Below are 57,671 nucleotides of genomic sequence, written 5' to 3'. Positions count from 1 at the left end.
AGCATTCCTTTTTCAGCAAGGACATCAAGTTCGATACCTGTAATCAGTGCGTTTTGTACTTCACGTTTTGATAGTACACGTTCTACATTGTAACGGCATTCTGACATCTCTAAATTTGGATGGTATTTTTTTTGAAGAAAATGAACAAGTTCAGCAATATCGTCAATTGTTACACCGCGTTCTTGTAATAGTTGTAATGCTCTTTCTTGTAGTTGATTTGATTCTTTCATGTTTATCACCTTTTTTTCTTTTTAGTATTTGTATACGTTTCGTTGCTTTATCATGTGCATAGGAATGAAAGGCGAGCACAAGCTCATATATATAAAGAAAAACCATAGGTGGCGACTGCGATGATTCAGCATATTTATGAGCATTATCACATGCATGTTAAAGAATTAATCCCCCTTGGCCCCTATAAAAGCTTTTGGATTCGCAACAAAATTTATGTACTTGTTCCAATTGGAGAAATGGAGGAAGAAGTACTTGTAGAGATGAAAAAGCTCAGTGATTATATGAACCAGCAAGGGGATATAACTGTAGCGACTTTCGTTCCGACTATACACGGCTACTATGTAAGTGAGATAGAAGAACAAAATTACTGCTTATTAAAAGGTATGCGCACGTTAGAACGACATGCTATGTCATTAGGAAATGAACTTTCTATATTCCATAAACGAGGTGCATTCTTTCCAGAAGAAATCGAGCAATTAAGCCGCATTGGTGAATGGAAAGCGTTATGGGAAAAGAGACTCGATCAGTTAGAAAAGTTTTGGCAATCGCAAGTGATGAACCACCCTACAGACGTATTCGATCAATTGTTTATTGAATCCTTCCCGTATTACTTAGGAGTTGCAGAAAATGCCATTCAATATGTTGTTGATACAGAAATGGATGATACGCCGCAACTAACGGATGCAGCGACAATTTGCCAAGAACGATTCACACCTTTATTATGGCATCAAACGAAGCGTCTCAAACTCCCTTTTGATTGGGTGTATGATCACCCAACTCGAGATATAGCAGAATGGATTCGCTATATGATGATTGAAAAAAAGAAAGACTGGGATCAAACAATCGTTCAATTTGTTACAGATTATGAACGAAATTACTCGCTGTCCTCATTTGGTTGGCGCTTATTATTTGCAAGGCTCCTGTTCCCGCTTCACTATTTTGAAACGGTCGAACGATATTACCAAACTGGAAACGAAGAACAAAAAAGCATATATAGAGATCGCTTAGAAGCCATTTTACACGATGTGAACCGCTCAGAGCAATTTATGAAGCATTTTTATGGCTCACTTCGTTTACCAGTAGATAAGCTCGGGATTAGAAAATTAGATTGGCTATCTTAAAAATATAAAAAAGAGACCGAGTGAGGTCTCTTTTTTATATACCACAATTTTATGTAATACATTATGCCCCTACCTGCTGATCTGTACATATATTTAAAACGAATTGATGCCTTTCGAGCTTTTCATTTACTTTACCCAATAATTCTTGCTGGATTTCTTTAAATAAAAATTGATAGCTTGTATTCCATGTTGGTATAACGGATGAAAGGCCTAATAAATACTCTTTTTTCTTTTCTAGTTCTTGAATTGTTACAAAAGTGTTCCCCATTTTTGGCATCTGTCGTCCCCCTATATTTTTTTACTGTATATGTGTGAACGATTCACTATATAGTATTAATTATCGCATTTTTTGAGAAGGATTTCCAATTTTGTTTTATGATGTTAACGGATAAATGTGATTTGAATAAAAAAAGGAGACCAAATTTGGTCTCCTTTTAGAAGGCGATTCTGAACGAGCCGCTTCCGCTTTTAGATTAATATCCAGCTCCAGCGGCTAAAATGTTCGGTGGCTTCGCTTCTTCCGCCGAGGCAAAAAGCGCCTCTATGTCAGAAGCTCCATCCCCCGAGGCAAAAAGCGCCTCTATGTCAGAAGCTCCATCCCCCTCACATTTTGAGCGAGCCGCTTCCGCTTTTAGATTAAAATACTTGTTCTACTTCGATAACGCCTGGTACTTCTTCAAGTAACGCGCGCTCGATACCAGCTTTTAGTGTGATTGTAGAACTTGGGCAGCTTCCGCATGCACCCATAAGGCGTAGTTTTACGATACCTTCTTCAATGTCTACTAATTCAACGTCTCCGCCATCGCGAAGTAAGAATGGACGTAATTTATCTAATACTTCTAATACTTGTTCTTGCATATGTGGGTTTTCCATTTTTATCGACTCCTTTCATCAGTTTTATTATAATCAAGATAGAGGGGAAAATCTATTTTTTCTCTTCTTGTTTTATTGTCGAAATATTGTATCGTGTTTTTTCAGTATAGGGGTATGGAATAAGTTTGTAAAATGATGTGCTTATGTAATAAGACATCTGAATATACTGTTGGGACAAGAAGTGGGGGAGAAGAAATGGTTAATGTTCAAGTGTATGGGACGAAAGTAATTTGTGCGAGCTGCGTCGGAATGCCATCTTCAACAGAAACGTTTGAATGGTTACAAGCGGCAATTGGTCGTAAATATGAAGGACAAGAAAATAAATTTAATTTCGAGTATATTGATTTCCAAGAAGAACAAGAAGATGCAGATAAAAAAGCATTCGCAGAGCGCGTAGTGGAAGAAGATTTATTTTATCCGGTCGTTCTTGTAAATGGAGAAATTGTTGGAGAAGGAAATCCTCGTTTGAAGGATGTTTATGAAGAAATCGAGAAATATTTATAAAACAAGAAGTCTTTGCGAATTTGCAAAGGCTTTTTTTATTGGAGGGATAGATATGAAAAATGGAGTGAAGCATGCGTTACCAACGGAAGTACAACAGTTAATGGAGCGGTACACAGTAGAATTAAAAGAAATTTTTTTAGATGAAAAAATAGTAGGGGTATATATTTACGGCTCCATCGCACTTGGTGCATTTTATGCAGAAACGAGCGATGTTGATTTTGTTACAGTAATAAGTGATTCCGTGAATGAAGCTGAAAAACAGCAGCTTGTGGAACTACATAAGAAACTTAGTGATAATACGCTAGGTAAAAGAATGGACGGTATGTATATTCCGCTTGCTGACTTAGGGAAATACAATGATGAAATGAACGAGTACGTGTATTGTGCAGATGGTAAAGCTAATGTTGGTCATTGGGACATTAATGCGGTCACATGGTGGACGTTGAAAAATCAAGGCATTACAGTTACAGGAAAAGAAGCAGAAGATCTTCCGCTGCAAATACAATGGAATGATGTAGTAAATACGATGAAATACAACGTAGAACAGTACTGGAGTGAAAAGGTGAAGAAGCCATATTTATTTTTTATAGAAGAGTGGATAGAATCAGCTGTCGTTACGATGGGACGCATTTTATATACACTAGATTATAAAACAATCGTTTCAAAAGATAGAGGATTGCAATACTTGTCAGAACGTTCAGCGGAAGAATGGGAGCTCTTATTAAAAGAAGTAGCGAGAATACGGCACAATCCAAAAGAAAAGCGAATGCTCTCAAGGTGGAGAAGAGCAGATATGACGAAGAGGTACTTACTGCATTTAATTGAGACGTGTAGAGAGAAATGGTAGGGACGAAAATGGACAATACAGTGGGGTGTATTGTCTTTTTTTATGTTGGATTTGGTATATAATGGTTTAAAAGGTTTAATTATACTGGAGGGGATAGGATGAATATAGAATTAGCTACATATGAAGAAAAGAATGAACAAATGAGTATGCGCCAAGTAATTAGCATTCTATTAATTATTTTTGGGGTCATGCATGGAATTGGTTTTTTGAACCTTTTATATGATTCTTCCTTATATCCATGGTATGTAGATCATCTTATTCCACCTTTCACGTTTTGTATGATTATCGTAATATATGCACCGGCAAGAAATTGCTGCTTACATTTAATAAAATCATTACAATTCAATAATTTTAAACACTATGTAACGATAGTAATGACAGCGATTGTAATGCTTATATATCTTGCAATATTAAATTTAGTTTTACCACATGGGATTGGTGTGGACGAGTCTAGTATAGTAATAAAGCCTACTAAAAGTGAAATCATTTTATATGTAGTTGTGCTCACCATTTTTGCACCGATTTGGGAAGAACTTTTATTTCGGGGGATGTTTTTTACGAAATTATCCCAGCGCTTTTCTGCACTTACTAGTGCCGTTATAAGTGCTTTCATATTTACTTTTGGCCATCCCCTTACAGTAGGTAGTATTTTATATATTTTTGGTATGGGTATATGTTTAGCATACACATATAAGAAAACGAAGAATTTACTCGTTCCAATTGGGATTCATTTATTAAATAATTCGTTTTATTTATTATTGAATTTTCAACCATAAAAAGGCGCCTTTTTGAAAAGGGCGTCTTTCGTATTTTGTAGTAAGTAGAAAGGGCTTTATACGCATTGTGTAGAGGCAAGGTAATACAAAATATAAATAGTTTCATGTGAAACATTTTTATTATCCAATATACAAAATGATTAACTTAGTGTATTAAACGTATCATTCATAAGTATTCTAATATATTTAAAAGTAAAATGAAATAAGAAACGGATAATTGTCGGAATATATTCGATTTCCGTTCATTTTTATGAAATATGTGTACTTTTTGTTAGATTCCTTCATTTTGTCCATATACAATAAATGTATATAGAAATAAGAAAAGGATGATGTACGTGAAGGACACTGTTTTACAAGAAACGATTTCTCCACAAGAATTACATAAAGTTGTTCAAAAGAATACAGCTTATTATGATTTTAAGTGGAGTAAAGTAGAAAACCCTGCGCAAGGGAATACATGGAATTGGGTAGCCTTTTTCTTCCCAACCTTTTGGTTAGCTTATCGCAAAATGTATAAGTTATTTATTATATTTGCGTTATTGGCTATACCTAGTATAGTTATAACCCCTTTTATAGATATTCCAGAGGGGATTTATGTAACATTTAGTTTAGCTCTTCAATTAGGAATGATGATATTTACTGGATGGCAAGGAAACCGTTTATATTATAAGCAGGCTGTTCGTGTTTTTCGTAAGGGAGAAGATGCGTCTGATCATGAGAAGGCGTATTTCTTACAATCTAAGGGTGGCGCTAGTGTAGCTGGTATGATTGGTTTACAAGTTATAGTCGGGATTGTGTTTGGCGGAGCTATGCTCGGACTTTCTCTTTTACCAACTGAGCCGAATATTAAAAACGTTGTTCGTTCAACTGGTGAAGGGGTTACTTTAGAGATTATGACTGATAATCCAACCTGGAAGTTTGTGAAGAAAGAAAAAGATTATGATGTAGTAGAGTTTACTGGTTATGATTATACAGAGAAGAAAAACGTGAAAATTAAATTTGCTGTTTATTTCGATGAAGATTATTTCGAGTGGCAAGAGGTATATGAAAATAATAAGAAGTTAAGTGAAGAAGAAGTAGAAGAATATCAAATTTATATTGAAGAAAATAATTGGGGTTTCTAGAGGGAACTCGTTCATTTTGAAAAGAAGAATCTTGTGAAGGTTCTTCTTTTATTTATTAGGGGGAGAGAAATAATTTCAGCATTAATAGAAGCTCTAATAGGATCTATTAGTTTAAGTACGGGTTTACACACGAAAAAGATTGATGTTAACATACTTTACTTGCAGCAGTATGAATGGTTTCGAATCATATATGAAGACGAGAAGTATCGAAAGTTATTTATTACGAACTACAAAGTTCGCTCATATTTACAAAGTAAGTTAAGAGTTCGATTGCTCGTAAAAAATAAAAATGCACAACGAAGATTTTTAAAATTAGTAGAAGAACAAATAGAAAAAAGGCATACGAATTGAAATTTTGTAAAATACAATAAAAAATGAGAATTTGAGGTAGGCTTGTCAATAACGTGAGACTATGGCACTATAAAGAAATGCTATACAAATTTTATTTATCGAGATGTAAACATCAATTTTGATTTTTACGTATAAATAATGAACGGAGGAAATGAATTTATGGCTACTTTACCAAATTGTCCAAAATGTAATTCAGAATATACGTATGAGGATGGCGTTCTTTTCGTATGTCCAGAATGTGCTCATGAGTGGGGCCAAGAAGCAGAAGCTGAAAATAATGATGGTGCAAAAGTTGTAAAAGATGCGAACGGAAACGTTCTTCAAGATGGCGATGCAGTTACTGTTATTAAAGACTTAAAAGTAAAAGGAACTTCTTCAGTTGTGAAGATCGGTACGAAAGTAAAAAGTATCCGTCTAGTTGATGGCGATCACGATATCGATTGTAAAATCGACGGTTTCGGAGCTATGAAGTTAAAATCACAGTTCGTTAAGAAGGCGTAAGACAATAAAAAGAGGGGGCGAATAGCCTCCTCTTTTTATTATGTCACTTTTTGTCGGTAAATCGATATTTCGTACAAAATCGTTGATATATTCTGAGTTATGATAGATATATTTGAAAAATCGTTGATATATTGCAAGTTATGATAGATATATTGAAAAAATCGTTAATATAATTTCACTCACCGAGAACGATGCATCATTTGCTGAGCGAAAGTTACGATTTACCTCGCATCATAGTCAACCTCTTTCAACTGACATCGCTTATTAAAGAACGTTTTATATCCAAGCTGTAAAAAGATAATGACAGCAAAGGCAGTGCTTCCAGAAATACCGAGTATGATGGCGATTTGATATTGAATGGCTGTGAACGGTGATACACCGGATAATATTTGACCAGTCATCATGCCTGGTAAGCTTATAATCCCCATTCCGACCATAGAATTGATTGTCGGTAAAATAGCAGAATCAAAAGCGTCTCGAATGAGCGGAGCAGCTGCTTCTTTCGGTGTTGCTCCGAGCATAAGTGCACCTTCAATTTGACCTCTTTGCGACTTCATATTGTTTAAGAACGTATTTGCGCCGAGAGAAACACCAGTCATGGCATTCCCAACTAACATTCCTGTAATAGGGACGATATATTGCGGAGCATACCAAGGGTCATGACCGATAATAACGAAGATAAATAGTAGAAGTGGCCCAATTGATCCGGCGACCATGGAAAGGGCGGCTACTCGTTTTAATTCTTTAGACATCGGGATGTTAACTCGTTTATAAATATTAAAAATTGCAAAGGTAGTAATAGAAGTAATAAGAGCAATTGTATAAAATGGATTACTGTTTTCAAATACGTATGTAAGGACATATGCAACAAGTACGAGCTGAATGGTCATACGGAATGTTGCGAGCGCGATTTGTTTTTCGCGAGGTATTCCTTTTAATTTTACAAGTCCAATTAAAATAAGAATGAAAATATAGGCAGCGGCAAGTTGCCAAATTTGGAGTTCAATAACGCCCTTCAACAGAGAGCACTTCCTTTCTAGTTGCACCCTTTGTTTTGCTAATTTCAATAATATCGTCTGCAATTTCTTCTGGAAGTTGTTGTGAGTGTGTGATGAAGATAATTGTTTTTTTCTTTTTTCGTGCTAGTTCAGTAAATTGTTTCATAACGCGGCGTTCTGTATCACTGTCTAATGCTGAAGTTGGTTCATCTAATAAATAGACAGGCGGATCCATAAGTACGATACGTGCAAAGGCAAGTCTTTGTTTTTCACCGCCGGATAATGAGGAGGCGCTATCTTCTAATTGCTTGTCTAAGCTAACGGTTTGTAGTGCGCTCCGCAGGGCATCATCATTTGGAAATGGTTTTTCAGAAAGACGAAGTCCCATTAATAGATTTTCTTTAACGGTTCCATCAAAAAGAGGTGGAGTTTGCCCAAGCATAACTACGTCACGACGTAATTGAATAGGCGGATAATCAGAAATTAACTTTCCGTTATATTCAATTGTGCCGGATGTTGGAGATTGTAAATCGTTTAACATGCGAAGCAATGTGCTTTTTCCGCTTCCGCTTTCACCGATAATGCAAGTGATCTTTTCTTTTTGAATCTGTAAATAAGGAATGTGTAGTATATCTTTATATATAACGTCTTTTAATATAAACATAAATCGCTCCTTTCTGATTCTAGTTATATCGTATCAAAAAAGAGGGGGAAATGGTTATAACGAACAACGTTTTTTCTGCGTCTTGAGTTTTATTAATAAGTTAAGTAAACGATCTAATTCTTGGCTGAAAGAAATCACTTTATCATGAGTGAATCCGTATCGTTCAACGAGATAGATTAACTCTTTCTTTTTCGCTTCTATTCGATTGTTTAGTTTCGATAAGTTCATAAGTGGAATGTAATGCCTCCTACAAAAGTATTTATAACATAAAAAATAAGACCGAATGAATTCGGTCTTCAAGGAAATAATAAAACAACTTACAAATAGCATACACTGTTTATCAATAGTTTTTAATATAAAAATGAAAAATAAATCATTATACATATTGAGAAAGATGTGTCTGATAATTTTTAAAAACTGATGCAAAGAAGCTGCCTACATAGTAGACAGCCTGTAAAGTATTAACCTTTATGATATTTGTACATCCAAAGAAGGCCGGATTTTAATAATCTTGGTACACGTCCCATTAACGGTTGATTTGCGAGTAAACCGAATCCATGCTTCTTACCAAGAGATCCTAGAACACCTTTTAATTTAATAACAGGTAGTTCATCAGGGAGTGGTTCATTATTCCAACGTTTTAATAATATTTGGACAATTTGTTCTCCTTGACCTTCAGCAAGTTGGGCAGATGGTGCATGTGGAAGTGCTGCGCAATCTCCTACAACGTAAACGTGCTCGTTGTTTGGAATATTGTGATATTTCGTTAAGACAACCCGTCCGCTACCGTCTTGTTCAACTGGAAGGTTTCGAACAACTTCATTTGCTTGAATACCAGCTGTCCAGACAATTGCATCACATTCAAGTGGTTCATCGTGATTATACACAATATTTGGTTCCACTTTTGTAATGTTAGAGTTTCTTATAATATTAACTTTATGTTTTACGAACCATTCTTCTACGTATCTACTTAATTTCTCTGGATACGGGAATAAAATTCTATCTTTTCGATCAAATAAATAGATTTTTAAATCAGAACGGCTTTCGCGAAGTTCACTTGCAACTTCCACACCACTTAAGCCAGCACCAACGACAGCTACTGTTGCATTTGGTTCTAGACTATTTAATTGTTCATATGTTTTACGTGTTTGTTCAATTGATTGTAGACTATGTGTATATTCCTTCGCCCCAGGAACGTTATGATATTTATCTTCACAGCCAAGTCCGATAATTAAATCATCATATTGGATTGCTTCGCCGCCATCGAGATGAACCGCTTTTTCTTCGAGGTCAATATTTGTTATTGTGCCGTATTGAATATTGAGGCGTGGGTGCTCAGGAAACGGTATACGAATATGCGTTTCTGAAATAGTACCCGCAACTAATGCATAATATTCAGTTTTGAAGCAATGATATGGTACTTTGTCGATTAATGTCACTTGTACATCATCTGGAAGTTGGTTGCTTGGAAGTAGCCTTTGTAGAATTCTCATTCCACCGTAGCCGCCACCTAGTATTACGAGGTGTTTCATGATGGATTACCCCTTTTCTGTTGAAATATCCCCTAATCATAAAATTTTATATTAATAAAATATTTTGACTTTACTCAATCAAATTATATCGAATTTGTGAACAAATAACAATGCATGAATGAATACTCTGTTGTACAATAAGAAGAAAAGTAAAGTAAACTGTTTTGCCTTTTTAGTTACTATTTCATTGCAAGTAGCATGTTATATAAAATAAAATCATCTACTTTGAAGTGAAATAGTGAAGTAACTAAATAGTTTAGGATGTATAACGAAAACAACAAGAGACAGCTTAGTTTTCTTCTTATAGATGAAGTCAGAAGGTAATTTGTTTTGTAGTACAGGGGGGAGAATTTTGATTAAACCATTAATTGAATTTTGTGTAGGTAACCTTGCAAGTGGTTCACAAGCAGCTCTAGAAAAATTAGAAAAAGATCCAAATTTAGATGTAATGGAGTATGGTTGTCTAGGGTATTGTGGTATTTGTTTTGAAGGACCGTTTGCACTTGTAAATGGTGAAGTTGTACAAGGTGCAACAGTAGAAGAGCTTGTTAATAATGTATATGAGTATTTGGATGAAAATCCAATGTTTTAAGGTGTTGCGAATGAGCAACGCCTTTTTCATTTTATTTTAGATAAAACGTTATTTTGGAGGATAGTTTAATACTATAGATAAATAAAAAAAGGCCCTTTTTAGAAGGGCTTTTTTCTTACACAATGTGTGTAAGAGTGGCTCATCGCCAAACGTTGTCAAATATGAGAAACGGGGGACATTCATATTGTGTTCTAAAAGCATGCATTCTATACTTAAAATAACAAATTATTTTTGGAGTGAATACAAATGAGCCAATTTTCTTTTACAAAAATGCATGGTCTTGGCAATAGTTATATATATGTAAATATGTTTGAAGAGCAAATTCCTGAAGAAGATTTAGCTCTTGTGGCGGAAAAGGTTTCAAATATTAATACTGGTATTGGAGCAGACGGAATGATTTTAATTTGTCCGTCTGATGTAGCTCCGGTGAAAATGCGTATGTTTAATAATGATGGATCAGAAGGAAAGAGCTGTGGTAATGGTTTGCGCTGCGTAGCGAAATATGCGTATGAGCATAAACTAGTAGAGGAAACAGTTTTCACAATTGAAACGTTAGCTGGCATTGTAACGGCAGAAGTAACGGTAGAAGATGGAAAAGTTATATTAGCGAAAATTGATATGGGTGCACCACGCTTAACACGCGAAGAGATACCGATGCTCGGTGAAGGTGAAACACCATTTATTCGTGAAAACTTCTTATACAATAATCATCGTTATGCATTTACGGCTGTTTCAATGGGGAACCCGCACGCGGTTATTTTTGTTGAGGATGTAGAGAAGGCACCTCTTACAACACTTGGTCCAGTTCTTGAGACACATGAAATGTTCCCAGAGCGAGTGAATGTTGAATTTATCGAGATTTTAAACGATGAAGAAATGAATTTCCGCGTTTGGGAACGTGGTTCTGGTGTAACGCAAGCTTGCGGAACAGGGGCATGTGCTGCCGTTGTAGCTGCTATTTTGAATGGCAAGATGGAACGTGGTAAAGAAATTACAGTCCATTTAGCTGGCGGCGATTTAATGATTGCGTGGACAGAAGAAGGAAACGTGTTAATGAAAGGACCTGCGGAAGTAATTTGCCGCGGAGTGTATGAGTACAAGATAGAAGCGTAAAGATGTATAATAGAATGAGAACAGAAAGGATGGTGTATTTCATGATTGAAGTAACAGAACAAGCAGCTTTTCAAATTAAAGATATGTTAAAAGATGCTGAAGATGGAGAGAAGTACGTGCGCCTTGCTGTACATGGCGGCGGATGTACTGGCCTTTCTTACGGCTTAGGATTTGAAGTAGAACCAAAAGAAGACGACACAGTTCTTGAGTTTTTCGGTGTTGAATTTGTTATCGATACAGAAAGTGCTCCAATTGTTAAAGGAGTAAAAATTGATTATAAACAATCTATGCTTGGCGGCGGATTCACAATCGACAATCCAAACGCAATCGCATCATGCGGATGCGGATCATCTTTCCGTACAGCGACGAATGCTGGTAAGCCAGAAGAGTGCTAAGTTTTTAGCCGAAATAGAAAAAGACCTTTTTAGCGATGGAATAAAATCGTTAAGGAGGTCTTTTCTTTTGCCGTAAAAGCCCGATTACCAAGGCTAATCAATATTTCACTTTATTTTTGCATAGATGCAAGTATCAGTTAGTTGTTTGCCGTCAGCTGAAAAATCTTCATTACGTAATATCCCTTCAAGTTCAAAGCCTAGTTTTTCAGGGAGTGCACGACTTTTCGTGTTATTACATTCACATCGTATTTCAATCCTTCTAAATTTGAATAACTGAAATCCAAGGTTTGTTAACGCACTTACTGTTTCTGTCATATATCCACTGCCACTAAATTGCGTGTTAATCCAGTATCCAATTTCACATTTAGAAACCTTCCAATCAATTCGATGAAGGCTAGCTGTTCCAACAAAATCATTCGTCTCTTTATGATAGATAAGATAGCGAAAGCTTTCTCTTTTCAAAAAATCTATATGTGCATTTCTCAGAAGAATTTCCGTTTCTTCAACAGTAGGAATGGACTGAAATAAAGACAACCATTGCTTTAATTCATTAATGGAATCTTTAATAGCTTGTTGTACTATATCCCCTTCACCAGCTTGAAGTGGTGCTCGAAGAATGAGTCTGTCTGTTTCTATTTGTAACGGAACATCTAATAAAATAGGGTTCATATCATTTCTCCTCTCGAAACCTTTAAATTAGGACAGAATGAAACTTATATCATAAAAAAACTTTCACCCAAAAGAAATAATTCTGGAGGACGAGAGTTGCAATTTATAATAAATGAATTGAAAAATACTTTATCTCACTAATAGAAAATCACGTCACAGCATCACTATTAGTTATTATAGAACTGTGCGAAGTACAGGAATATAGTAAAGCTTATCTCCCATAAAGGAACCTCTCAAAAACGAGTAAACAATAAATATATATTCAATTCATCATTTAGAAATCCCTTTTCACATATTGAAAACTAAACTATCAGTTGGTACAGCAGCATTAGGTTGTTAAACTAATGCATATGTTAATTGAATAAGGAGTTATTATTTTTTAACCTGCTTTAAATTGAACGCATAATTCACGATTGATTATCTAAACGCAATCGCATCATGCAGATTTGGATCATTTTTCCGTACAGCGACGAATGCTGGTAAGCCAGAAGAGTGCTAAGTTTTTAGCCAAAATAGAAAAGACCTTTTTAGCGATAGAATAAAATCGTTAGAAAGGTCTTTTCTTTTGGCGTTAAAACAGAAAATGCATGTAAAGTTACTTTAGAAATTAATTTGAATGTTATTATATATAGAATATATGATAATTATTGTGAATTCGACTTTCATATTGTTCGTTTAAGACAAGATTATGCAACAGAAATGTAAATGAATAGCAGAAATATACTATTTATTAGTTATATTTAATGTTAATATTTGTAACGAAGATGATTGGTGAGGGCTGATTAAAGTTTCATTTTATATAAAAAAGGTGCATGAGGGAGAAGGCTATAGCAAATTGTATAGAACTGAATAGTTCCGTATTAATTTAAATACGTTGATTACTAAATATTAAAAAATACCGGGGGGATTAGAGTGAAGTCATTTAAGAAAGTACTTATAGTAGGGATGGCGTTGACTACAGTATCGATTTTGGGAGCTTGTTCTAGCGATACAGACGTATTAACAAAAGTAGGAGCAAAGCAACCAGCGAAGGCGGAAGGTGACGTACTAAAAGATCAGAAGAAAACACCTATGACTACGAGTAAACGTGAAAGTATTAAAAATGAGGACGCTTCATCATCACAGAAGCGTTATATTTCTCATGATGAATCTCAAAAAATTGAGGAAGGTATGACGTATACGGATATTCTTAATACGATTGACTACGGTGGTGAGAACATAAAATATTATAATAACAATGAAAAACGCGTATTTTATACTGAAAAAGATACGGATGGTACATATGAAATTATGGTTGAATTAAATACATATGGTTACGTTGTGAATATTGAACGTACTGCTATAAAGGATACAGATAAAGATAAAGGTAAGGAGAATCGGGTATCTACGAAACGTATTGAAGAGCCTGTAAAGGAATATGAAGAAAAAAACGATCGTGTACCGTGGTATAAAGATGTAAATAACAATTCGGCAGCAGTAAGTTACAATCACTATTTGAAAATCAAAAAAGGTATGCCTGCGAATCAAGTAAAAGCTGCAATTGGACAGCCACATGTGATTGAGAAATATAAATCTTATTCAGTATATGACTATACTGGTTATGGTGGAGAAGGATCATTACGTGTAATCTTTGAACCGAATGGAACTGTTACGGATGTAGTGGAAGACGGTTTACCACGATAATAAATTAGTTACGGGAAGAGTTGTAGTAAAGTTGTCTTTGATTTTATAAAGTTTTTGGAGCATCCCCGAATATAGGTGGAAAAATAATTCTATTAGCCATGTTGATTATAGTATTAGTATTTACCGAAGTTTCTTCCCAATTCAATAGCGTTATTGTGCATGTTGTTGTCGTATTATTCTTGTTGGTATATACCGCAGTATGGCAGCAATTGTAACTGGACGTAAAAGGAAGCGGAGGAGTAGCAGCTTCCTTTTAAAAGAAGGAGGAAAATATGATGGAGGATATTCTTGAATTCATAGGGAGATACGTAATTAAACCTATTATTAGTTTAGTGAGATATCTTGTAATAGAGATTATAATTGAGGGGATAATAGAAGGCGTAATAAACGGTATAAGGAAATTACGTGATAAGTGGCGAAATTGGCGTGAAAGACGTTATTGGCGGTAGTGTAGTTGATGAGAGTGCAAAACAAAAACGTTATACAGAAGTTATGAAGAAGTTTAATGAAATGATAGCAAACCATCCGCATTTAGAATCTGTACTCGTTCCAATTGGTGATGGAATGACAATTTCTAAAGTGAAGAAATAATTATTATCTTACAAAAGTGTAATGTTCATGTCATGTTTTTGAATTTCTTCTTTAAGCTCCGGGCTTTAAGATAAGAATATAAGAAAAAACATATGAGGTGAAGGAAATGAAAAGATACATTGCACTATTTAGTATTTTAGTTGTATTTGCAAGTTTGTTAGTTGGTTGTGATTTAAACCGTATGGGTAAAGATGAGTATTATGTTCAAATTACAGTAGATGGAAAAGAATTTGATAGTAAAGCTAGTGATGGGCAGAAATTTAAAGATTATGAATATAAGCTGACTGGCTTTGATAAAGACGGTAAAGAGAAAGAATTAGAATTCATAGCTCAAAAAAATCTTCGTAAAGAAGCATTCCTACGCGTATACCACTCAGATAAAAAAGGTGTAACAGCTTGGGAAGAAGTGAAGAAAGACGAGCTTCCAGCGAAAGTGAAAGAAAAATTAGGCGTGAAATAAGACAGATAGAAAAGGAATTGACGAACAGGGTCAATTCCTTTTTTTGCTTTCAAATTCTTCTTCTGAAATGACTTTAAATCCGTGTCTTTTAAATAAAGCAGTAGTTACCCCGTAACCAGTTTGCTTATTGCCATTAAATTCACCAGTGTAAATCGTAGAACTGCCACAAGATGGACTACGTTCCTTTAAAATAATATATTCTGGATGTAAATTTTTAATTTGTTCTAATGCTTTATAAGCACCATTTACGAAAGCTTCTGTGACATCTTCACCATCTTTTGTCATCACTTTCGCTTTTCCGTCCAAAACGTCGTCGCCATTCCCGCCAATAATTTCAGCAGAAGGACGAGGTGTTGGCAGTCCTCCTAATACTTCAGGACAAATGAGGACTGTATCTTCTTTTTGTAGTAGCTTCTCTATTTTTGAAACGAGATTGTCATTTCCGTCATATCGACAAGCTATACCACCTAAACAAGCGCTAATTACGATCATATTTTCATCTCCATTAAAAAAATATTAAATTCCACGCCAGATTCTCTTCCTGCCTCTTACTTATAAATGAGGTGATATAAATGGGAAGCTTATATAATTTAATGAAACCATACAGTGAATTTCGAAGTAAAGAAGAGTTTAATGCATATCAAAAACAAGTTTTGAAGTGCTATCGATTTCAATTGAATAAAACGGATGCTACCATTATTCATTTTTTAGGAAAGTATGCGGTGAATGAGAAACAAAAAACAGTAGGAGTCGCCTGTCCGTTAATGGAGACGATTGCGAAGAATGTTGGAAAGAGTATTCGTACAGTACGCCGTTCAATTGCAAAGTTAGAGGAACTAGGAATTATAAAGCGTGTTGCAACAAAAGAAAGACATAAGCGCGGCGGGTATAGTGCGAACTTATATATTTTTCTTATATCTGCAATTGACCGCATGGATGACCGTATGAAAATGTCCGCATGTGAAAGTGAGGATTATACAGCTGGCTGTAGCGGAAAGGAGCAAAAAAGCGAGAGGGAAACAACTCTTTCTAAAAACATTCTACAAATAAAAGAGAAAAGAAAAATAACGTACGAGCTTGATGAGACGTATTGCCGTCATGATATACCGAAGCCTTTTATATACGCACTGGTACCGATGACGAGTAATCCGAAGAAAATTAATATATTTTGGAGTAAGGTCGAGCTTGCGTATAAAAAGAGCGGGTTACTAGAGCAAGGTGTTTTACTAGAGCAGATATTAGCTGATGAAGAAGTGTATGGAAATTTCATTTGGCGAGTGAAGAGTGTTGTGAGAGCTTATAAATATGGGGAAATCCGTAAAAATGTGAAGGCACTTTTATATAGTACAGTGCGAGATTTATTTTTAGAGGTTGGATTAGAATGGGGAGCAGCTGTGAGAAGAAGTAAGGGGATAGCGTTATTTGATCCATTTAAAAAGGAGCCATGCGTATAATACATGACTCCAAGTAGCTAGTCGAACTTTCTTACAACTGGAACACGAATCGCTACAAATAGTACGAAGACGATAACAGCAATTGCACCGCTTTTCATAACGGTTACGATTGGAATTCCCATTGCAAGTGCGATTGATGTGAATGCATAAGAGAGCGGGATAAAGCCCATGGATGATAGCATAAGTAAGCTCATTACGCGTCCCATCATTTCCTCTTTTACTGTCGATTGAATCATCGCCATAAGCGGAACGATAGCCATTGCAATTGTAATACCATAAAACATGCCGGCTAATAATGCTTGCCAAAGTACGGTGCTAAAGTTGATGGATAAGAAGAATACACCAGACAGTAGCATCATGATAATGCAAAATAGTCCGCGTCTACGATTAATATTTTTTAAACCGATAATGACAGCGCCTATTGCCATTCCGCCGCCTACAGATGCTTCTAAGTAACTGAAATGGAGCGAGTCACCGTGCAGAACATTTTTAACGAAAAGCGGGAAACCGACTTGCATCGGACCAATTAAAAATAAATTTAAAAAGGCGCTACAAAGAAGGAAAGTTGAAAGGAATGGCGATTCCTTTACATATAAGATTCCTTCTTTAATGGAAGTGAACATACCTTTATCTGTATCTTTTAGTTCTGGCATCGTAAATTGTATTTTTTGAACGAGTATGGCTGCGACAATCAGTAATAAAATTGTAATAGAAAATATTGTCTCGTAGTTTGTAAATTTGATCAGAATTCCGCCAAGTACAGGTCCTAAGATGACCGATGCTTGGTTCGTCATTTGTGTAAGTGAATTCGCTTGTGTTAACCGGCTTTTTTCTACCAATTCAGGTAAGATAGATCCATCTGCTGACCAGAAGAAAGCATCAGCAAGTCCAAAGAATAAAGCGAATAAAGCAAATGTATATAGTGTTACATCACCAACGATAAACCATGTGAGAATGGTTGCGACAAGAATCGCTCGAATAATATTGGAGTAAAACATAATGTTTTTTTTCGGGAATTTATCAGCTACAGCGCCGCCGATAATCATAAAAATAAGCCTTGGAACACTAAGAGCTACGAAAACAACACCGAGTGAAGCTTCAAGGTTTAATGTTTTTGCTATGTACCACGTTTGTGAAAAAGTAAAAAAGGCTAAAGCAAAGCTTGAAAAAAGAGTAGCTGCCCAAAGAAAAAGGAAATTCGTATTTTTTAATAACGGTTTTCCGCTTCCTTCTAAAGCAGTTTTATTTTGTTGTAGTTCCTCCATATTGCTTCCTTTCTATGTGACAAATTTAAACTAAAAAACCAGTAAACGCCCGATTGGTGAGGGCTAATACTCAATGGGAGATGCCCTCCGCTGAGTATAGTTTCACTTTATACAGTTTCTAATATTTCTATACTGCACTTTCTCATTGTAGACAATAATAATGGATTTGCCCAGTAGCTATTTAACGACAAAAAAAGATGCCGAATGGGCATCTTTTTTTAGGCTAACGCAATATAAATATCCAATTGTGCATGATTTGGGTCTAATGCTCTTTCGGCGTAAAGTTCAAAGTCTGTTGTGAAGGCACGTTTATTTTCTTTCGACCATTTCCAAATATATTCCCAAGCTTCGCAAACGACTTCAGCAACTGGTCCCTTTCTCGTTGTAAATACCGCATACGTAGCGGCAGGTATTGTTAAAGTTGTCATATTTTCAGGAACATCTTCTAATGAAGAAACGGGCATACCGATTGTAAATGTATATGTACCAGTTTCATCTGATTCGTAGTTGGAGTAGAAAGCGAATGTTTCTTTCGTTTGTTGATTTGGGATGTGATGCATCATTTGTTCTTGAAAGTATTTGTTCCAAAGCCCGGGGATTTTTCCTTCAGGAGATGTCTCTATTTCATTAGTTGTCGTAACCGAAACGCCGATTGCTTGGAAAGCTTCTTTTTTTACGATAATGGGTTCGTGTAGCATAAAAAATTCCTCCTTTCAAAAAGAACGTTTGTTCTTATTTAATATAACATATTTTTACATGTAACGGTTGTTATTTTTAGAAAATTTTAATCATAAAAAACAAACTGAAAATAACTAAAAAATGGTAAATTTTCTATTGTATGTATAAATAGGATGAGGAGTATGTTAAAATTTTTAAGTATCCTTTAACTGTTATATAAACCTATATAGCACGGTGTTTTTACTATATTAAAAGTATGGTAAAGGTTTGTATAAGTGTCCGATATATATGCTATTTTTGATAAATTAAAATAGTAATATTCTATGAGATTTATATTGTTGAAATTGGGATTTCAACGATACATTTTCATAGGTCGGATTGTTGCGAGTGGATATATATTGCTATGTATACGGCTACGAAATTAAGTAGACGGATAGCAAGTATATAGAAAGGAGAAAGGTAGAAAATATGAAGCAAGTATTGAAGTGTTTTAATGTCGTAACGATGATCACACTTCTCCTATCCATCATATTGCCTTCACCCAGTGCTTTTGCTACAGAGATAAATAAAAAAAGCTGGGATGAGTTACAAGGAAATGATGTGAAAATTAAGGCAGAGCAAGTAAATGCTGAAATATATAAGGGAGAAGTAGCGGAGAGGGAGCACGTATTTCAATATACGATTGAAAATACGGGAGCTACACCAATTCAAGAATTGGTGCTTAAACAAAATAATGAAAATGAAATTACGTTCCCTTCGCAATCTGTGAAAGTAAACGGAGAGAAGTTACCTGAAAATAAGGTAGCGGATTTCTATGTAGAGGAAAAAGATAAGGGAGGAAAGGTTCTTTCTTCTAATCTTAAAATTAAAGATTTAAAATCACATGAAAAAATGACTGTGTTAATAAAAGCTCGTCGTGCACAACATTTTAATAAAGAGTATAAGCAAAAAATTAGTGTGCAAAAGGATCAACTACAAATAGGAAACATGTCTGTAGATGTTGAAGGGATTCCTTCTGAAGACAAGGTTGAAGCTAATACCGATGATGAGGCTGACAGTAGTAAGAAAGAAATCGAATCACCAGCTGATGCTAAATCAAAAGAAGTGGATGGAAAATTAAAAGTATCTGCAGGAGATAAAAATAAACCTACAGCGAACACGGAACTAGTGAAGCAGCCAGTAGATAAAGATGAGAAGAAACTAGAAAAAGAAGCGGAAAATCAGAGCGATGCAAAAGTACAAGCTGCATCAGAGAATGCTTCGAAGGTTCAAATGCAAACAGGGGATAAGCAAGGATTTGGAGATCCACTGTATTCTACAATTACTGCTGGTAATTTAGTACAGACTGGTAATGTAACACTTGGTTTGACGACTGATCATTATGGCAGACAAAGTATGGGTTATAAAACGAATAAAATGACTGTGGACGTTGATAACGATGATAGTACTTTTAATTCGTCAACAGGTGCATTTCCTAACATTCCTGCCGGAAGTAAAGTGAAAAAGGCTTACTTATTCTGGACAGCAGCAATGGGGTTACCAGGAAATATTGCTGATAGAAAGGTTACCGAGGATCAAGTAAGGCAACCAGTCAAAATGAAAATGGGAAATAAAGAATATGCAGATGTAACTGCTGATAGCATACGAAAAGCGGATTACCTACCTTATATTTCTAATTACTCAGGTAGTGGCGCAGGATATGTTGCGTATGCAGATGTAACAAATGTAATTGCACAGCAAGGGATTTCACAAACGTTGACAGTTGCAAATGTGCCACAAATTAAAGATGTAACAGGTGGCGGCTATTACTGGGGTAACTGGAATCTTATATTAGTTTATGAAAACTATAAAGAAACAGTAAAAGACATGAAGATTTGGGAAGGGCTAGTCTCTCAAAAAAGTACAGCCTGGACAGATATTAGTGTTAATAAAATAAACACACCAAAAGAAGGTGCTTTTAAGGCGAAATTTAGTTATTTTTCATCGCAAGGTGACCCAGCTGAGAAAGATGGATATGCATATGATTATGGAGAATATGATTTTGGTGCTGGATATATAAAGATAAAAAATATTAACGGTAAAGACAATGATGCGAATGATTCGTCTATGACAGAAGTACAAGTAGACGGTACTAACGAGTTTGTTACAAAAAAATATCCAGGATATAACCCGGATTGGACAAATTCATTCAGTACTGACATTCATACGTATCATCTTGAAGGACCTACTCAAGTAAAAAATGATTTAAAAGAAGCAAAAATGCGTTTTAGAGCAAATGGTGGCGGTGGTGATATTTACGTATTAAATAACGCTACATTCGTTACAGAACATAATGCTCCAAACTTACAAGTTGATAAAAAGGCATTAGATAGTGCCGGTAAAGAAGTTAAGGAAATTAAAGCTGGTGAAGAGTTTACGTATCAAATTGAAGTGAAGAATGATACGAAAAATAACCAAGCACCTGTATCTAATGTAAAAGGTTTTGATAAATTAGATGATCGTTTAGAGTATGTTCCGGGATCTATACAATATATTTCTGGAAGTAATAAAGGAAATAAAACAGATAATGCAAGCGATGATGAAGCGGAGTTTGTAAATAATCAAATTGATTTCCGTGTTGGTGAAGGTGCTAATGCTAAAGACGGCGGTGTTTTAAAGCCTGGTGAAAGTGCCATTATTACATTCAAAGTAAAAGTGAAAGCTTCTGTACAATCAGATACAACAATAAAAAATATCGTTGCTGTAAAGGGAAAAGATAGTACCGAGGTAAATTATGAAACTACAGATGATGCAAATGTTACGGTTACGCTTCCGAAAGAAGTTCCGGGAGAAATAGAAGCAAGAAAAATAGCTTCTAATAAAACACCGAAGCTAGGTGACGAGGTAGAGTATCGTATTACATTTAAAAATAAGACAAAAGATGGACGTCTAGATGTATTGACAATTGAAGACGAATTACCAAGTAATCTTGAATACGTGAAAGATAGCTTGAAAGCAGAAGGTGCAAAACCAGAGCCAGTAGAGCTGAAGTTTGAAAATGGCAAAGTAATGGCAAAGTATCCAGAAATTATGGATATGGAAGAAAGAAGTATCGTCTTTAAAACAAAAGTAAAAGAAACTGCAAAAATTGGTGAAGAAATTGTTAATAAAGCAACCGTTAGTGATAAAACAAATCCACCAAAGGATTTAGAGGAGAAGATTACACCACACCATAAGGCCGGTAAAATTGCTGCAAAGAAAAAAGCAACAAATAAAAAGCCGAAGCTAGGAGAAGAAGTTGAATATCAAATTAGCTTCAAAAATACGGTGGAAAACGGAAAACTAGATGCAGTTACAATAGAAGATGAAATTCCAGCTAACTTAGAATTTGTTCAAGGTAGTGAGAGAGCTGAAGGTGCTGAACCAAATCCAGTAGAGTTAAAAGTAGAAAATGGTAAGGTAATCGCAAAATATCCAGAGATTACGGATACAAAAGAGCGAAGCATTTCCTTTAAAGTGAAAGTAAAAGAAGAGGCAAAAGCCGGAGAAACGATTGTTAATAAAGCGGTTGTGAGTGAGCCAAATGGACAGTCTGAGCATCCAGAAGAAAAGATTACGCCGGATTATAAATACGGTAAAGTGGATGTTGAAAAAAGCGTAACGAATCAAACACCAAAACTAGGAGAAGAAGTGGAATACCGAATTACATTTTATAATACGGTAGAAAACGGAAAACTAGAAAAGGTGCTAGTAGAAGATACACTACCTAAAGGTGTTGAATACGTGAAAGATAGTTTGAAAGCTGAAGGTATAAAACCAGAGCCAGTAGAACTAAAAGTGGAAGACGGCAAAGTAATGGCAAAGTATCCAGAAATTACGGATACAGAAAAAAGAAGTATTGTATTTAAAGTGAAAGTAAAAGATTCGGCAAAAGTAGGGGAGGCAATTGTAAATAAAGCAATTGCAAAAGATCCGAAAAATGAGCCTGCTGAATCGAAGGTTGTTATTACACCACAAAGTAAAAAAGGTGAAATTGCTGCTACAAAGGTAGTTAATAATAAGAAACCGAAGCTAGGCGAGGAAATCGAGTACCGCATTAGTTTTCATAATACGGTTGAGAACGGAAAACTAGAAGAGGTGCGAGTGGAAGATACAATTCCAAAAGGTCTTGAATATGTAGAAAATAGTATCAAGGCCGAAGGAGAAGCACCTGGACCAGTAGAATTAGCTGTTGAAAATGGAATAGTCAAAGCTAAGTATATCGATATTATGGATATGAAAGAAAGAAGTATCGTCTTTAAAGTAAAGGTGAAGGAAGAAGCAAAAGTAGATAAAGAGATTGTCAATAAAGCAATTGTTGATGATACGAAAAATCCACCGATTGAGCCGGAAGAAAGAATTACTCCGCAATATAAGGATGGAATAATTGATTCGAAGAAGACAGTAGATAATCCATCACCAAAACTAGGAGAAGAAGTAGAATACCGAATTAGCTTTAAAAATACGGTAGAAAACGGAAAACTAGAAAAGGTAACGATAGAGGATATAATTCCTAACGGTTTAGAGTATGTAAAAGGCAGTGAAAAGGCTGAAGGTGAAAAACCAGCTCCATTAAAGTTAAGTGTGAAAGATGGAAAAGTCATTGCTGAATACGAAAATATTACAGATATGAAAGAAAGAAGTATTGTCTTTAAGGTAAAGGTGAAGGAAGAAGCGGAAGTAGGTAAGGAAATCATTAATAAGGCAATTGTTGATGATATGAAACATCCGAAAGAACCAGAAGCAAAAATCACACCATTACACAAAGATGGAAAAATTAAAGCGAAGAAAATCGTAAATAATGAAACACCGAAGTTAGGAGAAGAAGTAGAATACCGAATTAGTATGAAAAATACGGTTAAGTACGGAAAGCTAACAGACGTGATAATAGAGGATACTCTACCAGAAGGTTTAGAGTATGTAGAAAATAGTTTGAAAGCAGAAGGTGCCGGAACAGATTCAGTAGAGCTGAAATTTGAAAATGGTAAGGTAATGGCAAAATATCCAGAAATTATGGATACAGAAGAAAGAAGTATCGTTTTTAAAGTGAAAGTAAAAGAAGGAGTAACAGTCGGTAAAAAAATCATTAATAAAGCAACTATTGATGATTCGCAAAATAAGCCAGTTAATCCGACTGCGGAAATTATTCCTCAGTATAAAGATGGAAAACTTGAAGCGAAAAAGATGGTAAATAATGAAACGCCGAAGTTAGGAGAAGAAGTGGAATACCGAATCAGCTTTAAAAATACGGTAGAACATGGAAAGCTAACAGAGGTAAAGATAGAAGATGATTTACCAAATGGATTAGAGTATGTGAAAGATAGTGTAAAAGCAGTAGGTGCTAAGCCAGCTCCAGTGGAATTGAAATTTGAAAACGGTAAGGTAATGGCGAAGTATCCTGAGATTACAGATACAAAAGAGAGAAGTATTACCTTTAAAGTGAAAGTAAAAGGTAAAGTGAGCGATTGGATTGTTAATGAAGCGATTGTGAGCGATACGAAACATCCGCCAGAAACACCGACAGCAGAAATTATTCCGCAACATAAAGACGGAAAAGTGAAAGCGAAGAAGACGGTAAATAATGAAACGCCGAAGTTAGGAGAAGAAGTAGAATACCGAATTAGTTTTAAAAACACGGTAGAAGACGGAAAACTAGCAGAGGTGAAAATAGAAGATACTTTACCCGAAGGTTTAGAGTACGTAGAAAACAGTGTGAAAGCAGAAGGTTCTAAGCCGGATCCAGTAGAATTGAAAGTGGAAAATGGTAAGGTAATGGCGAAGTATCCAGAGATTACGGATACAGAAGAAAGAAGTATCACTTTTAAAGTGAAAATAAAAGAAGAAGTGAAAGTCGGTAAAAAAATCGTCAATAAAGCAATTATTGATGATACGAAAAATGAGCCAGAAACACCGACGGCAGAAATTACTCCACAGCATAAAGACGGAAAAGTGGAAGCGAAGAAGACGGTAAATAATGAAACGCCGAAGTTAGGAGAAGAAGTGGAATACCGAATTAGCTTTAAAAATACGGTAGAAAACGGAAAGCTAGCAGAGTTAAAAATAGAAGACGATTTACCAAATGGATTAGAGTATGTGAAAGATAGTTTACGAGCAGAAGGTTCTAAGCCAGATCCGGTAGAACTGAAAGTGAAAGATGGAAAAGTAATCGCAAAATATCCAGAAATTACGGATACAGAAGAAAGAAGTATCGTCTTTAAAGCGAAAGTAAAAGAAGAATTTAAGGTTGGTGAAGGCATTGTCAATAAAGTAGTTGTTGATGATACAAAAGATCCAACAACTTCAGAAGTAACAATTACGCCAGAATATAAAGACGGTAAGCTTAAAGCAGAGAAATTTGTAAACAATAAAAAACCGAAATTAGGAGAAGAAGTAGAATACCGAATTAGTTTTAAAAACACGGTAGAAAACGGAAAACTAGTAGAGGTTAAAGTAGAAGATGAAATTCCAGCTGGATTAGAGTTTGTAGAGAACAGTTTACAAGCAGAAGGATTTAAGCCTAGTCCGGTAGAATTAAAATTTGAAAACGGCAAGGTAATGGCAAAGTATCTAGAAATTGCGGATACAAAAGAAAGAAGTATTATTTTTAAAGTGAAAGTAAAAGAAGAGGCAGAAATAGGCAAGGAGATTGTTAATAAAGCAATCGTAGTAGATACAAAAAATGAGCCAGAAGAGCCTCGTGTGGAAATTACTCCGCAATATAAAGATGGTAAAATTGCTGCGCAGAAAGTAGCCAATAATCATAAACCGAAACTAGGAGAAGAAGTAGAATATCGAATTAGTTTTAAAAATACGATAGAAAACGGGAAACTAGCAGAGGTAAATATAAAGGATGCCTTACCAAATGGTTTAGAGTATGTAGAAGGCAGCATCACAGCAGAAGGTTCTAAACCGAAACCAGTAGAGCTACAGGTGAAAAATAATAAAGTAATGGCAAAGTATCCAGAAATTACAGATACAGAGGAAAGAAGTATTGTCTTTAAAGCGAAGGTAAAAGAAAGCGCAAAAGTGGGAGAAGAAATCGTAAATGAGGCAATTGTAGATGATACAAAGAATCTACCAGAAGAGCCTTATGTACCGATTACACCACAATATAAAGATGGAAAAATTGAGGCAAGAAAAGAAGTAAGTAATCGTGAACCGAAGTTAGGTGAGGAAATCGAATATCGAATTATTTTTAATAATACGGTGAAAGATGGAAAACTAGTAGAGGTAAAGATAGAAGATAAAATTCCAGCTGGATTAGAGTTTGTAGAAGGAAGCGAAAAGGCTGAAGGTGAAGAGCCAAAACCAGTGGAGTTGAAAGTAGAAAATGGTAAGGTAATGGCAAAGTATTCAGAGATTATGGATACGAAAGAAGTATCGTCTTTAAAGTGAAGGTGAAAGATTCGGTTACAATAGGTAAGGACATTACAAATAAAGCGATTATCCACGTTGATGATCCGAACCATCCTATAACTGAACCGACAGCGAAAATTACACCGCAATATAAAGACGGTAAAATTGCTGCTCATAAAAAGGTGAATAATCATAAACCGAAGCTAGGTGAGGAAATCGAATACCGAATTTCATTTAATAATACGGTGAAAGATGGACAGCTGGCAGAAGTGAAAATTGAGGATGAAATTCCGTCTGGTTTAGAGTATGTGAAAAATAGTCTAAAAGCAGAAGGTGATAAGCCAGCCCCAGTAGAGTTGAAAGAAGAAGCTGGTAAGGTTAGTGCGAAGTATGAAAATATCACTGACATGAAAGAAAGAAGTATTATCTTTAAAGTGAAGGTGAAAGATTCCGTTGAAGTGGACAAGGCAATTGTAAATAAAGCAATTATTGATGATACAAAAAATCCACCAGAGCGACCGGAAGTAGATATTACACCGCAGCATAAAGATGGTAAATTTAAAGCTAATAAAAAGGTAAGTAAAAAAGATCCAAAGCTAGGAGAAGAAGTAGAGTACCGAATTAGTTTTAATAATACGGTAGAAAACGGAAAACTAGCAGAAGTGAAAATTGAGGATCAACTACCAAATGGATTAGAGTATGTGAAGGATAGTTTAAAAGCAGAAGGTAATGAACCAAATCCAGTAGAGCTAAAAGAAGAAGCTGGAAAAATCACAGCGAAGTATGAAAATATTACTGATACAGCTGAGCGTAGCATTATCTTTAAGGTAAAAGTAACAGAAGCAGTAAAAGTCGGGAAGAAAATCGTGAATACGGCAATTGTGGATGATGATAATCCGAAGAATCCTCCGCAAAAACCAGAAGCGATTATTACACCGGAGTATAAGGACGGAAAACTAAAAGCTGAGAAAACAGTAAATAACCCAGCTCCAAAATTAGGAGAAGAAGTAGAGTATCGAATTACGTTCCGTAACGTAGTTGAGCACGGAAAAGTAGCGAAGGTGAAGATTAAGGATGAATTACCAACTGGCTTAGAGTTTGTAGAAGGTAGTGAAAGAGCCGAGGGAGAGAATCCGAAACCGTTGTATGTGAAAGTGAAAAACAGCACAGTACTCGCAGAATATCCAGAAATTACGGACATGAAAGAAAGAAGCATCGTCTTTAAAGTAAAAGTGAAAGATAAAGCTAAAATTGGCGAAGCGATTGTGAATACGGCGGTTGTGGAAGATACAATAAACCCACCAGAGAAACCGAATGTCGCTATACAGCCTCAACATAAAGATGGTGCATTACAAGCAGAAAAAACAGTAAGTAATCATGAACCGAAGTTAGGAGAAGAAGTAGAATATCGAATTAGCTTTGAAAATACGGTAGAGAACGGAAAACTAACTGAGGTAAAGGTAGAAGATGAAATTCCAGCCGGTTTAGAATACGTACAGGATAGTATAAAGTCTGATGGGCCGGAACCAAATCCAGTAGAACTTAAAGTTGAGAATGGAAAAGTAACAGCAAAGTATCCAGAAATTACGGATACGAAAAAAAGAAGTATCATCTTTAAAGCGAAAGTACAAGAAACGGTACAAGTAGGAAAAGAAATTATAAACAAGGCGGTTGTGGATGATAATAATCCGACAAATCCACCGGTTGAGTCACTTGTACCAATTACACCGCAATATAAAGATGGGAAACTAGAGGCAAGGAAAGAAGTAAGTAATCATGAACCAAAGCTAGGGGAAGAAATCGAATATCGAATTACTTTTAACGGCATAGTAGATGGCGGGAAGTTAGTTGATGTAAAGATTGAAGATGAAATTCCGTCTGGTTTAGAGTATGTGAAAGATAGTCTGAAGGCTGTAGGTGATAAGCCTGTACCAACAGAACTTAAAGTTGAGAATGGAAAAGTAACAGTAAAGTATCCAGAAATTACGGATACGAAAGAAAGAAGTATCATCTTTAAAGTAAAGGTAAAAGAATCAGTAAAAGTTGGAGAGGAAATAACAAATAAAGCGATTATTCACGTAGATGATCCAAATCATCCAGTTATGGAACCGACAGCGACAATAAAGCCAGAATATAAAGATGGTAAGGTAAAAGCAACGAAGACAGTAAGTAATAAAGAACCGAAGCTAGGAGAAGAAATCGAATACCGAATTAGCTTTGAAAATACGGTAGAAAACGGAAAATTAGCTGAGGTAAAGATAGAAGATGAAATTCCAGCCGGTTTAGAGTACGTGCAAGATAGTATTCGATTTGAAGGGGCTGAACCAAATCCAGTAGAGTTAAAAATGGAGTTTGGAAAAGTAATAGCGAAGTATCTAGAAATTACAGATACGAAAGAACGTAGTATTATTTTTAAAGCGAAGGTAAAAGCAGCACCAAGTAAAGGGATAACAAATAGAGCGATAGTGGACGATAGAATAAATACACCACTTGAGCCTACAGTTACAATTTTACCGAAAACAAAAGAAGATTTTAAGATACCGGAAGATCCGAAAGAACCAGAAGTGAAACCGGAAGATCCGAAAGAACCGAAGGAGCCAGAAGTGAAACCGGAGGATCCGAAAGAACCGAAGGAGCCAGAAGTGAAACCAGAAGATTCGAAAGAACCGAAGGAGCCAGAAGTGAAACCGGAAGATCGGAAAGAACCGAAGGACCCAGAAGTGAAACCGGAGGATCCGAAAGAACCGAAGGAGCCAGAAGTGAAACCAGAGGATCCGAAAGAACCGAAGGAACCAGAAGTGAAACCGGAGGATCCGAAAGAACCGAAGGACCCAGAAGTGAAACCAGAGGATCCGAAAGAACCGAAGGAGCCAGAAGTGAAACCAGAGGTTCCGAAAGAACCGAAGGAGCCAGAAGTGAAACCGGAAGATCGGAAAGAACCGAAGGAGCCAGAAGTGAAACCGGAGGATCCGAAAGAACCGAAGGAACCAGAAATGAAACCGGAGGATCCGAAAGATCTGAAGAAACCGGAAGTAAGACTGGAAAAGTTAAATAAAGACCCGCAAGTAAAAGTAGAAAAAGAATTACCGAAAACAGGGGCAGCACATCCATGGATGATGTCAGTTGGTGCGGGAATTTCATTCTTAGTTGGCGGAGTATTATTCGTATTAGGTAGAAGAAGAAAACAATAATTTTTGTAGACGAAAAGCACACTGAGTTCGATAGTTTATCGAATTCAGTGTGCTTTCGTGGTATATAAAATAAAAGCTCCTTCCGCGTATGGAAGGAGCTTTTATTTTTACATATTAAAACATGCTTGAGCTATGCATTGGTTGAAGTTTTGCATTTGGATCGAAGTAAGCTTTTGCATTGTTTACTGCTGTCGGTGCTTCGCCAAATCCACAAGCGATAAGTTTTACTTTTCCTTCATATGTACAAATGTCACCAGCAGCGTAAATGCCAGGAATATTTGTTTCCATTTTTGAATTCACAAGGATGCTATTTTTTTGTATATCTAAGCCCCAGTTTTTAATTGGGCCAAGAGAGGAAACGAAGCCGTAGTTTACAATTACATCATCAACATCGATGATAACTTTTTCTTCAGTTTTTACGTGCTGAAGAACGACTTGTTCAATTTTGTCATCACCAATGAGTTCAACTGGAACATACGGTGTACTTACTTCTGCACGAGAATTCATTAAGTTTTCGACGCTATGTTCATGTGCGCGGAATTTATCACGGCGATGAACGATTGTAACTTTGTCAGCAATCGGTTCTAACATCATCGTCCAGTCTACTGCTGAGTCGCCACCGCCAAATACTACGACGCGCTTGCCAGCAAATTTATTCATATCATCAACGAAATAATGTAAGTTTTTCTTTTCGTATTTTGCTGTACCTTCTAATTCTAAGCGGCGTGGTTGGAAAGCACCATTGCCGGCAGTAATAATGACTGATTTAGAATAGTGAGTTTGTTTATTCGTAACAAGTTTAAATATACCATCAGCTTGTTTTTCAAGCGTATCAACAGCTTCTTCTAAGCAAATGGTTGGATCAAATTTCTTCATTTGCTCTTTTAAGTTATCAACTAATTCTTGTGCGCGCACTTTTGGAAATCCAGCTACATCATAAATGTATTTTTCAGGGTAGAGTGCGGATAATTGTCCTCCAAGTTGAGGTAAGCTTTCAATGATTTTTACACTTGCTTGTCTCATCCCGCCATAAAATGCTGTGAATAGTCCTGTTGGACCACCACCAATAATTGTTATGTCGTAAACTTTTTGATTTTCTGCCACTTTCATTCCCCCTATAGATGGAATTTTGATATTGATTTCATATATTGTTCATATGTACACGAAAATCCTGCAAATGATGACACTTTCAAATAAATGATAGCATATTTGAGTTCATAATACTTCTGAAAACGACTGAATTGTGTGTAAGTTTTCGCATAGATGCTTTTTGTATTGTATAAAATATACAGAAAGGAAAATACATGAAAAAAAGGCTGAAAAACCCTTGAAAACGCTATGTTATTTTAAAATATTGATAATTCTCCAGAAGCTTGAATTCTGGAATAAAACCGACTAATATAGGGAAGTATTATGTTAAATTTCTATGACAAAATTCGTACGATTTTTTGACTGCGTTTTGTTATGATATAGAATGTGATAAATTCCACATTCTTGACAAATAGAGTTTTTAGTACTTGGTATTATTTCTCATTACTATTATATAAAGAAAAGGGTTGTGATTTGGTGAAGACTCCAAAAATCGTAGTTTTAGGTGCAGGTTATGGCGGGATGATTACGACTGTTCGTCTGCAAAAAGCATTATCTGTAAATGAAGCTGAAATTACGTTAGTAAACAACAACAGCTATCACTACCAAGCGACTTGGTTACACGAGAGCGCAGCTGGTACATTACAAGATGAAAAAATCTGTCTAGATATTCAAGACGTTATTGATACAAATAAAGTGAACTTTGTACAAGACACAGTAGTAGAAATTAAAGCTGCTGAAAAACGTATTATCTTAAAAGACGGCGAGTTAGAGTATGACTACTTAGTAATCGGTCTTGGTTTCGAATCAGAAACATTCGGAATTACAGGATTAAAAGAGCATGCATTCTCAATCGCTAACATTAATGCAACTCGTGAAATTCGTGAGCATATGGAAGCTAGTTTCGCTAAATATGCAGATGAAAAGCGCGATGAGTTAGTAACAATCGTTGTTGGTGGTGCTGGATTTACTGGTATCGAGTACGTAGGTGAGCTTGCAAACCGTGTTCCTGAACTTTGCAAACAGTACAATGTACCACGTGAAAAAGCACGTATCATCTGTGTAGAAGCTGCTCCAACAGCACTTCCAGGTTTCGATCCAGCATTAGTAGAATATGCTGTAAAACAACTTGAGAAAAAAGGCGTAGAATTCCGCATCGGTACAGCAATTAAAGAAGCAACTGAAGAAGGTATTATTGTTGCAAATGGTGATGATACTGAATTAATTAAGTCTGAAACAGTAGTTTGGGCTGCAGGTGTTCGTGGTAATGGTATTGTGGAAGAGTCTGGCTTTGAAGCAATGCGCGGACGTGTAAAAGTTGATGAGTACATGCACGCTCCAGGATACGAAGAGGTATTCATGGTTGGTGATGCAGCGTTAATCATTAACGAAGAAATTAACCGTCCTTACCCACCAACAGCACAAATTGCAATTCAACAAGGTTACAATATTGCACACAACTTAACTGTATTAGTTCGTGGCAAGGGCGAAATGAAAAAATTCGCATTCGATAATAAAGGATCTGTATGTTCTTTAGGTCATGACGATGCAATGGGCGTTGTTATGGGTAAAAAGTTAACAGGTTGGAAAGCTTCCTTCATGAAGAAAGTAATCGATAACCGCTACTTATTCTTATTAGGTGGACCTTTATTAGTTCTTAAAAAAGGTAAATTAAAGTTCTTTTAATATATAGTAGAAAAAGCAGAAACGGCTAAGCGCCGTTTCTGCTTTTTTTTCATATAATACATGTTTTCGATATAACAATAGAAAGATGGGAGAAATGTTTTATTTGAACATTGCCTTATCATGAAATGGATGAATCCAATGTTTTATTTTCTTCATAATTACATTTCTGCATCTTGATATTTTTTTGTTAACAGTATATCGACAAAATGGGTTTTTTCACTTTTTGAAAAAAGGAAATTTCACAGCGAATTAAAAAGTATAGTATAATATATAGAAAAGAAAGAATATTCTGTCCGTTCGAATGGAGGAGGATGCATCATGGGGAAGCGCGGGAAAGTATGGTTAGCTGTTAGTGGCTTAGTAGCTACAAAAGATGGCAGGTGGCTATTCGTTAAGAAGAAATACAGTGGATTAAAAGGGAAATGGTCTTTACCGGCTGGTTTTGTAAATGAAGGTGAGACAGTTGATGAAGCTGTGAAACGCGAAGTGTTAGAAGAGACAGGCATTGTCGCTCATGTGAAGGGGATCATTGGTGTTCGATCGGGTGTTATTCGTGATGAAATTAGTGATAATATGATTATTTTCCTTTTGGAGCCTGAAGGAGAAAATATTATTGTACAGGAGAAAGAATTGTCTGAAGTGGCGTTCTTACATCCAGATAAGATTGCGGACGATCCGAATACGTCTGTACTTATTAAATATTTGTTAGAAGGAAGATCAGAACTACATCTTGAAGTGGACAAAACATTAAATCCAGGAGAACCATTTGGTTATACAGCCTATCACGTATTTACGGCACGTGCGAAGGAGAGGGAGAAAGAGTGAGTATACCGGTACTACTTATTTCAATGATGCTATTTTTTATTTTGTTCTTTGGAATTGGATTTTTACTCAACATGATTTTGCGAGCTACTTGGGTAATGGTTATTGTGTATCCGATTGTTTGTATGCTTATTATTAATAAAGCGAGTATGTGGGATTATTTTTCAAAACCGAAAGAAACATTTTCTTCATTTGGGACAAGTGTATCGCACTTAGGACAAGCAGACGTGTTTATTCTATCTACTGGATTAGTAGGGGCTGCTTTAGCAGGAGTCGTGATCAAGAAACTTCGGAAAAGCGGATATCAAATGTTTTAATCTCCAACTAAGTTGGAGATTATTTTTTGCATATTCCTTCATCGTATAGGGAATGATTAACGATGAAGGAGTGTGGAATATAAAAATGTTAAAACGATATTGTATTCGCATTATGATGACTTGTTTACTTGCATTTGCATTATGCGTAACATGGAAGGCTTTCACTGGAGTTTCTTTATTAGAGATTGTAAAGACATATGAAGGAATGAGTGCAAAAGAAGTACATGCAGCAGAAGTTAAGAGAAATGTTGCTCCGAGTAAAGAAGTGATAAATGCTTTAGAGCAGGCAAACGACTGGTCTAAATATCGTTCAATTGAAATGACTGCAACAGGTTATACATCGGGGATTGAGTCAACAGGTAAGAGGCCAGGGCATCCAGAGTATGGTATTACATATTCAGGTGTTAAAGTGAAAAGGGATTTATATTCCACAATTGCTGCGGACTTACGCGTATTCCCGATTGGAACGATTCTCTTCGTGCCAGGTTACGGGTATGGTGTAGTAGCTGATAAGGGCGGAGCAATAAAAGGAAACCGTCTTGATTTATATTATGATACGGTGAAAGATGTTTATAGCCAATGGGGTAAGAAAAAAGTAAATGTGTATGTAGTAAAAGTAGGAAAAGGTAAGTTTACAGAAGAAGAGTTAACGATGTTAAATCAAGACGAAACGATGCAAGTGTTTCGTGGTCAATATTTAAAGCAAAGATAGTCTAGTCGTAATTACGCTAGACTTTTTTTCTTGGCTTATTTCATAATAGAGGAGATTTTACACGTCATATAACTGTAGTTAGAATTGTCGCATTTTATCGAAAATAAAGTTATAATGGTGGTAGAGAAATTTAGGGGGTCTGAACATGTTTCAAGTACAAAAAGAATTAGCAGGTCACGAAGCAGTAATTGTCGCTTTATTTGAAGAAGAGAAAATGAGTAGTTTTGTACAAGAACTGGACAAAGCGTTTGAAGGACAATTACAAGTTTTACTAGAAGAGAAAGAATTATCTACGAAGAAAAAGGCCATTTCGAAAGTACATAGCTTAGGAAAAACAAATGTGAAACGGTATTACTTTGTTGGTTTAGGCAAGAAAGAGTCTTATACGACAGAAACGTTACGTGTGGCTCTTGGAAAAACGTTTAAAACACTACAAGCAGCAAAAGTACAAGATGCAGCAATCTTACTTGATTCTTTCGTAACAGAGAAATTAGACGCGATTGATGTCGCTCATATTGCAGCAGAGGTACAAGGCCTTGGTACATATGAATTACAAACGTATAAATCAGATAAAAAGGATCGTGTAGAGTTAGAGAAGTTCACGGCTATTACAGCGGAAGATGCACAAGAAATTGAAGCCGCATTAACAGTTGGCTACGTACATGGACGTGCAACAAATTCAGCTCGTACACTTGTAAATATGCCGCCAAACGTATTAACAGCGACAAAGCTTGCTGAGTATGCTGTTGAGTTAGCGGAGAAGTATGATATGGACTATAAAGTTCTTGAAAAAGAAGAGATGGAAGATCTTGGTATGGGTGCGTTACTTGCAGTAAACCAAGGTAGTACAGAGCCACCCAAAATGATTGCTCTTATTTATAAAGGAAAAGAAGAGTGGACAGATGTCATTGGATTCGTTGGAAAAGGTATTACATACGATACAGGTGGTTATTCTTTAAAACCACGTGAAGGCATGGTTGGTATGAAAGGTGATATGGGCGGTGCAGCTGCTGTATTAGGTGCGATGGAAATTATCGGAGAACTGCGCCCAGAACAAAATGTGATCGCTGTTATTCCTTCAACTGATAACGTTGTAAGTGGTACGGCATTTAAGCCAGACGATGTAATCACATCTATGAGTGGAAAAACAATTGAAGTATTAAATACGGATGCAGAAGGTCGTCTAGCTTTAGCTGATGGTATTACGTATGCGAAAAAACTTGGCGCAAACTACCTTGTTGATGTTGCAACATTAACAGGCGGTGTAATTGTTGCACTTGGAAACCATACGACAGGCGCAATGACAAATAATGAAGAGTTGTTTGAGCAAGTACTAGAGGCTTCTATGGAAACAGATGAACCAATTTGGCAACTACCGATTTTTGATCGTGATAAAGAACGTGTGAGAAACAGTAAGTTTGCTGATTTAAATAACTCACCAGGCCGTGAAGGACATGCGGTTATGGCAGGTACATTCCTAGGCGAATTCGCTGAAGATACACCGTGGGTACACTTAGATATCGCTGGAACATCAGAAACAAAAGGCGCGCACGACTTAGGTCCAACTGGAGCAACTGGTGCAATGGTACGTACACTTGCAACACTTGTGGAGCGTTTCGGAGAAGAATAAGAGTATAAGTGAAGACTGTTCCAATATTTTGGAACAGTCTTCTTTTTTATAGGTTTGTTTATCCCGCTATTTGCCGGACAGTAAGACCCTAACCTCAAAATTTAGTGGAAGCAAAGAAGTGAGGTGGGGTTGCCCGTAAACGCTCAATTGGTGAGGGCTGATTAAAGTTTCACTTTATAAAGAAATTGTATACAAAATCCCATTTAAAGCAAAAGAAGTACGGCCCGTTTCTTCAGAGACAACTAATATAAGTGCATCACTCTTTTCTGATAAGCCTATTGCAGCTCTGTGACGCGTTCCTAGCTCAGAATCAACTTCTGTACTTTTCGTTAAAGGAAGAATATTAGCAGCTGAGACTATATGATTATTTTTTACGAGAACGGCACCGTCATGAAGAGGGTTACCTGGGTAAAATATTGATTCGAGTAATGGCGCAGTTAAATGAGCGTTTAATGTCGTTCCAGTTTGAATGAAAGCTTCAAGCGTTTCATTTCGTTCCACAACGATAAGAGCACCATGTTTTCTAGCGCTTAAATGTTGGATAGCTGTCGTAATAAAAGATGAACTTTCCGTATAAGGTGATAAATATGCCTGAATATAGTATGTAGCTGCCAATGTTTGTACATTTGCCAACATATGATGAATATCTTCCATTTTGCATAAAATACATTCATCTTCTTTATCGATTGCGTTTCTCATAATCGATAGTTCTCTTTCAGCAATTTCAATCATTTGCTTTGTTTGTATTTTGAGCTCTTCTGACAAGCCCCATTCTTGCATAATCCTCATTCCCTTTAGTGGAGTATTTAACAATAGTGTATACAAATATTCCTAGTAAAATCCTGCTAGATTTTATAAAATATTGAGATACAGCATATTTTTTTCATATAATAAAGATATGACAAGCGGGAGGAGAGAGAAGAATGAATTGGAAACAAGAATTTAGTCGCTGGCTTTCTTACGCACAATTAGATGCAGAATTAAAAGAACAGCTAGAAAATATGAAGCAAGATGAGAAGAAAATCGAGGATAGTTTTTATAAAAATCTAGAGTTTGGCACAGGTGGTATGCGTGGTGAACTTGGTGCTGGTACGAACCGTTTAAACGTATATACAGTTCGTAAAGCAACAAAAGGATTAGCAAGCTTTATTGAAAAGTTAGGTGAGGAAGCGAAAAAACGAGGTGTTGTTGTAGCCTATGATTCTCGACATAAATCGCCTGAATTCGCAATGGAGGTCGCTGCAACACTTGGCGCACGCGGTATCACAACATATGTGTTTGAAAGCTTACGTCCAACGCCAGTGCTTTCTTTCGCAGTTCGTCATTTACATACAGTAAGTGGAATCGTTCTTACGGCAAGCCATAATCCGCCTGAATATAACGGATATAAAGTATACGGTGAAGATGGTGGACAGTTGCCTCCAAAAGAGGCAGATGAGTTAATTAGCTACGTAAACGCAGTAGAAGATGAATTAACAGTTGAAGTCGCTGATGTAGAGCAATTAAAAGCTGACGGTTTATTACATATTATTGGACAAGAAGTAGATGATGCATATGCTGCAGAATTGAACAATGTTATCATTAATAAAGAAATGGTACAAAAGGTTGGTAAAGACTTAAAAATCGTCTTTACACCATTACACGGAACATCAAATATTTCTGTACGCCGTGGTTTAAAAGAAGTTGGATTTACAGATGTAACAGTTGTAAAAGAGCAAGAGTTACCAGATCCAAACTTCTCTACAGTAAAATCACCGAACCCAGAAGAGCACGCAGCGTTTGAGTATGCAATTCGTGACGGTGAAAAGGTAGGCGCAGATGTATTAATCGCAACTGATCCTGACGCAGATCGCCTTGGTGTAGCAGTTCGTAATCATAATGGTGAGTTCCAAGTATTAACAGGTAACCAAACAGGTGCATTAATGCTTGATTACTTACTATCTCAAAAGAAAGAAAACGGAACGCTTCCAGAGAACGGTGTCGTATTAAAAACAATTGTAACGTCTGAAATTGGTCGTACAATTGCAAAAGCATACGGTTTAGATACAATTGATACGTTAACTGGATTTAAATTTATCGGTGAGAAAATTAGACAGTATGAAGAAAGCGGACAATACGAATTCCAATTCGGTTATGAGGAAAGCTATGGTTATTTAATCCGTCCATTCTGCCGTGATAAAGATGCAGTACAATCTGTCCTATTTGCATGTGAAGTAGCTGCATACTACAAATCACAAGGGAAAACGTTATATGATGGTCTATTAGAAGTATTTGAGAAATACGGATTCTTCCGTGAAGACCTTGTATCGTTAACGTTAAAAGGAAAAGATGGAGCGGAACAAATCCAAGAGATGATGGCGACGTTCCGTGAGAATCCTCCGAAAGAAGTAGCGGGCTTAACAGTCGTAGCAGTTGAAGACTATAAAGCAAGCATTGTTACATCTTTACAAGATGGACATAAAGAAGAGATTCACTTACCGAAATCAAATGTGTTAAAATATCAATTAGAGGATGGTTCATGGTTCTGCCTACGTCCATCTGGAACTGAACCGAAGATTAAGTTCTACTTTGGTGTAAAAGATAGTTCTTTACAAAATAGTGAACAAAAGTTACTTACTATTAAAGAAGATATTATGAATCGTTTATAATATAAAGTAATTTTAAGTAGTAGGGAACAAAAGGGAGCGAAATCTCCCTTTTGTTTTATGTAAGGAAATGATCGTTATTGATTCTGACAGAAGAGAGGGTATTTTGTGATGAAAAAAGTAAGAAAAGCCATAATCCCAGCAGCTGGATTGGGAACACGTTTTTTACCAGCAACAAAAGCAATGCCGAAAGAAATGTTGCCGATAGTAGATAAACCAACTATCCAATACATCGTAGAAGAAGCAATACAATCAGGAATCGAAGATATTATTATCGTTACTGGTAAAACAAAGCGCTCTATTGAAGATCATTTTGATAATGCATTTGAGTTAGAGCAAAACTTATTAGAAAAGAAAAAGTATGAGTTACTTGAAAAAGTACAGGCTTCTTCAAAAATGGTAGATATTCATTATATTCGTCAAAAAGAACCAAGAGGATTAGGACACGCTGTTTGGTGTGCACGTAAATTCATCGGTGATGAGCCATTTGCTGTTTTATTAGGCGATGATATCGTTCAAGCTGAAAAACCATGCTTACGTCAATTAATCGAAGAATATGATAAAACGCTTTCTTCTGTTATTGGTGTACAAACGGTTCCAGAAAATGAAACACACCGCTACGGAATTATTGATCCATTAGAACAAGAAGGTCGTCGTTACCAAGTTCGCAATTTCGTTGAGAAACCAGCACAAGGTACAGCACCTTCAAACTTAGCGATTATGGGCCGTTACATTTTAACGCCTGAAATCTTTATGTTCTTAGAGCAGCAACATGTCGGTGCTGGTGGTGAAATTCAGTTAACAGATGCAATCCAAAGCTTAAATGAAATCCAACGTGTATTTGCTTACGATTTCGAAGGAAAGCGCTACGACGTAGGTGAAAAGCTAGGATTTGTTCAAACGACAATCGAAATGGCCCTGCAACACCCAGAATTACGTGATGACATGGTTGTAATGATGAAGAAAATTTTAGAAGAACAAGTGAATCAAGAGTCTTAATATAAAAAAGAGTTATTGCAGCAAGCTGCAATAACTCTTTTTTATTATGAAATCGTCGAATGAGAATGCTGATAAGCAGAACGACGCACAGCATAGTATATGCGAGGGGCGATAATAGCACCGAAAATTGTAAATACAATATCTTTTACTGCAAACCACATCATAATCATCCAAGCAGCTTTATAGCTCATATTACCGCCCATAAAGAGATTGACTGCCCCGTACATGTAAGTAGTACCGATTATATAAGTTAAAATAATTCCTGTGAAAGAGGCAATCGCAAATGTAATGAATGTTGGTCTTTCTTTTTGTTCTACTAGTTTCCCCGATACGTAAGCAACGATAATAAATGCGATAATAAAACCACCAGTAGGATCTAAAAGTGCTCCAAATCCAGCCTTGAAGTTAGCGAAAATTGGTGCGCCGGCTACGCCAACGAGCATATAAACAGTCATGGATAAAGCACCAAGTCTACTTCCAAGAAGAAGACCTGCTAAAATTGCGAAAAATGGTTGCATAGATAATGGGATACCTGCTACTTGAAGGAATGGTGCCCAAGATACAATATTTGCACCGATGGCCATAAGAGCAACGAACATGGCAGCTAATGCTAAATCTAAAACATGTAATCTTCTCATAATGTTAACCTCCTGTTGTTTTTAGGTTAACATTATCGTAGCTAAAATATTTACTTGTTGTCAATCAAAATATTTTGATAAGAAGGCTTTAAATAGTCTCTTAACAACGTATATGGAATACGAAATTGCGGAATTCCACTTGAATACGGAGCAATCTCATATAAAGGGAAATAAATGACGAGATTGTCTGGCTCTAAAAAGAAGTGAAACTTTTTCATACTCATTACCTTTTCAGTTGCATCAGGAAAATAAATACTTTCATTTTGTTTAATTTGTCTTACAATCTCTGCACGGATTACATCTTTATATTTATCTTTTTGTTGAAATAAATCGTCTAAGTGCAGTAGCTTTTTTTCTTTTAAATCAAATGTATTTGCCTTCCACGTATAAAGACCGTGTGCTCCGCCAGTATATTGATAGTAATTCACATATAGGCTAAGAAAAGGTGGTTTGTTTAAAGAGACTTTATAATCAACATTTGCTACGTACGGATGAAATGGTGTACTAGATCCTTCTGTCTCTTTATAGTATTTTTTTGCTTCTTTTTCTAATTTGTTTTTAAATTTGTCAGTGGATTTTTTGTAGTATAAATTGAGCTTATTTTGAAATGTAGAGTCAGAAAAGTTGTGAAAAGAAGGCCTATTTATTTGATATTCTATATAAGGTTTCTTACCTTTTTGCGTTACAGTCTTAACATCGATTGTCAGGTTAGATGCTTTGGCTGTTATTGCACAATTTGGTACAATAGTCAGCAAGGAGAACATAAGCAGTAATATACAAAATTTCTGTTTCATTTAGGTGAAGCCTCCTTATATAAGTGTTATAAGTAGTTTGAAAATAAATAGGTAAAATTATACATTTAATTAAAGCAAGAGAAGGAGGAAGCGATATGGCAAAAACTTTAATGGATTCACTTGGAATTGAGTTGTTAGAGATGACAGAAGATAAGGTGGTTGCTACGATGCCTGTTGATGAGCGTACGCATCAGCCATTTGGATTTTTACATGGCGGTGCATCGGTTGCATTAGCAGAAACAGTGGCAAGTGTTGGTTCATACAATTTAATTGATCAAGAAAAATGTATTTGTTTCGGATTAGAAATTAATGCAAACCACATTCGCTCAAAGAAAGATGGAATTGTAACAGCGATCGGAACACCGATACATAGAGGACAATCGACAATGGTTTGGGATGTTCGTATTATTGATGAAAATGATGATTTACTATGTATATCAAGATGTACAGTAGCAATTAAAGAAAAACGTGAAAAGTAAAAAAGAGGCGCTCTTATGAGCAGCCTCTTTTTCTTATAATTAGAACTGGATTTTCTTCTCTAAGAAACCTTTTAGTTCGCTAATTGGCATACGAACTTGTTCCATTGTATCACGGTCACGTACTGTAACAGCTTTGTCTTCAACTGAGTCGAAGTCGTATGTGATACAGAATGGTGTACCGATTTCGTCTTGACGACGGTAACGTTTACCGATAGAACCAGTTTCATCAAAGTCTACCATGAAGTCTTTAGCTAATTCTGCGAATACTTCAGTAGCACCTTCAGATAGCTTTTTAGATAATGGTAAGATAGCTGCTTTGTATGGTGCTAAAGCAGGGTGGAAACGAAGAACTGTACGAGAATCGTTTTCTAATTGCTCTTCTTCATATGCATCACATAAGAATGCTAATGTTACACGGTCTGCGCCTAAAGATGGCTCGATGCAGTATGGTACGTAACGCTCATTCGTTTGTGGATCGATATAGTTAAAGTCTTCGTTTGAGTGTTCCATGTGACGTTTTAAGTCGAAGTCTGTACGAGATGCAACGCCCCAAAGTTCGCCCCAACCGAATGGGAATTTGAATTCAATGTCAGTTGTTGCATTACTATAGTGAGATAACTCTTCTTCACCGTGGTCACGAAGACGCATGCTCTCTTCAGTCATACCAAGTGAAAGTAACCAGTTTTTACAAGTTTCACGCCAGAATGCGAACCACTCTAAATCTTCACCAGGCTTACAGAAGAATTCAAGTTCCATTTGTTCGAATTCACGTGTACGGAATGTGAAGTTACCAGGTGTGATTTCGTTACGGAAACTCTTACCGATTTGGCCAATACCAAATGGAAGCTTTTTACGCATAGAGCGTTGAACGTTTTTGAAGTTTACGAAAATACCTTGTGCTGTTTCAGGACGAAGGAAGATTTCGTTTGTGCTAGACTCTGTAACACCTTGGAATGTTTTGAACATTAAGTTGAACTGACGGATTTCAGTGAATTCTTCACTACCGCAATCAGGACATTTTACTTCATGTTCTTTCATTAAGTCAGCCATTTGGTCGAAAGTAAGACCATCAACAACCATTTCGATGCCTTTTGCATCTAAAGCATCCTCAATTAATTTGTCAGCACGGTGACGAGCTTTACATTTTTTACAGTCGATCATTGGATCGTTGAAGTTACCAACGTGACCAGAAGCGATCCAAGTTTTAGGGTTCATTAAAATAGCTGCGTCTAAACCAACGTTGTATGGAGATTCTTGAATGAATTTTTTCCACCAAGCTTTTTTAACATTATTTTTTAATTCGATTCCAAGTGGACCGTAATCCCAAGTGTTTGCAAGACCACCGTAAATTTCAGAACCAGGGAAAACAAAACCGCGATGTTTCGCTAAGTTTACAACTTGTTCCATTGAATACATAAGAAAATCCTCCTTTTGAAAGTTAACGTATTGGCGATGACATACTCTGATACTTTGGAAACGAGCAGTATAGCTAAAAAGAACATAAAAAAACGCTCATCCCAAGGCTTATTTGCCTAGGGACGAGCGTTTGCCCGCGGTTCCACCCTAGTTGATACACAAAAGGTGCATCCACTTTATCATGTATTGCTCGGGACTGCCGTTTCCTTGCGGCTTCAGGCTTTCACTATCCCTGAATCGCTTTTTATGCAAGTACTTATAAGTCCGTCATCGCTACTTATATTAGTAATAATGAACATATTCTAACACGTTCTTTTTTAAATCTCAATAGAGGAACGCGTCTATCTATGATAGAGTCTCGCCTATTTTTTCATTATTTATTCCGTAATTTTCTTTAATATGCTTAATTGCTTCACGCTTACTTAATGGAGCGAGCTCGTTGTTTTGCACGTATTTCCAAACTACATCCGGATTTGTTTTTGCATATTCACGAAGGACCCAGCCAATCGCTTTTTGAATGAAAAATTCTTTTGAAGAATGTAGTTGTCCAATAATCCAGAAAAGAAGTTCTTCATCCATCTTTTGTTTATATTTCAGTTGGAATAAAATAGCGGCGCGTTGTAACCATATGTTATCTGATGCAATCCATTTTGGAATATAAGCAGAAATCAATTCTGGGTGTTTTAAAAAGATAGTACCTAAGAATGTAGGGACGATGCTATCGACAGAGTCCCACCAAGATTTTGTGACAATAAGTTCTTCTAAGAAGGGGATATGAGTTTCGTTTATATGTTTTTTATATTTTTGCATAATATCAAGTGCGGCCGCTTGGAATTCACGTTCTGGTAAGTCCCAAAGCTCACGTACGATAATTTGGAAGTCTTTTTTATCTGGGAGAGTATGTATTTGAATGATGTCTTTTAATAATTGGCGTCTTTCCGGTGTTTGAATACCTAGAAATGGGAAGTGATTTTTCATATAACGAGCCATAGGTTCTGCTTTTTCAGGATTTTTATGAGCTGTGAAATGCTCTTGTAATGCTTTTACAAATGGATGCATAAGTGTTTCTCCTCTCTTATTCTCTATCTTCTCTTATTATACAAAGAGTTTGGATAAATTTTAAAACATAACTTGCAATGTAATGAAATATGTTGAAAGTAGAGAGGAGAGGATAAGATGGAGGATCAAGGCGTACTAGCAGGTTTCTTTGCTCTTAGTTTTGCGTTTATTCTTGTTATATTGATTTGGGCAATTATTTCATATTTGTTAACGGCTTTTGCACTTTATTCGATGGCGAAAAATGATGGTGCAACGGACGGGGTGCTTGCGTTTATTCCGTTTTTGAATAGTAAGACGTGGGGTGACTTAGCGAAAGATAAATTACCAGATTTTTTGAAAGAAGAAGCAGGGTGGAAAGTGTTCGGTATATATGTTGCATGTTTCATTTTTAATTTCGTACCAATTATAAGTTTACTAGCAACAGCTGTATCGATTGTATTGTCTATTTATCTTATCTACGCTATTTTAGACAGATATGGAACGAACTCTATATTATTTACGATTATTCATGTAATCACATTTTCGGTGTTCTTACCGATTCATTTATTTATTATTCGAAATGAACCGGTGAGATATAAAGAGTAGATTTTTCGTTTTTGTTGATAAGTCGATATATTTTAGATATAAGTAAAAAAGCGCCCTGATTATCAGAGCGCTCTTTTTACTACATAAGGTAGCGTAAATAAATATAAATGTGAGAAATGATTAATGAAACGATCATAATTGGGAAACCGACTTTTAGGAATTCCATGTAACTAAATTTATGTCCTTCACGGCTCGCAATACCTGCAACGATTACGTTAGCAGAAGCTCCGATTAATGTTCCGTTTCCACCGAGACAAGCACCTAGTGCTAATGCCCACCATAATACATCGATTTGTGCGTCAGATGGTGATAAGCCTAGCCCAACTGCCATATCGTTAATAAGTGGAATCATTGTTGCGACGAATGGGATGTTATCAATTGTTGCAGAGGCGATACCAGATACCCATAAAATAAGGATGGATGCGTAAGAAATATCTCCGCCTGTTATACCAATTACTTTTTGAGCTAACATTTTGATAAGACCGATATCGATAAGTCCTCCAACAAGTACGAATAGCCCTGCGAAGAAGAAGATTGTTACCCACTCTACGCTTGCAAATACTTCTTCAATTTCATGCTCTTTCACACCAATTAACATAAGTACAGTAGCACCAGTTAAGGCAATGATAGCCGCATCAATATGGAAAATAGAATGAGTCATGAAACCTACAATCGTAAGTCCAAGCACCGTTAAAGATTTTTTCATTAATACTGGATCTTTAATGTATTGTTTTTCATCTAAGCTCATTAATTTTTTAACCTGTACAGGATCGGCAATTAATTGTTTACGGTACATGAAGTAAAGTATTGTTGCTGTAACTCCAATAATAATAATTACGATTGGTGCTAGGTTCAATAGGAAAGCATTGAAGTCTAAATGCTTATTGGCAGAACCAATCATAATGTTAGGTGGATCACCAATTAATGTTGCCGTTCCCCCAATGTTTGAAAAAATAATTTCAGAAAGTAAATATGGAACAGGATTTACTTGCAGTATGCGCGTAATAGATAAAGTAACTGGAACAACAAGAAGTACAGTTGTAACGTTATCTAAAAATGCGGAGCCAAGCGCGGTAAGTAGGGAAAGGGAAATTAAAATTTTAATTGGATTTCCTTGTGCCCCTTTTGCTGCTTTAATGGCAACGTATTGGAAAACACCTGATTTACTCGTAATGTTCACCAAAATCATCATACCGATGAGTAGCGTAATCGTTCCCCATTCAATATGTTTCGTAAAGGCGTTATGTAAATCGACGACCCCCACAATTACCATGAATGCTGCACCAAGAAGTGCGATGACAGCGCGATTAATTTTTTCAGAAATAATAATGGCATATGTAATTAAAAAGACTGCGATAGCAAAATAATACTGCCAGTTAGCGAGTTCTTGCGTTGTTTCGTGCAAAAATCTCATCTCCTTTCATTCATTTTTCTTAGTGTGTCAAATATTAACTAGATGAAACACACATAACGTCATTATAAAGTAGAAAAACTGCGGATGTAAATGCAAGGAGGGATTTTGTCATATTTTCTGCATAGGTCATTTTTTCTTATTTTTTAAAATATTTGTGGGCATTTGACATATATATAAGATACATCCAATCTGAATATTTAAAATGGAATTAGCATTCGAGCTTGTTCGTGTAGGAGTGTCAAATAGAAAGGAATGATAAAAATGATAAGGAAGGGATCGTATGGATGAACAACGATTTTTATTTTTAGACTTTGAGTTTACGATGCCCCAGCATAGAAAGAAACCGAAAGGATTTTTTCCGGAAATTATTGAGGTAGGACTCGTTTCAGTTGCTGGCTGTAAGGTGGAAGATACGTATTCATCACATGTCAGGCCGAAAACATTTCCCTCTTTAACGGATCGATGTAAGAAGTTTTTAGGAATAAAACAAGAAGTCGTGGATAAAGGGATTTCATTTCCTGAACTCGTTAAGAAGCTTGCGGAATACGAAACGAAATGTAAACCGACAATTGTAACGTGGGGAAATATGGATATGAAAGTGCTGAAGCATAATTGTGAAATGGCAGGGATAGCTTTTCCATTCTTCGGACAGTGTCGTGATTTATCGCTTGAGTATAAGAAGTTTTTTGGAGAAAGAAATCAAACAGGATTATGGAAAGCAATTGAGGCGTACGGAAAAGTAGGGACAGGGAAGCATCATTGTGCGCTTGATGATGCGATGACGACGTACAATATTTTTAAACTAGTAGAAAAAGATAAAGAGTATTTAGTAAAACCAGCACCTCCAACATTAGGAGAACTCGTTGACTTTTCAAAAGTGTTAAAGAAAGTGAGCACACAGTAACGACCAAATTGCACATTATGTAATTTGGTCGTTTTGTTTTTTAAAGTTTGTAGTCTTTCTTTAACTGTTCTAATGTTTCTAGACTACGCTCTGCAAAAGGTGAATCATCTTCAGAAAATGAATTCATTTGGGTTTCTAATGCTAATTTTAGTGACTCGGTATAATCCGGAATTTCTCCTTCATATTTTTTCACCATTTGCTCTGGAATGTTCGTCTGTTCACGGAAAGCTAAAGCGCGTCTTTCATGGAAAAATGGTACGTCAGCTTGTTTTACGTTATGTAAGTCACCTTGCACCGGATGTTTTAAAACAGCTAATACTTTTACGACGTAACTGCCAGGGCGGCTATTTGTAACTTCGCCGATGTATTTGCCAGTTTTATAAATACCAGTAACGATTTCACCAATTTCAAATGTTTCTCTCATATTTTTCACCTCAAGTTTATAGTAAGGAAAGTAGGAGAAGGAGTCAAAGAAATCATTCACTTTCGGAACGCCCCCTTGAGAATATGGATAGGTTCCACTATAATTTAAAGTTATATAACAGAAAATTCTGATGTTTTACAAATCCTATAATAAGGAGTGTTCTATATGATGCCTTTATATTTTCCGGAAGATAAAACAGAATATATTATTCCAGGGATTGTTTGCGTGCTATTTATAATTGGTGCCGTTGCTACGTGGCGTATGTTCATTCGTGTATCAAAACGCGAAGCGGAGCGATTACAGAAAGTTGAAGAAAAACTATTAGCTGAAAAGAAACAGTAACGCATTTTTGTATGTTTCCCTCTATGCTCGGACAATCTAAGGGCAGAATATATTTTGGAGGGAATGGAATGAAGAAACGGCTTTTTTTCAGTTGTTGTTTATTATTTCTGATGGCAGGTTGTGACCAAGGAAAGCCGAAAGAAATTGAAGTGAAATTACATAATGCTTCAGGAGATGAAGTAGGGACTGCGAAAGTAGTGCAGCAAACAAGTGGCGTGAAAATTACGATTAAAGGAGAAGGTTTCACGCCAGGACCACACGGACTACATGTACATGAAATCGGAGAGTGTAAGGCACCTCGTTTTGAATCATCTGGGAATCATTTTAATCCTGATGATAAAAAACATGGTCTTCTTAATCCGAAGGGTGCAGAAAACGGTGATTTACCGAACGTAGTTGCAGATGGTTCTGGGAAGATTAAAGCGGAAATCGATGCACCTCACATCACACTTGAAGAAGGAAAAACGACGATTCATAGAAAAGATGGAGCGTCTATTATTATTACAGAAAACCCTGATGATGGTATGACACAACCGACAGGTAAATCAGGCGATCGAATTGCTTGTGGTGTAATTGTAAAAAAAGCAGCAGATATGAAGAAAAAGTAAAAGCTACCGTGCTGGTAGCTTTTTTTTGTGTAGTATAAGTGAAAATATATCAGTGATTATTGGAATATATCGACTTACCGATAAAATAGGACAAAGGAGTCTGTCCAAGAATGATTAGGGGACAGACTCCTCTATTATTATGAAAACGTATGACGCAGTCTGTTCAAAATTTCTTCTAAAACAGATCGTGGACAGCCGATGTTAATTCGAATATGTTCTTCGCCACCTAACCCATATTTCTCACCAGGTTCAACGATGATTTTTCCTTTTTCCTCAAGTAATGCAGTACGCTCGTTTTGAGAAAGCTTTAGACGAGAACAATCAATCCATAATAAAAAGCTACCTTCTGGCTTCGTTACGGAAAGAGCAGGTATGTGAGTTTTAATATATTCACAAGCAAATTGAGCATTATCTTCTATATATAATCGAATTTCGTTTAACCAATCATTACATTCTGTATAGGCACTTTGCATCGCTGTGTAGGCAAAGATATTTAACCCGTGGAAGCCTTGTCTATATTGGATAGCTGTAAAGGCGTGACGGAGTTTTTCGTTTGGAATGATAATAATCGAAGCTTGTAATCCAGCGATATTAAATGTTTTACTTGGAGCCATACAAGTGATAGTGCGCTCTGCTAATTCTTCAGATAAGGAAGCGAACGGCGTATGTGTATGGTCTGCATAAATGATATCGGAATGAATTTCATCCGCGACAACGATAACGTCATATTTAGTACATAACGATCCGAGCTGCACAAGTTCCTCTTTCGTCCAAACGCGTCCGATTGGGTTATGAGGGCTACAAAGAAGCATGAGTTTGACACCTTGCTGAAACTGCTTTTCTAAATGCTCGAAGTCTATCACATATGTATCATTTTGTTTCTGTAATGGACTCACGCATAACTGCCTGTTGTTTGTTGTGACCATTTCGAAAAATGGAGGATAAATAGGTGGTTGTACGAGAACGGATTCGTTTTCTTTTGTGAAAGCCTGTATGCTCGTACTAAGAGCTGGAACGATCCCCGCGCTAAAAACAATCCATTCTTTTTGAATGTCCCAGTTATATTGTTTTTTTGTCCAGTTACAAATAATATCTCCAATATTTTCGGGAGGAAGTGTATAGCCGAAAATAGGATGCTCAATACGTTTCTTTAAAGCAGTTTGAATTTGTGTTGGTACTTCAAAATCCATATCAGCAATCCAAGCATGGATAAGTTCTTCGTTTTTATATGTATCCCATTTTATACTATGCGTTCCACGTCGATTGATTGCTTTATGAAATAGTTGCATATGTTTGCCCCCTTCTTCTGTAAAACCAATAAGTTATGAAAGTTCTCTCTCTTCTTATAGAATAGCTGATGTGATAGGATAAAGAAAAGTATTAAAAAGTGAAAAGGCGGGAAGCGAATGGGTACATATGAAAAGATGATAGAGGTTGTGAAGAATTGGGATCCGTTTCAAATGGGACCGGAGTTTTATGAAACAGAAGCGAGCGATGTTGTGAACGTCATAAGTGTGTTTGATGATCCAAAATACATCGCAAAGAAGATTCAACATATATACTTTATGTCTTTTGAGGAAGTACCTGCGCTTGAAAAATGTGAGAAATTAGCTGTGGAATTACTTGTAATAAAAGAAGGCGGAAGCTGTTCATTATAGGCTGTCGGAATTTCCGACGGCCTTTTTTATATTATCCCGCTATTTGCCGGGCAGTAAGACCCCCACCTCAAAATTCAGCAGAAGCAAAGAAGTTAGGTGGGGGCTAATTAAAGTTTCACTTTATTGCGCAGAAAAAGCGATAATTTCTTCATAAACATGTTCAGGCTTTTCTTCAGGTAGTAAATGTCCTGTATTTTCGTAAGAAATAAATTTTGAATTCGGTAAATCTTTGTGTAGACGATGACCTACATGTACAGGGACGACGCGGTCTTTTTCACCCCAAATGAGTAGTGTAGGTGTTTCGATTTTTTGTAATTCAGTTGAAGATAAGTCACCTTCACGGTCTCGTATCATGCGAGTTAAAGCGGGAAATATACGGTCGTCATAAAAAGGAGCGGAGTAACCTTTTTTCATTTCATCGTCAATTAATGAGTGATCATGAACGACATTCATTAAGTTATGAACAATACCGCGTCTAATAATCCAGTTCTTTACGTATAAATGAAAGAACGGTAAATAAGAAGAGTATAGTAAAGGTAAGGTTGCGCGTGCTAAATAGCTAGAGCTGCATAGTAAAATCGTTTTTGAAATGAGTTCAGGACGTATACGGTTTACATAGAGAGAAATTTGCCCACCCATAGAGTGCCCAACTAATACAATGTTTGAGAGAGATAAATGTTCAATTAAATCAATAATAATCGTTGCTAAATTGTGATAAGAATACTTAAACAGATGAGACTTATCACTTTTTCCGAACGGTGGTAAATCAAGAGCAATCACTGTTCCTGCTTTCGATAGTAAGGGAATGAGACGACGGTAACTGAATGAGGAAGATAAAAAGCCGTGAACGAGTACGAAAGTAGGACGTTCTGTTTTATTATCGTGTTCATACAATTCGTAATGAATAGTAGTGCCGCGAGTGGAAAAAGTGAAATAAGGACAAGTATATTCGTGATTCATTTTTTGTCACTCCATTGATTTTTGTTCATATCATCTCCAAGGAAGGAGAAAATATGTTAACAAAAAAAGGCAAGATGACGATGTCATCTTGCCTTTCGTTTATTCAGTATTACCCGCGAACAATATTAGGCGGTGTTTTTCCTTGTAATCCTGCAACTAAATTTTCAGCGGCGGTCATAGCCATTTGCTGCCTAGTTTTTAATGTTGCAGATCCGATGTGTGGTAAAGTCACAACATTTTGTAATGATAAGAGTGAATTATCTTTTTGAATCGGCTCTTGTGTAAATGTATCAATACCTGCTGCAAAGATTTTCTTTTCTGTTAAAGCATGGATTAACGCTTCTTCATCTACTGTTTTCCCGCGAGAAGCATTAATGAAGATTGCTGTTTCTTTCATTAATGAAAATTCCTTTTCTCCGATAAGGTGATATGTTTCATCTGTTAATGGAGTAAGAAGAACAATAAAGTCAGACTGCTTCAGTAGCGTCTGTAAATCACAATATGTAGCATCGAATTTTTGCTCAGCTTCTTCTTTACGACGGCGGTTATAGTAAAGAACATTCATATCAAATCCGAATTTTGCTCGTTTTGCAACGGCTTCTCCAATTCGGCCCATACCGATAATACCAATTGTGCTATGGTGTACATCGAGTCCGAAGTGTTCTTTTCCGATTTCAGCGTTCCATTCACCATTTTTCACGTAAGAATCGAGTTCGCAAACGCGGCGCCCAGCTGATAGCATAAGGGCGAAAACGAGATCAGCTACTGTATCATCTAATACATATGGTGTATTCGTTCCGATAACATTTCGGTTTTTCATCGCTTGTAAATCAAAATTATCGTAACCGACAGAAATGTTGCTCACTACTTTTAAGTTAGGAGCCACTGTCAGTAATTCTTCATTAATAGCAGATCCGAAATTTAATAACCCATCTTTATCTTGTATTTTCTCTAATAGAACATCACGAGGTACTTTCTCATTTTGATCCCATTTTTCATAATCACAGTGTTCTGATAAATAGTTTTCTACAAATGTTGGAACTGGTTCAGCAATATAAACTTTTGGTTTCACGGTTCCATCCCCTTTCGCTTTATCACGCATTTTTCCGCTGATTAAAGTTTCACTTTATTTTGACATAATTCAATAGAAAAATCTTCTTTTCAAACTGGAAAGGGTATTTGTATAATTTAAACACAAACGAAAAGGAAGGATGATTTATATGGTGACAGAAAAAGAATTAGAATTATTAGCTTGTCTTGAAAAGAGTAGTCGATTATCTGTAGATACATTAGCGAAGCTGTTAAATATAGAGGTAGAAGAAGTAAAGAAGATGGTTGCGAGGTTAGAAAATGAAAAGATTATTGTGGATTATGTAACACATATTGATTGGACGAAGGTGAAAGAACATACAGGTTTAACGGCAATGATCGATGTGAAAGTTACGCCAAAGCATGGCGTTGGGTTTGATGCGGTTGCTGAACAAATTTATCGTTATTCAGAAGTGAAATCCGTTTATTTAATGTCAGGGACATATGATCTTTCTATTACATTAGAAGGGAAAACGATGGGAGAAGTAGCGATGTTTGTTTCTGAGAAATTAGCAACAATTGAATCTGTTGTTTCTACAACTACTCATTTCATTTTGAAGAAGTATAAACATGAGGGCGTTATTTATGAAAAAGACGATGATGATAAGCGAATTGTGGTGACACCATGAAGCAATTTGAACTATCTAGATCAGCAGAATCTTTAAAACCATCGGGTATTCGAAAATTTTTTGATTTAGCAGCAAATATGAAAGGTGTTATTTCCCTCGGGGTAGGAGAGCCGGATTTTGTTACACCTTGGAATGTAAGGCAAGCATGTATTCGTTCTTTGGAACAAGGGTATACGTCATATACAGCAAATGCAGGATTATTGGAGCTCCGTCAAGAAATAGCAAAGTATCTAAAAAAACAATTTGCAGTATCTTATGATCCAAGTGATGAAATCATTGTTACAGTTGGAGCGAGCCAGGCGTTAGATGTAGCGATGCGCGCCATTATAAATCCTGATGATGAAGTGCTCATTATTGAACCGAGCTTCGTTTCTTATGCACCACTTGTGACATTAGCTGGAGGAGTTCCGGTTCCTGTGGCGACTACGTTAGAAAACGAGTTTAAAGTACAACCAGAACAAATTGAAGCAGCTATTACAGCGAAAACAAAGGCAATTTTGCTTTGTTCACCAAATAACCCGACAGGTGCAATGCTAAATAAATCCGAGCTTGATGAAATAGCAGTGATTGTTGAGAAGTACAATTTAATCGTATTATCTGATGAAATTTATGCAGAACTTGTATACGACGAAGTATATACAAGTTTCGCGAGTATTAAAAATATGCGTGAGCATACGATTTTAATTTCAGGATTTTCAAAAGGATTTGCGATGACAGGATGGCGCCTCGGTATGATTGCAGCTCCTGTTCAATTTTCAGAATTAATGCTCAAAATCCATCAGTATTCAATGATGTGTGCACCGACGATGTCTCAGTTTGCAGCACTTGAGGCGTTACGCGCAGGGAACGATGAAGTAATTCGAATGAGAGATAGCTATAAGAAGCGTCGTAACTTCATGACGACATCTTTCAATGAAATGGGCTTAACGTGTCATGTGCCGGGCGGAGCATTTTATGTTTTTCCTTCTATATCTTCAACCGGATTATCTTCAGCGGAATTTGCAGAACAGTTATTGTTGGAAGAAAAAGTGGCCGTTGTCCCTGGTAGCGTATTTGGCGAAAGTGGTGAAGGATTTATTCGTTGTTCATATGCGACGTCGCTTGAACAACTTATGGAAGCGATGAAGAGAATGGAACGATTTGTAGAAAATAAAAAAAGGACAAAACGTAATACGTTTTGTCCATAAAAGGGGGGGAATACTAGAAAGCCATGTGTTAGTAGTCTATCCCAATATTGGAGAATTATACTTCTTTAAGGGAAATTTTTCATGAATTTTGAATGAGTTCTGTCATAGTGGTATAATTTACTAATATAAGGTATACGCATTCTAGATATCATTATCTAGAATGCGTACTAACCAATCGGATATTTAAAATAAATATATCTGCTTTGCTCTCTATAATTGTAGAGAGAATGGTAAACGTATGGGAGTGTTTCATATGTCAGAACAATATACAACAGGAGTGGTTGTAACAGGGAAAGTGACTGGAATTCAAGATTACGGTGCATTTGTAGCGTTAGATGCAGAAACACAAGGACTTGTGCATATATCTGAAATTACAAATGGATATGTAAAGGATATTCATGACTTTTTAAAAGTCGGCGATACAGTAGAAGTAAAGGTACTTTCAATTGATGAAGAGCACAGAAAAATGAGTTTATCGTTAAAAGCGGCGAAAAGAAAACAAGGAAGGATTCTTATACCGAATCCATCTGAAAACGGATTTAATACGCTGCGAGAAAAGTTGGCAGAATGGATTGAAGAGTCCGAGTTAACAAAGTAAAAGAGGAACGCTCATATGCGTTCCTCTTTTACTTTATCTTATGATATATATTTGCAAATATGATTGCATGCAATCATATTCGTATGTCGGAGGTGAAAGGACATACTGATTATCGAATTTCGTTTGTTTCTGGGTGCGTACCAAGATTTTCAGATGGTTTAAACAGTAAACCAAGGTTGATAAGCCCAGATATACCAACGATGCCGTAAATAATACGTGCAAGAGCTGAATTTTGTCCGCCGAAAATGGCTGCTACTAAGTCAAACTGGAAAAATCCGATTAGTCCCCAGTTCACAGCGCCAATTACAGTAAAGACTAATGCGATACGTTGCAAAGTACTCATGAAAAAGCCCCCCTTAATTGTGAAGCATGAGCAAGCGATGAGTTAATTAACTCTTTTATAGAATGGGGTAGTTATGTTGTTTTTATACATAAAAAATGTTCGAAAGAGGATGTATATACATCTATACCGAAAAATGCGAATTTTTATGCAAAAAATGAACTTTTTCTAAAAAATATATATTGGTTACGTTTACAATGGTTGAATCGCTTGATTTACAACTTCAGTTTCGCTAAAGTGAATACAGAAATACATATCCATAATTGGAGGGAAAAAGATGAGTACACATGTAACGTTCGACTATTCTAAAGCGTTATCCTTCATCGGTGAACATGAAATCACTTATTTACGTGATGCAGTGAAAGTAACACATCACGCAATCCACGAAAAAACTGGAGCTGGGAACGATTTCCTTGGGTGGGTAGACCTTCCGCTTCAATATGACAAAGAAGAATTCGCTCGCATTCAAAAATGCGCAGAAAAAATTAAAAACGACTCTGACATTTTACTTGTTGTAGGTATTGGTGGTTCTTACCTAGGAGCACGCGCAGCAATCGAAATGTTAAGCCATTCTTTCTACAACACGCTATCTAAAGAACAACGTAAAACTCCACAAGTGCTATTTGTTGGACAAAACATTAGCTCCACTTACATGAAAGATTTAATGGACGTATTAGAAGGTAAAGACTTCTCTATTAACGTTATTTCCAAATCAGGTACAACAACAGAGCCAGCACTAGCATTCCGTATTTTCCGTAAGTTATTAGAAGAGAAGTATGGAAAAGAAGAAGCTCGCAAACGTATTTATGCAACTACAGATAAAGCACGTGGTGCATTAAAAACATTAGCTGATAACGAAGGTTACGAAACATTCGTTATTCCAGATGATGTTGGAGGACGTTTCTCTGTATTAACGCCAGTTGGTTTATTACCAATCGCAGTAAGTGGCTTAAATATTGAAGAGATGATGAAAGGTGCAGCTGCTGGTCATGATGACTTCGGAACATCAGAACTAGAAGAAAACCCAGCTTACCAATACGCAGTAGTTCGTAACGCTTTATACAATAAAGGAAAAACAATTGAAATGCTTGTTAACTATGAGCCAGCACTTCAATACTTCGCTGAGTGGTGGAAACAGTTATTTGGTGAAAGTGAAGGAAAAGATCAAAAAGGTATTTTCCCATCTTCAGCAAACTTCTCAACTGACTTACACTCATTAGGTCAATACGTTCAAGAAGGTCGTCGTGACTTATTTGAAACAGTTCTTAAAGTAGGTAAATCTACACATGAACTAACAATCGAATTAGAAGACAACGATTTAGACGGATTAAACTACCTTGCTGGTGAAACTGTAGACTTCGTAAACACAAAAGCATACGAAGGTACATTACTTGCACATAGCGACGGGGGAGTACCAAATTTAATCGTAAATATTCCTGAATTAAATGAGTACACATTCGGTTACCTTGTATACTTCTTCGAAAAAGCATGTGCGATGAGCGGCTACTTATTAGGCGTAAATCCATTTGACCAACCTGGCGTAGAAGCATACAAGAAAAACATGTTTGCTTTACTTGGTAAACCAGGATTTGAAGAATTAAAAGCAGAATTAGAAGAGCGTTTAAAATAATAAAAAGCGACCGGATTCCGGTCGCTTTTTATTATTTTATCGAAAAGTCCATCAGTATATTCAAACTAGAGTGGGTATGCTAAAGGAAAAGTCTTGGAGGGATGGGCTTGATTCCGATTCAATCAAATTTAGAAGGACGTACATATGCGTTATATAAATTAGAAGAGGTTATGAAACCACTTGGATATAGTATTGGTGGTAATTGGGATTATGATAAAGGATGCTTCGATTACAAAATCGATGAAGAAGATGGGTATCAATTTTTACGAGTGCCGTTTACAGCAGTAGATGGTGAACTAGATGTACCTGGTGTAGTAGTCCGTCTTGAAACGCCGTATATTCTTTCGCACGTATATCAAGACGAACTAGATGATAATGTGAATACTTTAACCGCGGGAACGAGTGGGATGGATCAATTTGCTGAACCGAAAGATCCAGATGCAGAAGTGAAAAGAAAATATATCAATATTGGAAAAGTGCTCATGCGGGAACTAGAAAAACATTTTCTTAATGGTGAATAACAATGAGTACGTCGCTTTCGATAAGAATGAAGGTATGGACTGGGTTAATCATATATTGATCGTCGCGCTTTATACCTAGTAAGAGAATGTTTTGTTTTAAAAGGGTATAGCTACAATTTGCAAAGGTTTGTCCGGTGCAGGACGGAGAAAGCTCCATCAGTTGTAATTTATTATCAGAGATTTCATCGTAAAGTGAGAATAGTACACCTGAAATAGAAGGGAATAAAAGAGAAGCGGTAAATACATAACTCGTTAATTTATTTCCTTCTATAATTTCTGACGCGCCAGCTCTCGTTGCATTTTGAATTTGTTCAGTAGTAAGTAGTTCTGCGATGCAGTGAATGTTTGGATTGAGTCCTTTTGCAGTTAAAATATTTAAAATGGATTGTGTATCTGCTAAGCTTTCGTTCTTTTCTTTATCCGCTGTTATTAATATGGTGTGTGCCGTTTTAATATTAGCTTTTAATAAAGTTTGATCGTGGTGCGGACAACCTTTTATAAATTCTAAATGATGAAATGGTTTTGGGAGTAAAGAAAGTGTTTCATCAATTAAAACGATATCAAGGTTTGGTTGTAATACATGCATTTGCTTTACAACATGTTTTGCACGCTCATTCCAGCCAACGATAATCATATGACCGTTAGAGGTAGCGGCTTCTTCACCTTTAATTTTCATATATTGTTTACTGATCATCTCAGTAGCGAATAGAACCATATAATAAGAACAAAAGCCAGTTCCTAATAAAATAATACTTATACCTATTAGTTTTCCTATCGTTGTATGAGGAGCAAAGTCTCCATATCCAACTGTAAAAATGGTAACGATTGACCACCAAATTCCGTCAAACCATGTAGTGAAATGAGAGGGTTCTAATCTATGTATAAGAAAACCAGAAAAAGCAGTGAATACAATAATAAAACAAATTAAACGAAAAATAATGGAATCACGAAATGTATCTACTAAATTCGGACGGGATTTCAATAGTAAATTCCTCCTTGTTTTGCAGGACTACATTCATTGTTACCATTATAGAAAAAAGAAAAACTCTCTAATTAAAGAGAGTTTGTTTTATGCTACATACTTTCCACTTCAGTTTGTTGGACACTTTCAAGATGTTGAAGAGCATAGTAAACATCAGCAGTAGGTCTTTTTTGATCAATGGACAGTTTAAGATGTAAATAGTGAGAACCGTTTTCTAATGTTTTAAGCTTCATATTCTTAACTTTTATATCCATTTCCTTTATTTCTTCAATTACAATTGGGATATTGTCCATATTTCGTACAACAAGTTTCACAGCGATATCACGTTGACGAAATGACCTAGGGCCTACATATTTCATCGCGAGTGGTATAAGTTCGACACTAATCATAAGGAAACACATTCCGAAAATCGCCTCGATATAGAAACCAGCTCCAACGGCAATACCAATACCAGAAGCACCCCAGATCATAGCGGCAGTCGTGAGCCCTGCAATGCTATCGTTGCCTCTTCTTAAAATTACGCCAGC

Annotated in this window: 57 protein-coding genes and 2 pseudogenes (2 of these 59 only partly in view); 34 read left to right on the top strand and 25 right to left on the bottom strand. The window is 36.3% G+C overall.

The genetic code is table 11. The features are described from left to right. A protein-coding gene (locus MHH27_RS25730) for a phosphatidylglycerophosphatase A family protein (RefSeq protein WP_000665103.1) crosses the window boundary here: on the bottom strand, positions 1–230 show its start. It extends 262 nt beyond the left edge of the window; only the first 230 of its 492 coding nucleotides appear in the window; the start codon lies at positions 228–230; its stop codon lies beyond the left edge, outside the window. A gap of 120 nt (positions 231–350) precedes the next feature. Between MHH27_RS25730 and yutH the strand changes: the two genes are divergently transcribed. Continuing rightward, positions 351–1,352: a spore coat putative kinase YutH gene (gene yutH / locus MHH27_RS25725; protein WP_000614216.1), complete on the top strand. Its 1,002-nt coding sequence runs from the start codon at positions 351–353 to the stop codon at positions 1,350–1,352. A gap of 61 nt (positions 1,353–1,413) precedes the next feature. On the opposite strand, the gene MHH27_RS25720 is transcribed toward yutH, so the two are convergent. Together MHH27_RS25720 and MHH27_RS25715 are read right to left on the bottom strand one after the other, a co-directional pair. Then, on the bottom strand, positions 1,414–1,629 hold the full coding sequence (locus MHH27_RS25720) for a hypothetical protein (RefSeq protein ID WP_001125507.1): 216 nt from the start codon (positions 1,627–1,629) through the stop codon (positions 1,414–1,416). 359 nt (positions 1,630–1,988) lie between these two features. Then, positions 1,989–2,225 carry a NifU family protein gene (locus MHH27_RS25715; protein ID WP_000431159.1) on the bottom strand — a complete coding sequence of 79 codons (237 nt, stop codon included), beginning with the start codon at positions 2,223–2,225 and terminating at the stop codon, positions 1,989–1,991. 195 nt (positions 2,226–2,420) lie between these two features. On the opposite strand from MHH27_RS25715, the gene MHH27_RS25710 reads away from it, so the two are divergent. The 6 genes from MHH27_RS25710 to phnA all read left to right on the top strand — a co-directional run bounded on the left by MHH27_RS25710 (position 2,421) and on the right by phnA (position 6,328). Further along, positions 2,421–2,729 carry a YuzD family protein gene (locus tag MHH27_RS25710; RefSeq protein WP_000248588.1) on the top strand — a complete coding sequence of 103 codons (309 nt, stop codon included), beginning with the start codon at positions 2,421–2,423 and terminating at the stop codon, positions 2,727–2,729. 52 nt (positions 2,730–2,781) lie between these two features. Next, the gene (locus MHH27_RS25705; protein WP_139213311.1) at positions 2,782–3,576 is read left to right on the top strand and encodes a nucleotidyltransferase domain-containing protein; all 795 of its coding nucleotides are present in this window, start codon (positions 2,782–2,784) and stop codon (positions 3,574–3,576) included. A 98-nt stretch (positions 3,577–3,674) separates the two neighbouring features. Next, entirely contained in the window at positions 3,675–4,352 is a 678-nt protein-coding gene (locus tag MHH27_RS25700) for a CPBP family intramembrane glutamic endopeptidase (RefSeq protein WP_090978042.1), read from the top strand. 326 nt (positions 4,353–4,678) lie between these two features. Further along, positions 4,679–5,476 carry a DUF2628 domain-containing protein gene (locus MHH27_RS25695; protein WP_139213310.1) on the top strand — a complete coding sequence of 266 codons (798 nt, stop codon included), beginning with the start codon at positions 4,679–4,681 and terminating at the stop codon, positions 5,474–5,476. Positions 5,477–5,545: 69 nt separating this feature from the next. Continuing rightward, positions 5,546–5,827, top strand: coding sequence for a hypothetical protein (locus tag MHH27_RS25690; protein WP_139213319.1), 282 nt, complete (start codon positions 5,546–5,548; stop codon positions 5,825–5,827). A 159-nt stretch (positions 5,828–5,986) separates the two neighbouring features. Further along, the gene (gene phnA / locus MHH27_RS25685) at positions 5,987–6,328 is read left to right on the top strand and encodes an alkylphosphonate utilization operon protein PhnA (RefSeq protein WP_000212737.1); all 342 of its coding nucleotides are present in this window, start codon (positions 5,987–5,989) and stop codon (positions 6,326–6,328) included. A gap of 221 nt (positions 6,329–6,549) precedes the next feature. Here phnA and MHH27_RS25680 read toward each other — a convergent pair whose 3' ends face one another. The 4 genes from MHH27_RS25680 to MHH27_RS25665 all read right to left on the bottom strand — a co-directional run bounded on the left by MHH27_RS25680 (position 6,550) and on the right by MHH27_RS25665 (position 9,522). Further along, positions 6,550–7,347 carry an ABC transporter permease gene (locus MHH27_RS25680; protein WP_000679260.1) on the bottom strand — a complete coding sequence of 266 codons (798 nt, stop codon included), beginning with the start codon at positions 7,345–7,347 and terminating at the stop codon, positions 6,550–6,552. Beyond that, on the bottom strand, positions 7,331–7,990 hold the full coding sequence (locus tag MHH27_RS25675; protein ID WP_090978035.1) for an ABC transporter ATP-binding protein: 660 nt from the start codon (positions 7,988–7,990) through the stop codon (positions 7,331–7,333). The genes MHH27_RS25680 and MHH27_RS25675 overlap by 17 nt, the downstream gene beginning before the upstream one ends. Before the next feature lie 54 nt (positions 7,991–8,044). After that, positions 8,045–8,218 carry an aspartyl-phosphate phosphatase Spo0E family protein gene (locus tag MHH27_RS25670; protein ID WP_001054090.1) on the bottom strand — a complete coding sequence of 58 codons (174 nt, stop codon included), beginning with the start codon at positions 8,216–8,218 and terminating at the stop codon, positions 8,045–8,047. A 233-nt stretch (positions 8,219–8,451) separates the two neighbouring features. Next, positions 8,452–9,522, bottom strand: a complete 1,071-nt coding sequence (locus MHH27_RS25665) for an NAD(P)/FAD-dependent oxidoreductase (protein WP_000682065.1) — start codon at positions 9,520–9,522, stop codon at positions 8,452–8,454. Positions 9,523–9,874: 352 nt separating this feature from the next. Here MHH27_RS25665 and MHH27_RS25660 point away from each other — a divergent pair, with 352 nt between their 5' ends. From MHH27_RS25660 to MHH27_RS25650, 3 genes are all read left to right on the top strand, one after another. Further along, positions 9,875–10,114, top strand: coding sequence for a YuzB family protein (locus MHH27_RS25660; RefSeq protein WP_000595026.1), 240 nt, complete (start codon positions 9,875–9,877; stop codon positions 10,112–10,114). 246 nt (positions 10,115–10,360) lie between these two features. Then, positions 10,361–11,227 carry a diaminopimelate epimerase gene (gene dapF / locus MHH27_RS25655; protein ID WP_000077394.1) on the top strand — a complete coding sequence of 289 codons (867 nt, stop codon included), beginning with the start codon at positions 10,361–10,363 and terminating at the stop codon, positions 11,225–11,227. A 41-nt stretch (positions 11,228–11,268) separates the two neighbouring features. Next, the gene (locus MHH27_RS25650; RefSeq protein WP_000573830.1) at positions 11,269–11,622 is read left to right on the top strand and encodes a HesB/IscA family protein; all 354 of its coding nucleotides are present in this window, start codon (positions 11,269–11,271) and stop codon (positions 11,620–11,622) included. A gap of 105 nt (positions 11,623–11,727) precedes the next feature. Here MHH27_RS25650 and MHH27_RS25645 read toward each other — a convergent pair whose 3' ends face one another. Further along, positions 11,728–12,291 (bottom strand): GNAT family N-acetyltransferase, encoded by a 564-nt coding sequence (locus MHH27_RS25645; RefSeq protein WP_001068190.1) that lies wholly within the window; start codon positions 12,289–12,291, stop codon positions 11,728–11,730. A gap of 406 nt (positions 12,292–12,697) precedes the next feature. Between MHH27_RS25645 and MHH27_RS25640 the strand changes: the two are divergent. The 4 genes and pseudogenes from MHH27_RS25640 to MHH27_RS25620 form a co-directional block, all read left to right on the top strand. Continuing rightward, positions 12,698–12,790 (top strand): annotated as a pseudogene (locus tag MHH27_RS25640) (iron-sulfur cluster assembly accessory protein); the annotation flags it as partial. A 413-nt stretch (positions 12,791–13,203) separates the two neighbouring features. Further along, positions 13,204–13,974: a hypothetical protein gene (locus MHH27_RS25635; RefSeq protein ID WP_016513190.1), complete on the top strand. Its 771-nt coding sequence runs from the start codon at positions 13,204–13,206 to the stop codon at positions 13,972–13,974. 405 nt (positions 13,975–14,379) lie between these two features. Then, positions 14,380–14,565, top strand: a complete 186-nt coding sequence (locus MHH27_RS25625) for a methyltransferase (protein ID WP_002152187.1) — start codon at positions 14,380–14,382, stop codon at positions 14,563–14,565. 106 nt (positions 14,566–14,671) lie between these two features. Next, on the top strand, positions 14,672–15,025 hold the full coding sequence (locus tag MHH27_RS25620) for a YxeA family protein (protein WP_000833143.1): 354 nt from the start codon (positions 14,672–14,674) through the stop codon (positions 15,023–15,025). A gap of 30 nt (positions 15,026–15,055) precedes the next feature. Here MHH27_RS25620 and MHH27_RS25615 read toward each other — a convergent pair whose 3' ends face one another. Then, the gene (locus MHH27_RS25615) at positions 15,056–15,517 is read right to left on the bottom strand and encodes a DUF523 domain-containing protein (protein ID WP_000635511.1); all 462 of its coding nucleotides are present in this window, start codon (positions 15,515–15,517) and stop codon (positions 15,056–15,058) included. Between the two features lie 80 nt (positions 15,518–15,597). Between MHH27_RS25615 and MHH27_RS25610 the strand changes: the two genes are divergently transcribed. Next, complete coding sequence (locus MHH27_RS25610; protein WP_061660694.1) at positions 15,598–16,479, top strand: helix-turn-helix domain-containing protein; 882 nt, start codon at positions 15,598–15,600, stop codon at positions 16,477–16,479. 17 nt (positions 16,480–16,496) lie between these two features. On the opposite strand, the gene MHH27_RS25605 is transcribed toward MHH27_RS25610, so the two are convergent. Next, positions 16,497–17,744, bottom strand: a complete 1,248-nt coding sequence (locus MHH27_RS25605) for an MFS transporter (RefSeq protein WP_340944524.1) — start codon at positions 17,742–17,744, stop codon at positions 16,497–16,499. Between the two features lie 218 nt (positions 17,745–17,962). Beyond that, positions 17,963–18,442, bottom strand: coding sequence for a GyrI-like domain-containing protein (locus tag MHH27_RS25600; RefSeq protein ID WP_098211105.1), 480 nt, complete (start codon positions 18,440–18,442; stop codon positions 17,963–17,965). Positions 18,443–18,890: 448 nt separating this feature from the next. On the opposite strand from MHH27_RS25600, the pseudogene MHH27_RS25595 reads away from it, so the two are divergent. Next, positions 18,891–28,987: pseudogene (locus MHH27_RS25595) on the top strand (isopeptide-forming domain-containing fimbrial protein). A gap of 114 nt (positions 28,988–29,101) precedes the next feature. Here MHH27_RS25595 and MHH27_RS25590 read toward each other — a convergent pair. Further along, positions 29,102–30,091, bottom strand: coding sequence for an NAD(P)/FAD-dependent oxidoreductase (locus tag MHH27_RS25590; RefSeq protein ID WP_000829772.1), 990 nt, complete (start codon positions 30,089–30,091; stop codon positions 29,102–29,104). Between the two features lie 462 nt (positions 30,092–30,553). On the opposite strand from MHH27_RS25590, the gene MHH27_RS25585 reads away from it, so the two are divergent. The 5 genes from MHH27_RS25585 (at position 30,554) to pepA (ending at position 35,243) form a co-directional block, all read left to right on the top strand. Further along, the gene (locus tag MHH27_RS25585; protein WP_000856602.1) at positions 30,554–31,762 is read left to right on the top strand and encodes an NAD(P)/FAD-dependent oxidoreductase; all 1,209 of its coding nucleotides are present in this window, start codon (positions 30,554–30,556) and stop codon (positions 31,760–31,762) included. Positions 31,763–32,080: 318 nt separating this feature from the next. Continuing rightward, positions 32,081–32,587, top strand: coding sequence for an NUDIX hydrolase (locus MHH27_RS25580; protein ID WP_000517993.1), 507 nt, complete (start codon positions 32,081–32,083; stop codon positions 32,585–32,587). Then, a complete protein-coding gene (locus MHH27_RS25575) occupies positions 32,584–32,901 on the top strand; it encodes a YuiB family protein (RefSeq protein ID WP_000027016.1) in 318 nt (105 codons plus the stop codon). The genes MHH27_RS25580 and MHH27_RS25575 overlap by 4 nt, the downstream gene beginning before the upstream one ends. Before the next feature lie 85 nt (positions 32,902–32,986). Beyond that, positions 32,987–33,613, top strand: coding sequence for a 3D domain-containing protein (locus MHH27_RS25570; RefSeq protein WP_002094181.1), 627 nt, complete (start codon positions 32,987–32,989; stop codon positions 33,611–33,613). Between the two features lie 145 nt (positions 33,614–33,758). Continuing rightward, positions 33,759–35,243 (top strand): cytosol aminopeptidase, encoded by a 1,485-nt coding sequence (gene pepA, locus MHH27_RS25565; RefSeq protein ID WP_090978029.1) that lies wholly within the window; start codon positions 33,759–33,761, stop codon positions 35,241–35,243. Between the two features lie 174 nt (positions 35,244–35,417). Here pepA and cdaS read toward each other — a convergent pair whose 3' ends face one another. Continuing rightward, a complete protein-coding gene (gene cdaS, locus MHH27_RS25560; protein WP_001158743.1) occupies positions 35,418–36,023 on the bottom strand; it encodes a sporulation-specific diadenylate cyclase CdaS in 606 nt (201 codons plus the stop codon). Positions 36,024–36,166: 143 nt separating this feature from the next. Between cdaS and MHH27_RS25555 the strand changes: the two genes are divergently transcribed. Continuing rightward, positions 36,167–37,891 (top strand): phospho-sugar mutase, encoded by a 1,725-nt coding sequence (locus MHH27_RS25555; RefSeq protein WP_001104220.1) that lies wholly within the window; start codon positions 36,167–36,169, stop codon positions 37,889–37,891. A 108-nt stretch (positions 37,892–37,999) separates the two neighbouring features. Next, positions 38,000–38,887: a UTP--glucose-1-phosphate uridylyltransferase GalU gene (gene galU / locus MHH27_RS25550; RefSeq protein ID WP_000757815.1), complete on the top strand. Its 888-nt coding sequence runs from the start codon at positions 38,000–38,002 to the stop codon at positions 38,885–38,887. A 44-nt stretch (positions 38,888–38,931) separates the two neighbouring features. On the opposite strand, the gene MHH27_RS25545 is transcribed toward galU, so the two are convergent. Together MHH27_RS25545 and MHH27_RS25540 are read right to left on the bottom strand one after the other, a co-directional pair. Then, entirely contained in the window at positions 38,932–39,525 is a 594-nt protein-coding gene (locus MHH27_RS25545) for a biotin transporter BioY (RefSeq protein WP_340944517.1), read from the bottom strand. Between the two features lie 50 nt (positions 39,526–39,575). Next, complete coding sequence (locus tag MHH27_RS25540) at positions 39,576–40,319, bottom strand: DUF3298 and DUF4163 domain-containing protein (protein WP_000810334.1); 744 nt, start codon at positions 40,317–40,319, stop codon at positions 39,576–39,578. 95 nt (positions 40,320–40,414) lie between these two features. On the opposite strand from MHH27_RS25540, the gene MHH27_RS25535 reads away from it, so the two are divergent. Next, positions 40,415–40,798 (top strand): hotdog fold thioesterase, encoded by a 384-nt coding sequence (locus tag MHH27_RS25535; protein WP_001140612.1) that lies wholly within the window; start codon positions 40,415–40,417, stop codon positions 40,796–40,798. Between the two features lie 39 nt (positions 40,799–40,837). Here MHH27_RS25535 and MHH27_RS25530 read toward each other — a convergent pair whose 3' ends face one another. Together MHH27_RS25530 and MHH27_RS25525 are read right to left on the bottom strand one after the other, a co-directional pair. After that, on the bottom strand, positions 40,838–42,214 hold the full coding sequence (locus tag MHH27_RS25530; protein WP_000287154.1) for a glycine--tRNA ligase: 1,377 nt from the start codon (positions 42,212–42,214) through the stop codon (positions 40,838–40,840). Positions 42,215–42,559: 345 nt separating this feature from the next. Further along, positions 42,560–43,273: a DNA alkylation repair protein gene (locus MHH27_RS25525; RefSeq protein WP_098235653.1), complete on the bottom strand. Its 714-nt coding sequence runs from the start codon at positions 43,271–43,273 to the stop codon at positions 42,560–42,562. Positions 43,274–43,390: 117 nt separating this feature from the next. Between MHH27_RS25525 and MHH27_RS25520 the strand changes: the two genes are divergently transcribed. Next, positions 43,391–43,858 carry a hypothetical protein gene (locus MHH27_RS25520; RefSeq protein ID WP_000390061.1) on the top strand — a complete coding sequence of 156 codons (468 nt, stop codon included), beginning with the start codon at positions 43,391–43,393 and terminating at the stop codon, positions 43,856–43,858. A 79-nt stretch (positions 43,859–43,937) separates the two neighbouring features. On the opposite strand, the gene MHH27_RS25515 is transcribed toward MHH27_RS25520, so the two are convergent. Beyond that, a complete protein-coding gene (locus MHH27_RS25515) occupies positions 43,938–45,263 on the bottom strand; it encodes an ArsB/NhaD family transporter (protein ID WP_000545210.1) in 1,326 nt (441 codons plus the stop codon). A 289-nt stretch (positions 45,264–45,552) separates the two neighbouring features. On the opposite strand from MHH27_RS25515, the gene kapD reads away from it, so the two are divergent. Beyond that, complete coding sequence (kapD, locus tag MHH27_RS25510) at positions 45,553–46,176, top strand: 3'-5' exonuclease KapD (protein ID WP_000344356.1); 624 nt, start codon at positions 45,553–45,555, stop codon at positions 46,174–46,176. Between the two features lie 40 nt (positions 46,177–46,216). Here the strand turns inward: kapD and MHH27_RS25505 are convergent, their stop codons facing one another. Then, on the bottom strand, positions 46,217–46,600 hold the full coding sequence (locus MHH27_RS25505) for a kinase-associated lipoprotein B (protein WP_001209343.1): 384 nt from the start codon (positions 46,598–46,600) through the stop codon (positions 46,217–46,219). A gap of 165 nt (positions 46,601–46,765) precedes the next feature. On the opposite strand from MHH27_RS25505, the gene MHH27_RS25500 reads away from it, so the two are divergent. Both MHH27_RS25500 and sodC read left to right on the top strand, forming a co-directional pair. Next, positions 46,766–46,942, top strand: coding sequence for a hypothetical protein (locus tag MHH27_RS25500; protein WP_000982763.1), 177 nt, complete (start codon positions 46,766–46,768; stop codon positions 46,940–46,942). 68 nt (positions 46,943–47,010) lie between these two features. After that, a complete protein-coding gene (sodC, locus tag MHH27_RS25495) occupies positions 47,011–47,550 on the top strand; it encodes a superoxide dismutase [Cu-Zn] (RefSeq protein ID WP_023523265.1) in 540 nt (179 codons plus the stop codon). Positions 47,551–47,687: 137 nt separating this feature from the next. Here sodC and MHH27_RS25490 read toward each other — a convergent pair whose 3' ends face one another. Beyond that, the gene (locus tag MHH27_RS25490; RefSeq protein ID WP_098250796.1) at positions 47,688–48,839 is read right to left on the bottom strand and encodes a MalY/PatB family protein; all 1,152 of its coding nucleotides are present in this window, start codon (positions 48,837–48,839) and stop codon (positions 47,688–47,690) included. 117 nt (positions 48,840–48,956) lie between these two features. Here MHH27_RS25490 and MHH27_RS25485 point away from each other — a divergent pair, with 117 nt between their 5' ends. Beyond that, positions 48,957–49,208, top strand: coding sequence for a YugE family protein (locus MHH27_RS25485; RefSeq protein WP_000537641.1), 252 nt, complete (start codon positions 48,957–48,959; stop codon positions 49,206–49,208). Between the two features lie 120 nt (positions 49,209–49,328). Here MHH27_RS25485 and MHH27_RS25480 read toward each other — a convergent pair whose 3' ends face one another. Together MHH27_RS25480 and MHH27_RS25475 are read right to left on the bottom strand one after the other, a co-directional pair. Then, positions 49,329–50,168 carry an alpha/beta fold hydrolase gene (locus MHH27_RS25480; RefSeq protein ID WP_001015204.1) on the bottom strand — a complete coding sequence of 280 codons (840 nt, stop codon included), beginning with the start codon at positions 50,166–50,168 and terminating at the stop codon, positions 49,329–49,331. 109 nt (positions 50,169–50,277) lie between these two features. Beyond that, positions 50,278–51,270 carry a 2-hydroxyacid dehydrogenase gene (locus MHH27_RS25475; RefSeq protein WP_086422454.1) on the bottom strand — a complete coding sequence of 331 codons (993 nt, stop codon included), beginning with the start codon at positions 51,268–51,270 and terminating at the stop codon, positions 50,278–50,280. 118 nt (positions 51,271–51,388) lie between these two features. On the opposite strand from MHH27_RS25475, the gene MHH27_RS25470 reads away from it, so the two are divergent. The 3 genes from MHH27_RS25470 to yugI all read left to right on the top strand — a co-directional run bounded on the left by MHH27_RS25470 (position 51,389) and on the right by yugI (position 53,671). Beyond that, positions 51,389–51,886, top strand: coding sequence for an Lrp/AsnC family transcriptional regulator (locus MHH27_RS25470; RefSeq protein WP_000255696.1), 498 nt, complete (start codon positions 51,389–51,391; stop codon positions 51,884–51,886). After that, positions 51,883–53,073, top strand: coding sequence for an aminotransferase (locus tag MHH27_RS25465; RefSeq protein ID WP_000808528.1), 1,191 nt, complete (start codon positions 51,883–51,885; stop codon positions 53,071–53,073). The genes MHH27_RS25470 and MHH27_RS25465 overlap by 4 nt, the downstream gene beginning before the upstream one ends. Positions 53,074–53,326: 253 nt before the next feature. Next, the gene (yugI, locus tag MHH27_RS25460) at positions 53,327–53,671 is read left to right on the top strand and encodes a S1 domain-containing post-transcriptional regulator GSP13 (protein WP_000003764.1); all 345 of its coding nucleotides are present in this window, start codon (positions 53,327–53,329) and stop codon (positions 53,669–53,671) included. Positions 53,672–53,780: 109 nt separating this feature from the next. Here the strand turns inward: yugI and MHH27_RS25455 are convergent, their stop codons facing one another. Continuing rightward, a complete protein-coding gene (locus tag MHH27_RS25455; protein WP_000105788.1) occupies positions 53,781–54,014 on the bottom strand; it encodes a DUF378 domain-containing protein in 234 nt (77 codons plus the stop codon). Positions 54,015–54,288: 274 nt separating this feature from the next. On the opposite strand from MHH27_RS25455, the gene MHH27_RS25450 reads away from it, so the two are divergent. Both MHH27_RS25450 and MHH27_RS25445 read left to right on the top strand, forming a co-directional pair. Next, positions 54,289–55,641, top strand: a complete 1,353-nt coding sequence (locus MHH27_RS25450) for a glucose-6-phosphate isomerase (protein ID WP_000103664.1) — start codon at positions 54,289–54,291, stop codon at positions 55,639–55,641. Between the two features lie 107 nt (positions 55,642–55,748). Beyond that, positions 55,749–56,162 (top strand): YugN-like family protein, encoded by a 414-nt coding sequence (locus tag MHH27_RS25445; protein ID WP_000612347.1) that lies wholly within the window; start codon positions 55,749–55,751, stop codon positions 56,160–56,162. Here the strand turns inward: MHH27_RS25445 and MHH27_RS25440 are convergent. Both MHH27_RS25440 and MHH27_RS25435 read right to left on the bottom strand, forming a co-directional pair. After that, complete coding sequence (locus MHH27_RS25440) at positions 56,149–57,144, bottom strand: potassium channel family protein (RefSeq protein WP_000842316.1); 996 nt, start codon at positions 57,142–57,144, stop codon at positions 56,149–56,151. The genes MHH27_RS25445 and MHH27_RS25440 overlap by 14 nt on opposite strands. Positions 57,145–57,236: 92 nt before the next feature. Next, positions 57,237–57,671: the 3' portion of an MgtC/SapB family protein gene (locus MHH27_RS25435; protein ID WP_000386677.1), read on the bottom strand. It continues 246 nt past the right edge of the window; the window shows 435 of its 681 coding nt (coding positions 247–681); its start codon lies beyond the right edge, outside the window; its stop codon occupies positions 57,237–57,239.

It is taken from the genome of Bacillus sp. FSL L8-0152 (genome assembly GCF_038006365.1).
Classification (GTDB): Bacteria; Bacillota; Bacilli; order Bacillales; family Bacillaceae_G; genus Bacillus_A; species Bacillus_A cereus.
The sequence above is the reverse complement of the archived record's forward strand: the minus strand, read 5'-3'. Positions and strand labels throughout refer to the sequence as shown.

What these genes read in the sequence shown, in the direction of transcription:
- MHH27_RS25645 (WP_001068190.1), bottom strand. Translation starts at nt 12,291, where the DNA reads ATGAACCCTATTTTATTAGATGTTCCGTTACAAATAGAAACAGACAGA.
- phnA (WP_000212737.1), top strand. Translation starts at nt 5,987, where the DNA reads ATGGCTACTTTACCAAATTGTCCAAAATGTAATTCAGAATATACGTAT.
- MHH27_RS25530 (WP_000287154.1), bottom strand. Translation starts at nt 42,214, where the DNA reads ATGTATTCAATGGAACAAGTTGTAAACTTAGCGAAACATCGCGGTTTT.
- MHH27_RS25665 (WP_000682065.1), bottom strand. Translation starts at nt 9,522, where the DNA reads ATGAAACACCTCGTAATACTAGGTGGCGGCTACGGTGGAATGAGAATT.
- MHH27_RS25485 (WP_000537641.1), top strand. Translation starts at nt 48,957, where the DNA reads ATGGGTACATATGAAAAGATGATAGAGGTTGTGAAGAATTGGGATCCG.
- MHH27_RS25555 (WP_001104220.1), top strand. Translation starts at nt 36,167, where the DNA reads ATGAATTGGAAACAAGAATTTAGTCGCTGGCTTTCTTACGCACAATTA.
- MHH27_RS25470 (WP_000255696.1), top strand. Translation starts at nt 51,389, where the DNA reads ATGGTGACAGAAAAAGAATTAGAATTATTAGCTTGTCTTGAAAAGAGT.
- MHH27_RS25675 (WP_090978035.1), bottom strand. Translation starts at nt 7,990, where the DNA reads ATGTTTATATTAAAAGACGTTATATATAAAGATATACTACACATTCCT.
- MHH27_RS25500 (WP_000982763.1), top strand. Translation starts at nt 46,766, where the DNA reads ATGATGCCTTTATATTTTCCGGAAGATAAAACAGAATATATTATTCCA.
- MHH27_RS25465 (WP_000808528.1), top strand. Translation starts at nt 51,883, where the DNA reads ATGAAGCAATTTGAACTATCTAGATCAGCAGAATCTTTAAAACCATCG.
- MHH27_RS25455 (WP_000105788.1), bottom strand. Translation starts at nt 54,014, where the DNA reads ATGAGTACTTTGCAACGTATCGCATTAGTCTTTACTGTAATTGGCGCT.
- MHH27_RS25620 (WP_000833143.1), top strand. Translation starts at nt 14,672, where the DNA reads ATGAAAAGATACATTGCACTATTTAGTATTTTAGTTGTATTTGCAAGT.
- pepA (WP_090978029.1), top strand. Translation starts at nt 33,759, where the DNA reads ATGTTTCAAGTACAAAAAGAATTAGCAGGTCACGAAGCAGTAATTGTC.
- MHH27_RS25580 (WP_000517993.1), top strand. Translation starts at nt 32,081, where the DNA reads ATGGGGAAGCGCGGGAAAGTATGGTTAGCTGTTAGTGGCTTAGTAGCT.
- MHH27_RS25710 (WP_000248588.1), top strand. Translation starts at nt 2,421, where the DNA reads ATGGTTAATGTTCAAGTGTATGGGACGAAAGTAATTTGTGCGAGCTGC.
- MHH27_RS25475 (WP_086422454.1), bottom strand. Translation starts at nt 51,270, where the DNA reads ATGCGTGATAAAGCGAAAGGGGATGGAACCGTGAAACCAAAAGTTTAT.
- MHH27_RS25520 (WP_000390061.1), top strand. Translation starts at nt 43,391, where the DNA reads ATGGAGGATCAAGGCGTACTAGCAGGTTTCTTTGCTCTTAGTTTTGCG.
- MHH27_RS25615 (WP_000635511.1), bottom strand. Translation starts at nt 15,517, where the DNA reads ATGATCGTAATTAGCGCTTGTTTAGGTGGTATAGCTTGTCGATATGAC.
- MHH27_RS25505 (WP_001209343.1), bottom strand. Translation starts at nt 46,600, where the DNA reads ATGAGAGAAACATTTGAAATTGGTGAAATCGTTACTGGTATTTATAAA.
- yutH (WP_000614216.1), top strand. Translation starts at nt 351, where the DNA reads ATGATTCAGCATATTTATGAGCATTATCACATGCATGTTAAAGAATTA.
- MHH27_RS25650 (WP_000573830.1), top strand. Translation starts at nt 11,269, where the DNA reads ATGATTGAAGTAACAGAACAAGCAGCTTTTCAAATTAAAGATATGTTA.
- MHH27_RS25720 (WP_001125507.1), bottom strand. Translation starts at nt 1,629, where the DNA reads ATGCCAAAAATGGGGAACACTTTTGTAACAATTCAAGAACTAGAAAAG.
- MHH27_RS25605 (WP_340944524.1), bottom strand. Translation starts at nt 17,744, where the DNA reads ATGGAGGAACTACAACAAAATAAAACTGCTTTAGAAGGAAGCGGAAAA.
- MHH27_RS25705 (WP_139213311.1), top strand. Translation starts at nt 2,782, where the DNA reads ATGAAAAATGGAGTGAAGCATGCGTTACCAACGGAAGTACAACAGTTA.
- MHH27_RS25525 (WP_098235653.1), bottom strand. Translation starts at nt 43,273, where the DNA reads ATGCATCCATTTGTAAAAGCATTACAAGAGCATTTCACAGCTCATAAA.
- sodC (WP_023523265.1), top strand. Translation starts at nt 47,011, where the DNA reads ATGAAGAAACGGCTTTTTTTCAGTTGTTGTTTATTATTTCTGATGGCA.
- dapF (WP_000077394.1), top strand. Translation starts at nt 10,361, where the DNA reads ATGAGCCAATTTTCTTTTACAAAAATGCATGGTCTTGGCAATAGTTAT.
- MHH27_RS25695 (WP_139213310.1), top strand. Translation starts at nt 4,679, where the DNA reads ATGATGTACGTGAAGGACACTGTTTTACAAGAAACGATTTCTCCACAA.
- MHH27_RS25540 (WP_000810334.1), bottom strand. Translation starts at nt 40,319, where the DNA reads ATGAAACAGAAATTTTGTATATTACTGCTTATGTTCTCCTTGCTGACT.
- MHH27_RS25670 (WP_001054090.1), bottom strand. Translation starts at nt 8,218, where the DNA reads ATGAACTTATCGAAACTAAACAATCGAATAGAAGCGAAAAAGAAAGAG.
- yugI (WP_000003764.1), top strand. Translation starts at nt 53,327, where the DNA reads ATGTCAGAACAATATACAACAGGAGTGGTTGTAACAGGGAAAGTGACT.
- MHH27_RS25600 (WP_098211105.1), bottom strand. Translation starts at nt 18,442, where the DNA reads ATGCTACACGAACCCATTATCGTAAAAAAAGAAGCTTTCCAAGCAATC.
- MHH27_RS25570 (WP_002094181.1), top strand. Translation starts at nt 32,987, where the DNA reads ATGTTAAAACGATATTGTATTCGCATTATGATGACTTGTTTACTTGCA.
- MHH27_RS25490 (WP_098250796.1), bottom strand. Translation starts at nt 48,839, where the DNA reads ATGCAACTATTTCATAAAGCAATCAATCGACGTGGAACGCATAGTATA.
- MHH27_RS25480 (WP_001015204.1), bottom strand. Translation starts at nt 50,168, where the DNA reads ATGAATCACGAATATACTTGTCCTTATTTCACTTTTTCCACTCGCGGC.
- MHH27_RS25715 (WP_000431159.1), bottom strand. Translation starts at nt 2,225, where the DNA reads ATGGAAAACCCACATATGCAAGAACAAGTATTAGAAGTATTAGATAAA.
- MHH27_RS25545 (WP_340944517.1), bottom strand. Translation starts at nt 39,525, where the DNA reads ATGAGAAGATTACATGTTTTAGATTTAGCATTAGCTGCCATGTTCGTT.
- MHH27_RS25535 (WP_001140612.1), top strand. Translation starts at nt 40,415, where the DNA reads ATGGCAAAAACTTTAATGGATTCACTTGGAATTGAGTTGTTAGAGATG.
- galU (WP_000757815.1), top strand. Translation starts at nt 38,000, where the DNA reads ATGAAAAAAGTAAGAAAAGCCATAATCCCAGCAGCTGGATTGGGAACA.
- MHH27_RS25450 (WP_000103664.1), top strand. Translation starts at nt 54,289, where the DNA reads ATGAGTACACATGTAACGTTCGACTATTCTAAAGCGTTATCCTTCATC.
- kapD (WP_000344356.1), top strand. Translation starts at nt 45,553, where the DNA reads ATGGATGAACAACGATTTTTATTTTTAGACTTTGAGTTTACGATGCCC.
- MHH27_RS25700 (WP_090978042.1), top strand. Translation starts at nt 3,675, where the DNA reads ATGAATATAGAATTAGCTACATATGAAGAAAAGAATGAACAAATGAGT.
- MHH27_RS25610 (WP_061660694.1), top strand. Translation starts at nt 15,598, where the DNA reads ATGGGAAGCTTATATAATTTAATGAAACCATACAGTGAATTTCGAAGT.
- cdaS (WP_001158743.1), bottom strand. Translation starts at nt 36,023, where the DNA reads ATGCAAGAATGGGGCTTGTCAGAAGAGCTCAAAATACAAACAAAGCAA.